The 53,510-nt window shown below is 68.4% G+C and carries 61 protein-coding genes, 2 tRNA genes and 2 pseudogenes (1 of these 65 running past the window's edge); 38 read left to right on the forward strand and 27 right to left on the reverse strand.

Annotated elements, in window-relative coordinates:
* Positions 1 to 1,349 precede the first annotated feature (1,349 nt).
* From ACGFI6_RS32840 to metH, 3 genes are all read left to right on the forward strand, one after another.
* Entirely contained in the window at positions 1,350 to 2,759 is a 1,410-nt protein-coding gene (locus tag ACGFI6_RS32840) for an MFS transporter (RefSeq protein WP_393125529.1), read from the forward strand.
* A complete protein-coding gene (locus ACGFI6_RS32845; RefSeq protein WP_393125531.1) occupies positions 2,756 to 3,292 on the forward strand; it encodes a TetR family transcriptional regulator in 537 nt (178 codons plus the stop codon). The genes ACGFI6_RS32840 and ACGFI6_RS32845 overlap by 4 nt, the downstream gene beginning before the upstream one ends.
* Positions 3,293 to 3,480: 188 nt before the next feature.
* Positions 3,481 to 7,095, forward strand: coding sequence for a methionine synthase (gene metH / locus ACGFI6_RS32850; RefSeq protein WP_393125533.1), 3,615 nt, complete (start codon positions 3,481 to 3,483; stop codon positions 7,093 to 7,095).
* Positions 7,096 to 7,159: 64 nt separating this feature from the next.
* Here the strand turns inward: metH and ACGFI6_RS32855 are convergent, their stop codons facing one another.
* Complete coding sequence (locus tag ACGFI6_RS32855) at positions 7,160 to 7,957, reverse strand: hypothetical protein (RefSeq protein WP_393125535.1); 798 nt, start codon at positions 7,955 to 7,957, stop codon at positions 7,160 to 7,162.
* Positions 7,958 to 8,032: 75 nt separating this feature from the next.
* Between ACGFI6_RS32855 and sigJ the strand changes: the two genes are divergently transcribed.
* From sigJ to ACGFI6_RS32880, 5 genes are all read left to right on the forward strand, one after another.
* On the forward strand, positions 8,033 to 8,887 hold the full coding sequence (gene sigJ / locus ACGFI6_RS32860) for an RNA polymerase sigma factor SigJ (RefSeq protein ID WP_393125537.1): 855 nt from the start codon (positions 8,033 to 8,035) through the stop codon (positions 8,885 to 8,887).
* On the forward strand, positions 8,884 to 9,519 hold the full coding sequence (locus ACGFI6_RS32865; protein WP_393125539.1) for an NAD(P)-dependent oxidoreductase: 636 nt from the start codon (positions 8,884 to 8,886) through the stop codon (positions 9,517 to 9,519). Before sigJ ends, ACGFI6_RS32865 begins: the two co-directional genes overlap by 4 nt.
* 1 nt (position 9,520) lies before the next feature.
* Complete coding sequence (locus ACGFI6_RS32870) at positions 9,521 to 9,874, forward strand: DoxX family protein (RefSeq protein WP_393125541.1); 354 nt, start codon at positions 9,521 to 9,523, stop codon at positions 9,872 to 9,874.
* A complete protein-coding gene (locus tag ACGFI6_RS32875; protein ID WP_393125543.1) occupies positions 9,871 to 10,341 on the forward strand; it encodes a GNAT family N-acetyltransferase in 471 nt (156 codons plus the stop codon). Before ACGFI6_RS32870 ends, ACGFI6_RS32875 begins: the two co-directional genes overlap by 4 nt.
* Positions 10,342 to 10,428: 87 nt before the next feature.
* Positions 10,429 to 11,280: an HAD family acid phosphatase gene (locus ACGFI6_RS32880; protein ID WP_393125545.1), complete on the forward strand. Its 852-nt coding sequence runs from the start codon at positions 10,429 to 10,431 to the stop codon at positions 11,278 to 11,280.
* Here the strand turns inward: ACGFI6_RS32880 and ACGFI6_RS32885 are convergent, their stop codons facing one another.
* Complete coding sequence (locus tag ACGFI6_RS32885) at positions 11,281 to 11,946, reverse strand: TetR family transcriptional regulator (RefSeq protein ID WP_393125547.1); 666 nt, start codon at positions 11,944 to 11,946, stop codon at positions 11,281 to 11,283.
* A 98-nt stretch (positions 11,947 to 12,044) separates the two neighbouring features.
* Here ACGFI6_RS32885 and ACGFI6_RS32890 point away from each other — a divergent pair, with 98 nt between their 5' ends.
* Both ACGFI6_RS32890 and ACGFI6_RS32895 read left to right on the forward strand, forming a co-directional pair.
* Positions 12,045 to 12,977, forward strand: a complete 933-nt coding sequence (locus ACGFI6_RS32890) for an SDR family oxidoreductase (RefSeq protein ID WP_393125549.1) — start codon at positions 12,045 to 12,047, stop codon at positions 12,975 to 12,977.
* On the forward strand, positions 12,974 to 13,735 hold the full coding sequence (locus ACGFI6_RS32895) for a class I SAM-dependent methyltransferase (RefSeq protein WP_393125551.1): 762 nt from the start codon (positions 12,974 to 12,976) through the stop codon (positions 13,733 to 13,735). Before ACGFI6_RS32890 ends, ACGFI6_RS32895 begins: the two co-directional genes overlap by 4 nt.
* Here the strand turns inward: ACGFI6_RS32895 and ACGFI6_RS32900 are convergent.
* Positions 13,698 to 14,255 carry a GNAT family N-acetyltransferase gene (locus tag ACGFI6_RS32900; protein WP_393125553.1) on the reverse strand — a complete coding sequence of 186 codons (558 nt, stop codon included), beginning with the start codon at positions 14,253 to 14,255 and terminating at the stop codon, positions 13,698 to 13,700. The two genes, ACGFI6_RS32895 and ACGFI6_RS32900, sit on opposite strands and share 38 nt — an antisense overlap.
* 60 nt (positions 14,256 to 14,315) lie before the next feature.
* Between ACGFI6_RS32900 and ACGFI6_RS32905 the strand changes: the two genes are divergently transcribed.
* Both ACGFI6_RS32905 and ACGFI6_RS32910 read left to right on the forward strand, forming a co-directional pair.
* Entirely contained in the window at positions 14,316 to 14,609 is a 294-nt protein-coding gene (locus ACGFI6_RS32905) for a YciI family protein (protein ID WP_393125555.1), read from the forward strand.
* Positions 14,610 to 14,876: 267 nt separating this feature from the next.
* A complete protein-coding gene (locus ACGFI6_RS32910; protein WP_393125557.1) occupies positions 14,877 to 15,770 on the forward strand; it encodes a hypothetical protein in 894 nt (297 codons plus the stop codon).
* Here the strand turns inward: ACGFI6_RS32910 and ACGFI6_RS32915 are convergent.
* Positions 15,719 to 16,489, reverse strand: coding sequence for an SDR family oxidoreductase (locus ACGFI6_RS32915; RefSeq protein WP_393125559.1), 771 nt, complete (start codon positions 16,487 to 16,489; stop codon positions 15,719 to 15,721). The genes ACGFI6_RS32910 and ACGFI6_RS32915 overlap by 52 nt on opposite strands.
* A 173-nt stretch (positions 16,490 to 16,662) precedes the next feature.
* On the opposite strand from ACGFI6_RS32915, the gene ACGFI6_RS32920 reads away from it, so the two are divergent.
* From ACGFI6_RS32920 to ACGFI6_RS32930, 3 genes are all read left to right on the forward strand, one after another.
* Positions 16,663 to 17,040, forward strand: coding sequence for a YciI family protein (locus ACGFI6_RS32920; protein ID WP_393125561.1), 378 nt, complete (start codon positions 16,663 to 16,665; stop codon positions 17,038 to 17,040).
* A gap of 123 nt (positions 17,041 to 17,163) precedes the next feature.
* Entirely contained in the window at positions 17,164 to 17,745 is a 582-nt protein-coding gene (locus tag ACGFI6_RS32925) for an adenylate kinase (protein WP_393125564.1), read from the forward strand.
* Between the two features lie 12 nt (positions 17,746 to 17,757).
* Positions 17,758 to 18,171 (forward strand): hypothetical protein, encoded by a 414-nt coding sequence (locus tag ACGFI6_RS32930; RefSeq protein ID WP_393125566.1) that lies wholly within the window; start codon positions 17,758 to 17,760, stop codon positions 18,169 to 18,171.
* On the opposite strand, the gene ACGFI6_RS32935 is transcribed toward ACGFI6_RS32930, so the two are convergent.
* Positions 18,145 to 18,777 (reverse strand): hemerythrin domain-containing protein, encoded by a 633-nt coding sequence (locus tag ACGFI6_RS32935; RefSeq protein WP_393125568.1) that lies wholly within the window; start codon positions 18,775 to 18,777, stop codon positions 18,145 to 18,147. The genes ACGFI6_RS32930 and ACGFI6_RS32935 overlap by 27 nt on opposite strands.
* Before the next feature lie 55 nt (positions 18,778 to 18,832).
* Here ACGFI6_RS32935 and ACGFI6_RS32940 point away from each other — a divergent pair, with 55 nt between their 5' ends.
* Complete coding sequence (locus ACGFI6_RS32940; RefSeq protein ID WP_393125569.1) at positions 18,833 to 19,882, forward strand: biotin/lipoate A/B protein ligase family protein; 1,050 nt, start codon at positions 18,833 to 18,835, stop codon at positions 19,880 to 19,882.
* Here the strand turns inward: ACGFI6_RS32940 and ACGFI6_RS32945 are convergent.
* The 3 genes from ACGFI6_RS32945 to ACGFI6_RS32955 are packed head-to-tail and all read right to left on the reverse strand — an operon-like array spanning position 19,866 to position 21,872.
* Positions 19,866 to 20,690, reverse strand: coding sequence for a PhzF family phenazine biosynthesis protein (locus tag ACGFI6_RS32945; protein WP_393125571.1), 825 nt, complete (start codon positions 20,688 to 20,690; stop codon positions 19,866 to 19,868). The two genes, ACGFI6_RS32940 and ACGFI6_RS32945, sit on opposite strands and share 17 nt — an antisense overlap.
* Positions 20,691 to 20,739: 49 nt before the next feature.
* Positions 20,740 to 21,294, reverse strand: coding sequence for a DUF6036 family nucleotidyltransferase (locus tag ACGFI6_RS32950; RefSeq protein WP_393125573.1), 555 nt, complete (start codon positions 21,292 to 21,294; stop codon positions 20,740 to 20,742).
* Positions 21,291 to 21,872: a helix-turn-helix domain-containing protein gene (locus tag ACGFI6_RS32955; protein WP_393125575.1), complete on the reverse strand. Its 582-nt coding sequence runs from the start codon at positions 21,870 to 21,872 to the stop codon at positions 21,291 to 21,293. Before ACGFI6_RS32955 ends, ACGFI6_RS32950 begins: the two co-directional genes overlap by 4 nt.
* Positions 21,873 to 21,927: 55 nt before the next feature.
* On the opposite strand from ACGFI6_RS32955, the gene ACGFI6_RS32960 reads away from it, so the two are divergent.
* Positions 21,928 to 22,314 (forward strand): VOC family protein, encoded by a 387-nt coding sequence (locus tag ACGFI6_RS32960; RefSeq protein WP_393125577.1) that lies wholly within the window; start codon positions 21,928 to 21,930, stop codon positions 22,312 to 22,314.
* On the opposite strand, the gene ACGFI6_RS32965 is transcribed toward ACGFI6_RS32960, so the two are convergent.
* The 4 genes from ACGFI6_RS32965 to ACGFI6_RS32980 form a co-directional block, all read right to left on the reverse strand.
* Positions 22,311 to 23,027 carry a DUF1707 domain-containing protein gene (locus ACGFI6_RS32965; protein ID WP_393125579.1) on the reverse strand — a complete coding sequence of 239 codons (717 nt, stop codon included), beginning with the start codon at positions 23,025 to 23,027 and terminating at the stop codon, positions 22,311 to 22,313. The genes ACGFI6_RS32960 and ACGFI6_RS32965 overlap by 4 nt on opposite strands.
* Positions 23,024 to 23,740, reverse strand: coding sequence for a PadR family transcriptional regulator (locus tag ACGFI6_RS32970; protein WP_393125581.1), 717 nt, complete (start codon positions 23,738 to 23,740; stop codon positions 23,024 to 23,026). Before ACGFI6_RS32970 ends, ACGFI6_RS32965 begins: the two co-directional genes overlap by 4 nt.
* A 73-nt stretch (positions 23,741 to 23,813) precedes the next feature.
* Positions 23,814 to 24,533: a DUF2993 domain-containing protein gene (locus tag ACGFI6_RS32975; RefSeq protein ID WP_393125583.1), complete on the reverse strand. Its 720-nt coding sequence runs from the start codon at positions 24,531 to 24,533 to the stop codon at positions 23,814 to 23,816.
* Positions 24,523 to 25,434 (reverse strand): NAD-dependent epimerase/dehydratase family protein, encoded by a 912-nt coding sequence (locus tag ACGFI6_RS32980; protein ID WP_393125585.1) that lies wholly within the window; start codon positions 25,432 to 25,434, stop codon positions 24,523 to 24,525. The genes ACGFI6_RS32975 and ACGFI6_RS32980 overlap by 11 nt, the downstream gene beginning before the upstream one ends.
* 98 nt (positions 25,435 to 25,532) lie before the next feature.
* Here ACGFI6_RS32980 and ACGFI6_RS32985 point away from each other — a divergent pair, with 98 nt between their 5' ends.
* Positions 25,533 to 26,078, forward strand: a complete 546-nt coding sequence (locus ACGFI6_RS32985) for an AAA family ATPase (protein ID WP_393125587.1) — start codon at positions 25,533 to 25,535, stop codon at positions 26,076 to 26,078.
* Positions 26,079 to 26,092: 14 nt separating this feature from the next.
* Here the strand turns inward: ACGFI6_RS32985 and ACGFI6_RS32990 are convergent, their stop codons facing one another.
* The gene (locus tag ACGFI6_RS32990) at positions 26,093 to 27,148 is read right to left on the reverse strand and encodes an alpha/beta fold hydrolase (RefSeq protein ID WP_393125589.1); all 1,056 of its coding nucleotides are present in this window, start codon (positions 27,146 to 27,148) and stop codon (positions 26,093 to 26,095) included.
* A gap of 262 nt (positions 27,149 to 27,410) precedes the next feature.
* Entirely contained in the window at positions 27,411 to 27,800 is a 390-nt protein-coding gene (locus tag ACGFI6_RS32995) for a nuclear transport factor 2 family protein (protein WP_393125591.1), read from the reverse strand.
* A gap of 132 nt (positions 27,801 to 27,932) precedes the next feature.
* On the opposite strand from ACGFI6_RS32995, the gene ACGFI6_RS33000 reads away from it, so the two are divergent.
* Positions 27,933 to 28,514 (forward strand): sigma-70 family RNA polymerase sigma factor, encoded by a 582-nt coding sequence (locus ACGFI6_RS33000; protein ID WP_393125593.1) that lies wholly within the window; start codon positions 27,933 to 27,935, stop codon positions 28,512 to 28,514.
* A gap of 9 nt (positions 28,515 to 28,523) precedes the next feature.
* On the opposite strand, the gene ACGFI6_RS33005 is transcribed toward ACGFI6_RS33000, so the two are convergent.
* Positions 28,524 to 28,982: a nuclear transport factor 2 family protein gene (locus ACGFI6_RS33005; protein WP_393125595.1), complete on the reverse strand. Its 459-nt coding sequence runs from the start codon at positions 28,980 to 28,982 to the stop codon at positions 28,524 to 28,526.
* A 152-nt stretch (positions 28,983 to 29,134) separates the two neighbouring features.
* On the opposite strand from ACGFI6_RS33005, the gene ACGFI6_RS33010 reads away from it, so the two are divergent.
* Together ACGFI6_RS33010 and ACGFI6_RS33015 are read left to right on the forward strand one after the other, a co-directional pair.
* Positions 29,135 to 30,052 (forward strand): putative sugar O-methyltransferase, encoded by a 918-nt coding sequence (locus ACGFI6_RS33010; RefSeq protein ID WP_393126373.1) that lies wholly within the window; start codon positions 29,135 to 29,137, stop codon positions 30,050 to 30,052.
* Positions 30,053 to 30,186: 134 nt separating this feature from the next.
* Complete coding sequence (locus ACGFI6_RS33015) at positions 30,187 to 30,534, forward strand: hypothetical protein (protein ID WP_393125597.1); 348 nt, start codon at positions 30,187 to 30,189, stop codon at positions 30,532 to 30,534.
* Positions 30,535 to 30,582: 48 nt separating this feature from the next.
* Here the strand turns inward: ACGFI6_RS33015 and ACGFI6_RS33020 are convergent.
* From ACGFI6_RS33020 to ACGFI6_RS33040, 5 genes are all read right to left on the reverse strand, one after another.
* Positions 30,583 to 30,655 (reverse strand) — tRNA-Arg (locus ACGFI6_RS33020).
* A 69-nt stretch (positions 30,656 to 30,724) separates the two neighbouring features.
* Complete coding sequence (locus ACGFI6_RS33025; protein WP_393125598.1) at positions 30,725 to 32,014, reverse strand: hypothetical protein; 1,290 nt, start codon at positions 32,012 to 32,014, stop codon at positions 30,725 to 30,727.
* A 92-nt stretch (positions 32,015 to 32,106) separates the two neighbouring features.
* Positions 32,107 to 32,712, reverse strand: a complete 606-nt coding sequence (locus ACGFI6_RS33030; RefSeq protein ID WP_393125600.1) for an META domain-containing protein — start codon at positions 32,710 to 32,712, stop codon at positions 32,107 to 32,109.
* Complete coding sequence (locus ACGFI6_RS33035; protein ID WP_393125602.1) at positions 32,709 to 33,221, reverse strand: SigE family RNA polymerase sigma factor; 513 nt, start codon at positions 33,219 to 33,221, stop codon at positions 32,709 to 32,711. Before ACGFI6_RS33035 ends, ACGFI6_RS33030 begins: the two co-directional genes overlap by 4 nt.
* A 220-nt stretch (positions 33,222 to 33,441) precedes the next feature.
* Positions 33,442 to 34,041: a hypothetical protein gene (locus tag ACGFI6_RS33040; RefSeq protein WP_393125604.1), complete on the reverse strand. Its 600-nt coding sequence runs from the start codon at positions 34,039 to 34,041 to the stop codon at positions 33,442 to 33,444.
* Positions 34,042 to 34,290: 249 nt separating this feature from the next.
* Here ACGFI6_RS33040 and ACGFI6_RS33045 point away from each other — a divergent pair, with 249 nt between their 5' ends.
* The 4 genes from ACGFI6_RS33045 to ACGFI6_RS33060 are packed head-to-tail and all read left to right on the forward strand — an operon-like array spanning position 34,291 to position 36,312.
* Positions 34,291 to 34,971, forward strand: coding sequence for a hypothetical protein (locus tag ACGFI6_RS33045; protein ID WP_393125606.1), 681 nt, complete (start codon positions 34,291 to 34,293; stop codon positions 34,969 to 34,971).
* 35 nt (positions 34,972 to 35,006) lie between these two features.
* Complete coding sequence (locus ACGFI6_RS33050) at positions 35,007 to 35,147, forward strand: hypothetical protein (RefSeq protein WP_166679625.1); 141 nt, start codon at positions 35,007 to 35,009, stop codon at positions 35,145 to 35,147.
* 41 nt (positions 35,148 to 35,188) lie between these two features.
* Positions 35,189 to 35,794, forward strand: coding sequence for an alpha/beta fold hydrolase (locus tag ACGFI6_RS33055; protein ID WP_393125609.1), 606 nt, complete (start codon positions 35,189 to 35,191; stop codon positions 35,792 to 35,794).
* An 11-nt stretch (positions 35,795 to 35,805) separates the two neighbouring features.
* Entirely contained in the window at positions 35,806 to 36,312 is a 507-nt protein-coding gene (locus tag ACGFI6_RS33060) for a GNAT family N-acetyltransferase (protein WP_393125611.1), read from the forward strand.
* 30 nt (positions 36,313 to 36,342) lie between these two features.
* Here ACGFI6_RS33060 and mscL read toward each other — a convergent pair whose 3' ends face one another.
* The 4 genes and pseudogenes from mscL to ACGFI6_RS33080 form a co-directional block, all read right to left on the reverse strand.
* Positions 36,343 to 36,729 (reverse strand): large conductance mechanosensitive channel protein MscL, encoded by a 387-nt coding sequence (gene mscL / locus ACGFI6_RS33065; RefSeq protein WP_393125613.1) that lies wholly within the window; start codon positions 36,727 to 36,729, stop codon positions 36,343 to 36,345.
* Between the two features lie 189 nt (positions 36,730 to 36,918).
* A complete protein-coding gene (locus tag ACGFI6_RS33070) occupies positions 36,919 to 37,536 on the reverse strand; it encodes a hypothetical protein (RefSeq protein ID WP_393125615.1) in 618 nt (205 codons plus the stop codon).
* A gap of 144 nt (positions 37,537 to 37,680) precedes the next feature.
* A pseudogene (locus ACGFI6_RS33075) lies at positions 37,681 to 37,959 on the reverse strand (FmdB family zinc ribbon protein); the annotation flags it as partial.
* A 76-nt stretch (positions 37,960 to 38,035) separates the two neighbouring features.
* On the reverse strand, positions 38,036 to 38,509 hold the full coding sequence (locus ACGFI6_RS33080; protein ID WP_393125617.1) for a DUF1203 domain-containing protein: 474 nt from the start codon (positions 38,507 to 38,509) through the stop codon (positions 38,036 to 38,038).
* Positions 38,510 to 38,587: 78 nt separating this feature from the next.
* Here ACGFI6_RS33080 and ACGFI6_RS33085 point away from each other — a divergent pair, with 78 nt between their 5' ends.
* On the forward strand, positions 38,588 to 41,128 hold the full coding sequence (locus tag ACGFI6_RS33085) for a penicillin acylase family protein (RefSeq protein ID WP_393125619.1): 2,541 nt from the start codon (positions 38,588 to 38,590) through the stop codon (positions 41,126 to 41,128).
* Positions 41,129 to 41,140: 12 nt separating this feature from the next.
* On the opposite strand, the gene ACGFI6_RS33090 is transcribed toward ACGFI6_RS33085, so the two are convergent.
* Together ACGFI6_RS33090 and ACGFI6_RS33095 are read right to left on the reverse strand one after the other, a co-directional pair.
* On the reverse strand, positions 41,141 to 42,028 hold the full coding sequence (locus tag ACGFI6_RS33090; RefSeq protein ID WP_393125621.1) for an aminoglycoside phosphotransferase family protein: 888 nt from the start codon (positions 42,026 to 42,028) through the stop codon (positions 41,141 to 41,143).
* Entirely contained in the window at positions 42,021 to 42,581 is a 561-nt protein-coding gene (locus tag ACGFI6_RS33095) for a 5-formyltetrahydrofolate cyclo-ligase (protein ID WP_393125623.1), read from the reverse strand. Before ACGFI6_RS33095 ends, ACGFI6_RS33090 begins: the two co-directional genes overlap by 8 nt.
* A gap of 65 nt (positions 42,582 to 42,646) precedes the next feature.
* Between ACGFI6_RS33095 and ACGFI6_RS33100 the strand changes: the two genes are divergently transcribed.
* From ACGFI6_RS33100 to ACGFI6_RS33145, 10 genes are all read left to right on the forward strand, one after another.
* Positions 42,647 to 44,032, forward strand: a complete 1,386-nt coding sequence (locus ACGFI6_RS33100) for a UTP--glucose-1-phosphate uridylyltransferase (protein ID WP_393125625.1) — start codon at positions 42,647 to 42,649, stop codon at positions 44,030 to 44,032.
* Complete coding sequence (locus tag ACGFI6_RS33105; protein ID WP_393125627.1) at positions 44,029 to 44,505, forward strand: GNAT family N-acetyltransferase; 477 nt, start codon at positions 44,029 to 44,031, stop codon at positions 44,503 to 44,505. The genes ACGFI6_RS33100 and ACGFI6_RS33105 overlap by 4 nt, the downstream gene beginning before the upstream one ends.
* A gap of 77 nt (positions 44,506 to 44,582) precedes the next feature.
* Positions 44,583 to 45,803, forward strand: coding sequence for a gephyrin-like molybdotransferase Glp (glp, locus tag ACGFI6_RS33110; RefSeq protein ID WP_393125629.1), 1,221 nt, complete (start codon positions 44,583 to 44,585; stop codon positions 45,801 to 45,803).
* Positions 45,804 to 45,834: 31 nt separating this feature from the next.
* Positions 45,835 to 46,317 carry a cyclic pyranopterin monophosphate synthase MoaC gene (moaC, locus tag ACGFI6_RS33115; protein WP_393125631.1) on the forward strand — a complete coding sequence of 161 codons (483 nt, stop codon included), beginning with the start codon at positions 45,835 to 45,837 and terminating at the stop codon, positions 46,315 to 46,317.
* The gene (locus ACGFI6_RS33120; protein WP_393125633.1) at positions 46,314 to 46,802 is read left to right on the forward strand and encodes a molybdenum cofactor biosynthesis protein B; all 489 of its coding nucleotides are present in this window, start codon (positions 46,314 to 46,316) and stop codon (positions 46,800 to 46,802) included. Before moaC ends, ACGFI6_RS33120 begins: the two co-directional genes overlap by 4 nt.
* Positions 46,802 to 47,419, forward strand: a complete 618-nt coding sequence (locus ACGFI6_RS33125; protein ID WP_393125635.1) for a GNAT family N-acetyltransferase — start codon at positions 46,802 to 46,804, stop codon at positions 47,417 to 47,419. The genes ACGFI6_RS33120 and ACGFI6_RS33125 overlap by 1 nt, the downstream gene beginning before the upstream one ends.
* Positions 47,420 to 47,516: 97 nt before the next feature.
* A complete protein-coding gene (locus ACGFI6_RS33130; protein WP_393125637.1) occupies positions 47,517 to 48,317 on the forward strand; it encodes a hypothetical protein in 801 nt (266 codons plus the stop codon).
* Between the two features lie 73 nt (positions 48,318 to 48,390).
* A tRNA-Ala gene (locus ACGFI6_RS33135) sits at positions 48,391 to 48,463 on the forward strand.
* Between the two features lie 354 nt (positions 48,464 to 48,817).
* Positions 48,818 to 49,303 carry a DUF4913 domain-containing protein gene (locus ACGFI6_RS33140; RefSeq protein ID WP_393125639.1) on the forward strand — a complete coding sequence of 162 codons (486 nt, stop codon included), beginning with the start codon at positions 48,818 to 48,820 and terminating at the stop codon, positions 49,301 to 49,303.
* Positions 49,304 to 49,529: 226 nt separating this feature from the next.
* Positions 49,530 to 49,931, forward strand: a complete 402-nt coding sequence (locus ACGFI6_RS33145; RefSeq protein WP_393125641.1) for a hypothetical protein — start codon at positions 49,530 to 49,532, stop codon at positions 49,929 to 49,931.
* On the opposite strand, the gene ACGFI6_RS33150 is transcribed toward ACGFI6_RS33145, so the two are convergent.
* Positions 49,928 to 50,728: an endonuclease/exonuclease/phosphatase family protein gene (locus ACGFI6_RS33150; RefSeq protein ID WP_393125643.1), complete on the reverse strand. Its 801-nt coding sequence runs from the start codon at positions 50,726 to 50,728 to the stop codon at positions 49,928 to 49,930. The genes ACGFI6_RS33145 and ACGFI6_RS33150 overlap by 4 nt on opposite strands.
* Positions 50,729 to 50,915: 187 nt before the next feature.
* Between ACGFI6_RS33150 and ACGFI6_RS33155 the strand changes: the two are divergent.
* Both ACGFI6_RS33155 and ACGFI6_RS33160 read left to right on the forward strand, forming a co-directional pair.
* Positions 50,916 to 51,083 (forward strand): annotated as a pseudogene (locus tag ACGFI6_RS33155) (helix-turn-helix domain-containing protein); the annotation flags it as partial.
* Between the two features lie 282 nt (positions 51,084 to 51,365).
* Positions 51,366 to 53,510, forward strand: the 5' portion of a protein-coding gene (locus tag ACGFI6_RS33160; protein WP_393126375.1) for a BTAD domain-containing putative transcriptional regulator. The gene runs 732 nt beyond the window's last position; only the first 2,145 of its 2,877 coding nucleotides appear in the window; its start codon is at positions 51,366 to 51,368; its stop codon lies beyond the right edge, outside the window.

The following is a 53,510-nucleotide window of genomic DNA, read 5'->3' on the forward strand; positions in this document are numbered from 1 at the left end:
CACCCCACCCCCCCCCCCCCCCCACCCCACCCCCCCCCCCCCAACCGACCCCCCCCCCGGGCCCGCCGCACCCCCTCCCCGAGCGCCGGGCCCGCCCCCTGTCCACCCCCATCCCACCCACCGCCACATCCGCCCCCGACACACATCCACCCACCAGTCGCGCACGCCACGCACGCGCACGCCACGCCACGCGACGCTCGCCCGGCGCGGCCGTCGCTCACCAGTGCAGCCGATCGCCCATGTCACGCTCGTCCGGCGCGGCCCGTCGCCCACCCACGTACGCAGCCGCCCATCGCAGCCGATCGCAAACGCCACATCCGCCCGGCCGGCCCGGTCCGGTCCGCTGCAGCCCACGCCGCCCGTGCGTGTCCTCGGCGACGTGCCCAACTGCAACTCATCGCCCACCCCACGTACGTCCTCGGCAACCTGCCTTGGCGTGGTCTGGTGAATCACTCGACCGGCCGGCGGGATCTGTCGCCCTGCCGGACCCCAGCTCCCCGCCGGACGCAACCGAACGGGTTGGCCGGGACGACCGTCTGCGGTTCGCCGAGTCGTGGAAATTGGTGCCGTACGCCGACCTGGATCCACGACTCGGCGTACACGGGTGGAGCCGTTTGCCACGACTCGGACTGATGGCGGGGCCGGGGTGCCGGGGCTGGGTTTGGGGCCTGGTCGGGTGGGGCGCTCGTGGGTCCTTTGCGGGTCGGGCTCGTCGTGGGCGGGTTGTGGTTGTTGAGTCGTTGGATTTGGCTGGGTTTGGTGGGGTTTTGCGGGCCGAATTCCACGACTCGGGTTTTGGGGGTGGAGCCGTTTGCCACGAGTCGGTGGGGAGAGGCTCGGGTGCCACGGCTTCGGGCGGGCGGGCCGGCCGGGTGGGCGGTGCCCGACGGCTTCGGCGGACGGCTTGGGCTGGCGGCTTGGACATCCGGGGTCGGGTGGCGATCGGGTCTGGTTGGGGTCCGGGAATTGGATGCGGCCCGTGCGGTTGGCGTTGGTTGGGGCGGTGCGGCTGGCCGGGTCGTTGGGGGGAGGGAGTGTGCGGGACGGGCGAGGGCTGTGGGTGAGGCCATACCTGGGCGGGGCGGGGACAAGGTGGGGGGAGTGTGCGGGATGGGCGAGGGCGTGGGTGGGGCTGTGCCTGGGCGGGGTGGGGACGGGCGTGGGGTGGGAGACGGCTGTGGGGTGGGAGACGGGTGCGGGGTGGGAGACGGCTGTGGGTGGGGGCAGGTGGAGGGGTGCGGGGCGAGACGACTGCGGGGTGGGGGTGCAACTGGGGTGGGGGCTGCGGGGTGGTGAACGGGTGTTTACTATTGTTGAGTTGACAGTTGTTGCCCCTGTGAGGACTTCGCTTGAGCGTTCGGCCTGTTGTTCGTCCACGTCTGGTTCTGGCTGCGCTCGCGTTTTGCGGTGTGCTGGTCTCGATCAGTCAAACCATCGTCGTACCGCTGCTTCCTGAACTTCCCGAGATCACGCACAGCCCGGCGTCCGACGTCAGCTGGCTGATCACCATCACCTTGCTGACCGGGGCCGTGTTCACCCCACTGCTCGGGCGCGCCGGCGACATGTACGGCAAGCGCCGGGTGCTCCTGATCGCACTGTCGTCGATGATCGTCGGTTCGTTGCTCTGCGCAATTAGTTCCGATCTGACCGTACTGATCGTCGGCCGCGCGTTCCAGGGTGCGGCGGTGGCGGTGGTGCCGCTCGGGATCAGCATCCTGCGCGACGAGCTGCCGCAGCACCGCGTGATCCCGTCGATCGCGATCATGAGCTCGACGCTGGGGATCGGCGCCGCGTTCGGCATCCCGGCCGCGACGCTGGTGGTCGAGTACGCGAACTGGCACACGATGTTCTGGATCAACCTCGGTCTCGGCGTGCTCGACATCGTGCTCGTGCTGCTGATCGTCCCCGAGTCGGCCGTCCGCAGCAGCGGCCGCTTCGACTTCGTCGGTGCGCTCGGCCTGAGCGCGTTCCTGGTCTGCCTGCTGCTCGCCGTCTCCAAGAGCAACGCCTGGAGCGCCCCGAAACTCATCGGTCTGTACGTCTTCGCGCTGCTGATCGTCCCGTTCTGGGGCTGGTACGAGCTACGCGTCAAGAGCCCGCTCGTCGATCTCCGGGTGTCCGCGCGTCCAGGCGTACTGTTCACGAACCTCGGCGCGCTGCTGATCGGCTTCGCCTTCTACGCGAACTCGCTCTCGACCGCGCAACTCGTACAGGAGCCGACCTGGACCGGGTACGGCCTGGGGAAGTCGATCGTGGTGAGCGGCCTGTGTCTGCTGCCCGGTGGTGTCGCGATGGTGCTGTTGTCGCCGGTGTCGGCGCGGATCTCCAACGTGCGAGGTCCGCGGTTCACGCTCGCGATCGCGTCGGTGATCATGGCGGCCGGGTACGTCGTGCGGCTCTTCACCAGCAGTAACGTCGCCGGGATCGTGGTCGGTGCGACGGTGGTGTCGGCCGGTACCGCCATCGCGTACTCGGCACTTCCGGCGCTGATCATGCATGCTGTTCCGGTGAGCGAAACAGCCGCCGCGAACGGCCTCAACACGCTGATGCGCACGATCGGGCAGGCGATCTGCAGCACGATCGTGGCCACGGTGCTGGCCAACGTGGCCATCTCCCAGGCGGGCAAGGTCGCGCCCGCATTGTCGGCGTACCTGACCGTGTTCGTGATCGCGGGCGTCGCCGCGGTGGTCGCGGCCGGCCTGGTGCTGCTGATTCCGGTACGCCGGAAGGAGCCGGCGTACGAGGTGACGACGGCGTGACGGACCCGGGGCGGACGGCGATCCTGCGCGCGGCGCGGAAGGCGTTCGCCCGCGAGCCGTACGAGGCGGTCACGCTCCGCGGGGTGGCGGCGGACGCGGGGGTCAGCGCCGCTCTGATCGTCAAGCATTACGGCAGCAAGGAAGCGCTCTTCGAACGGGTCGCCGACTTCAGCGAGGCGGCGCAACTGCTGCTCGCCGCTCCGAACGAGCGGCTCGCCGAGCACGCCGTCCGGACCCTGGTCGAGTACCGCCGGGAGAACGACCAGGACCTGCTCGTCCGGGTCGTGTTCGCGGCCGGCAAGGGTGACGAGCGGGCGCAGATCCGTGAGCACTTCCGCGACCAGGTCACCCGTGCGTTCATCGCGCGGCTGACCGGCGCGGACGCCGAGCTGCGGGCCGCCCTGGTCACCGCCCAGCTGCTCGGCCTCGGCGCCGCGATCGCGATCGACCGGACCGGTGTCATCGCCGCCGCCGACCTGGATGCGATCGTCGCGCTGTACGCGCCGGGCCTGCAGACCCTGATCACCCCGTGAGACACCGTCTCAGAATGTGATCTCTGGTGCTGGCTGCGCGGGGTGACGCCGCTAGCATGGACGATCCAGGCCGAGAGGCGCTGCAACGGGCCGAGGGTCCGCCACGCTCGACCTGAGTGCACAGCCGGCGAAGCCCGCGTGCACCCTGCAAGGGCGCCTCCGGAGATCGTTTCTGGAGGGGACGGCAGATGAGTGAGACCGCGCTGCGCGAGCTGCTCGACGAGCGGATCGTCGTGCTGGACGGTGCCTGGGGCACGATGCTGCAGAACGCCAAGCTCATGCCCGAGGACTATCAGCCGGACCGCTACAACGACGCGACGCACGACGTCACCGGCGACCCGGACCTGGTCAACCTGACCCGTCCGGACGTGATCCTCGACGTCCACCGGCAGTACCTGGCGGCCGGCGCCGACATCACCACCACGAACACGTTCACGGCGTCGAGCATCGGCCAGGCCGACTACGGCCTGCAGCAGTACGTCCGCGAGATGAACCTGGCCGGCGCCCGCCTCGCGCGGCAGGCGGCCGACGAGTTCGCGACCCCGGACAGCCCGAAGTTCGTGGCCGGATCGATCGGCCCGCTGAACGTCACGCTGTCGCTGAGCCCGCGCGTCGAGGATCCGGCGTACCGCGCGGTCACGTTCGAGCAGGTCAAGGAGACGTACGCCGAGCAGATCGCCGCGCTCGCCGAGGGCGGTGTCGACCTGCTGCTGATCGAGACGATCTTCGACACCCTGAACGCGAAGGCTGCCGTCGCCGCGGCCCGTGAGGTCGCGCCGCAGCTGCCGCTCTGGATCTCGGTGACGATCGTCGACCTCAGTGGCCGGACCCTGAGCGGCCAGACCGTCGAGGCGTTCTGGAGCTCGGTCGAGCACGCGAACCCGCTGGTCGTCGGCGTGAACTGCTCGCTCGGTGCCGCCGAGATGCGCCCGCACGTCGTCGACCTGGCCCGGTTCGCCGGTACCTACGTTGCCTCGCACCCGAACGCCGGCCTCCCGAACGCGTTCGGCGGGTACGACGAGACGCCCGACGAGACGGCCGGGATGATCGAGGAGTTCGCGCAGTCCGGGCTGGTCAACATCGTCGGCGGCTGTTGCGGTACGACGCCGGCGCACATCGGGCGGATCGCCGAGGCCGTACAGAACCTGAAGCCGCGGGCCGTCGTACCGACCGATCACACCACGCGGTTCTCGGGGCTGGAGCCGTTCAAGATCGGCCAGGACACCGGGTTCGTGATGATCGGCGAGCGGACCAACGTGACCGGCTCGGCGAAGTTCCGCCGGCTGATCGAGGGCGACAACCACCAGGCCGCGGTCGACGTGGCGCTCGAGCAGGTGCGCGGCGGCGCGAACCTGCTGGACGTGAACATGGACGCCGACCTGCTGGACAGCGAGCAGGCGATGACCACGTTCCTGAACCTGATCGCGACCGAGCCCGAGGTGGCCCGGATCCCGATCATGATCGACAGCTCGAAGTGGTCGGTGCTCGAGGCCGGCCTGCGCTGCGTGCAGGGCAAGGGCGTGGTCAACTCGATCAGCCTGAAGGAGGGCGAGGAGGAGTTCCTCGACCGGGCCCGGCGGATCATGGACTTCGGTGCCGGCGCGGTGGTGATGGCGTTCGACGAGCAGGGCCAGGCGGACACCGTCGAGCGCAAGGTCGCGATCTGTGGCCGCGCGTACGACCTGCTGACCGGGATCGGCTTCCCGGCCGAGGACATCATCTTCGACCCGAACGTACTGGCCGTCGCGACCGGGATGTCCGAGCACAACGGGTACGCGAAGAACTTCATCGAGGCGCTGCCGCTGATCAAGGACCGCTGTCCCGGCGTCCACATCAGTGGTGGTATCTCGAACCTGTCGTTCTCGTTCCGCGGCAACGACATCGTCCGGGAGGCGATGCACTCGGCCTTCCTGTACCACGCCGGCAAGGTCGGCCTGGACATGGGAATCGTGAACGCGGGCCAGCTCGCGGTGTACGAGGACATCCCGAAGGACCTGCTCGAGCTGGTCGAGGACGTGATCTTCGACCGTCGCGACGACGCCACCGATCGCCTGGTCACGTTCGCGGAGAACGTGAAGGGCAAGGGCAAGCAACGTGAGGTCGACCTGACCTGGCGGGAGGGCTCGGTCCAGGAACGCCTGTCGCATGCGCTCGTGCACGGCATCGTCGACTACATCGAGGCCGACACCGAGGAGGCGCGGCAGCTGTTGCCGCGTCCGCTCGAGGTGATCGAGGGCCCGTTGATGGACGGGATGAAGATCGTCGGCGACCTGTTCGGCGCGGGCAAGATGTTCCTGCCGCAGGTGGTGAAGAGCGCGCGCGTGATGAAGCGCTCCGTCGCGTACCTCGAGCCGTTCATGGAGGAGGAGAAGGAACAGGCCCGCCGCGAAGGCCGTGCGGAGATGGTCCGCGGGCAGGGCAAGGTCGTGCTCGCGACCGTGAAGGGCGACGTCCACGACATCGGCAAGAACATCGTCGGCGTGGTGCTCGGCTGCAACAACTACGAGGTCATCGACCTGGGCGTTATGGTGCCGGCGGCAAGGATTCTCGACACCGCGGTCGCCGAGGGCGCGGATGCGGTCGGCCTGTCCGGGCTGATCACGCCGTCGCTGGACGAGATGGTGTCGGTGGCGGCCGAGATGCAGCGCCGCGGGCTGAAACTCCCGTTGCTGATCGGTGGTGCGACGACCTCCAAGCAGCACACAGCGGTCCGGATCGCCCCTGCGTACGAGAAAACCACCGTGCACGTGCTGGATGCGTCCCGGGTGGTCGGGGTGGTCTCCGACCTGCTCGACGAGGGCCGCGCCGAGGCGCTTGCCAAGAGCAACAGTATTGAGCAGGAGCGGCTCCGCGAGCAGCACGCGAACAAGCAGCGTGCCCCGATGCTGACGCTGGCCGAGGCCCGGGCGAACAAGGAGCCGGTGGAGTACGGCGAGTTGCCGGTGCCGGCATTCACCGGGATGAAGCGGGTCACGCCGAGCATCGAGACCCTGCGCGCGATGATCGACTGGCAGTTCCTGTTCCTGGCCTGGGAGTTGAAGGGGAAGTATCCGGCGATTCTCGAGCAGCCGGTCGCGCGGGAGCTGTTCGACGACGCGAACACCCTGCTCGACGAGATCATCGCCAACGGATCGTTCACGGCCCAGGGTGTGTACGGATTCTGGCCGGCGCACAGCGAGGGCGACGACATCGTCCTCGACGGGCTGGACCGGTCGTTCCCGATGCTGCGCCAGCAGACCGAGAAGCCGGCCGGCCGGGCGAACCGCAGCCTGGCCGACTACATCGCTCCGGCGGGCGATCACCTCGGCGGGTTCGGGGTCGCGATCCACGGCGCCGAGGTGCTTGCGAAGTCGTACGAGGAGCTGGGCGACGACTACAAGGCGATCATGGTGAAGGCGCTGGCCGACCGGCTGGCGGAGGCGTTCGCGGAGTGGATCCACCTGGAGGCGCGGAAGGCCTGGTTCGAGCCCGATGTCCAGCCCGTACTGGAGGATCTGCACGCGGAGCGGTTCCGCGGCATCCGGCCCGCGCTCGGGTACCCGGCGAGCCCGGACCACACCGAGAAGAAGGACCTGTTCGAGCTCCTCGAGGCGGAGCAGCTCGGTCTGGGGCTGACCGAGTCGTACGCGATGACGCCGGCCGCTGCGGTCAGCGGCCTGATCTTCGCGCACCCGGCCTCGCGGTACTTCAGCGTCGGCCGGCTCGGACGTGACCAGATCGAGGACTACGCCGTACGGCGCAACCTTCCGGTCGCCGACGTCGAGCGCTGGTTGCGCCCCAACCTCGCGTACGACCCGGAGTAGTCGCCCACCCGCCGCGCCACGCCCCGTCAGCCGAGCGGGCTGCATCAGCTGAGCCCCCGCCGCGTCAGCCGAGCCCGTGCCCTCGACGGCCGGGGCCGGCGGGGCGTCGGCCTGGCCCGGCTCGGTCGGCGCCGGCGCTGGTGATCGTGCCGGTGCCGCTACCGGCGCTGATGGCGCCGCCGGCGCTGACTGCACTACCGGCGCTGACTGCGCCGTGGGCTGCGGTGAGGGCGGCGTCGTGGGTGATTTTGCGGAGGATTGGATCTACCTTTTCGGCGACGGTGCGGACCGCGGCGGCCGCCAACTCCGGCTTGCCCTGTTCGACGGCGGCCTCGAAGCCCTGGTACAGCGTGGTTTCCGCCTGCCAGCGATCGCGCTCCGGGAGCGTGTCGGTGTGCGGGAGCAGCGTCATCACTTCTTCCCAGCGCCGGTCGGGTTTCACCGACAGCATCCAGTCCGAGAGCGCGGCGTAGTCGTCGGGACCGGGTGCGGTACCGCCCTGCTGCCGCACGACCTCGGTCATCAGCGCGCGGGTGGCCTGCGCAGCCTCCGGGTTCCGGCCGGCGAAGGCGAAGTCGGCGACCTGCTCGGCCGGAAGGGCGTTCGCGGAGGCGGTTCGCGGCCACACGTCGGCCAGCCGCTCTTGCGTCCAGACATCACCAAGACCGGTGTCCAGGTAGGCCTCCGGCCTCTGGATCGCGCCGATGTTGTCGTACTCCGGGCTGCTCAGCGAGGCGGCCTGCGACGTCACGTACGCGGTCGCCTGCACCAGCTTCGCCGGATCGTGCACCCGGTCACGCTCGCTTGCGTCGCGGACCACGTCGGCCAGGTCCTCGGTGAGGAACAGCGGGCTGTCCAGCATTCGCAGATCCTCCGCGGGTTCACCGGCCCTCTACCTTGATGTCACACTTCGGCGCCGCGCAGACTCCTAGCTGGTATGAACGCAACGGATGACTTCCTGGAACACCGGGAGCTGCTGTTCTCGATCGTCTACAACGTGCTGGGCAGCGTCGCGGACACCGAGGACGTCCTCCAGGAGACGTGGCTCGCCTGGTCCGGACGTACGGAGGTGCAGAACCCGCGGGCGTACCTCGTGCGGGTCGCGGTGAACGCTGCGCTGACTCGCCGTACGTCGATCAACCGGCGCAAGGAGGAGTACATCGGGCCGTGGTTGCCCGAGCCCCTGGTGACGCCGATCGATCCGGTGGAGCGGAGCGAGGCGGTGTCGCTGGCGGTGCTCGTCGTACTGGAGACGCTGACGCCGTTGGAGCGCGCGGTGTTCGTGCTGAACGAGGTGTTCGGCTACCAGTTGTCCGAGATCGCGGAGATCGTCGGGCGGACACCGGCCGCCGTACGGCAGCTCGCTCATCGGGCCCGGGAGCACGTGCAGGCCCGGCGGCCGCGGTTCGCCCCGGATCCACAGGTACGGCTGGAGGTGACGCAGCGGTTCGTCGACGCGATCGTCGGGGGAGACCTGAACGCGTTGATGGAAGTGCTCGCGCCCGACGTCACGCTCTGGGCCGCCGGCGGCGGCAAGGCCCGCGCGGCCGGCCTGCATCCGATCCTCGGCCGGGACCGGATCGCCCCGCTGATCATCGGCGACCGGGTCCGGCGGCCCGTACCGTCGTTGGACGTCCGCTTCCGGCTGATCAACGGCGACCCGTCCGCGCTGCTGCTGTCCGGCGACACGCCGTTCGCCGTCATCGTGCTCGACGTCGACGGCGATCAGGTCACCGGCATCTACGCGATCACCAACCCGGACAAGCTCGCCCGGCTGGAGGTGGCGCAGTGAAGCTGACGATCTTCGCCGCGACCGGCGGCATCGGCCGCCAGCTCCTCCGCCAAGCCGTTGCCTCCGGCCACGAAGTGACCGCGGTGGTACGGGATCCGAACGCGTTCCGCGGTGAGGTACGGACGGTGCGTACCGACCTGCTGACAGCGGATCCGGACGTACTGCGCGCGGCCGTCGACGGTGCGGACGCCGTACTGTCCGGCCTCGGCCCACGCCATCGCGCCGACACGGGCATCGTCTCGGCCGGGACCCGCGCGATCATCGACGCGATGCTGGCCGGTACGGCGCGGCGGCTCGTGATCGTGAGCGTCGCCGGGATCGGCCTGCCGCGCGCAGTACGGCATCGGCCGGTGCGGGAACGGGTGCTGAGTGGAATCGCGGGCGTTGTGATGCGCAAGCACTACGCGGACATCGCCACCGTCGAATCGATGCTCAGGGCAACGGACCTCGACTGGACCTCGGTCGGCGTCCCGCTGCTCAACGACGACCCGCCGATCGGTACGTACCGGGTGGCTGTCGGCGAGGAGCTGCCCCAAGCTCATCGGCTGGCGCGCGCGGATGCTGCGGCCTGCATGCTGGCGACTCTCGAACAGCCGGAGACGATTCGGCAGACCTTAGCTGTGGCGTACTGAGATGGGCACCGAGCTTGTGGTCGTGGTGACGATCGCCATCAACGCGTTCTCCGGTATTGCCGCGATGCTGCACTGGCAGGCGATCCTGCCGGGGATGGTGAAGGCCGGCGTACCGGAGTCCTGGCTGACGTTCCCGATCGGGACCTTGAAGACCGCGGGCGCAGTCGGCCTGCTCGCCGGTCTGCTTGCCCACCTGCCTGCGTTGGTTGCGGCTGCGGCGATCGGGTTGGTCCTGTTCTTTGTGTGCGCGTTGTACACGCATGTGCGCGCAGCGGATTACACCGCGCAGTTCTTCCTCGCGGTGTTCTTTCTCGGGATGGCTTCTGCCTCGTTGGTGCTTACGCTGACCGCATGACTGTGAGACCTGCTGCGTCTGGGGACGCTGGTGCGATTGCCGCCATCTGGTACGCCGGCTGGCGGGACGGGCATCTCGGGCATGTACCGGACGCGCTGGTTGCCGTACGGACCGAAGAATCGTTCTGGACGCGTGCGGCGGAACGGATCGCGGACACCACCGTCGCCGTGGTCGGCGAGGAGGTGGCCGGGTTCGTGATGGTGGTGGGGGACGAGGTCGAGCAGGTGTACGTCGGGAGCGGCCACCGCGGATCCGGGATCGCCGGAACCCTGCTCGCGGAGGCCGAGCGGCAGGTGCGGGCCGGCGGCCACGCCGAGGCCTGGCTCGCCGTCGCGACCGGCAACGCCCGCGCGCGCCGGTTCTACGAACGCAGCGGCTGGACCGACGCGGGTGCCTTCGACTACCCGGCAGCGGTCGGCGAGACAACGTTGCCGGTGCCGTGCCATCGCTACGTAAAGCAGGTCTGAGCGCAGGATTCCCCTTGTCGCGTACCCGACCGGCCCAGAACGGGGTTAGTTTGCCCTGGCAAGCATTCCCGTTCTGAAGAGGTCACCATGGCATTCCGTTCCTGGCGCCGGCCGTCCCGCCGCATGGTCCTGACCAGCGTCGCCGCGGTCGCGATGACATCGGTCGTCGGTGGGGTCGCGTACTCGGCCGGAGCCGCGACGCAGCAGCCGGCGATCCAGACGTCGACACCGCACAGCGAGAAGCAGGTCACCAACATCGACGTACTGCGCCAGCAGTTGCGCAACTACTACGGCGACCCGCTCGGCTCCGGCACCTTCGCGGCCGACAGCAACTACGCGAAGGAAGCGCAGAAGGCGGCCGCGGCCGGCACCCGCTGGATCTCGGTCCCGCGGCACACGCACAAGACCAAGGCGATCCTGCTGGACGTCGACGACACCGCGCTGGCCACCTGGAACTACGAGATCGCCAGCAACTGGGCGTACAACCCGGCCACCAACGCCGACTACGTGCTGAACCAGAAGTTCCCGGCCGTACCCGGCATGGTCGACCTGGTGAAGACCGCCGAGCGCGAGGGCTACGCGATCTTCTTCCTGACCGGCCGTGGTGCCGCGCAGGAGCAGGCCACGCTGGGCAACCTGACCTCGGACGGGATCGGCATCGACGCCGGCTACCCGAAGCCGACCGCCCTGCGCGACGGTGAGGACGGCCTGTTCACCAAGCCGGCCGTCGCCGACTACCCGGCGTACCTGAAGAAGGCCTGCGCGAACGACCCGAACGGATCCTGCACGACGATCCACTACAAGTCGGCGACCCGCGCCCATATCGAGTCCCTCGGGTACGACATCGTCGCGAACTTCGGCGACCAGTACTCCGACCTCAAGGGTGGCTTCGCCGACCGTACGTTCAAGCTGCCGAACCCGAACTACTACCTGCCCTGATCAGCTCCGAGGCAGAACGCCGTACAGCAAGGCTTTCAGGCTGTCGGTGAGCGCCGGCTCGAACGCCATCCGGATCGCTTCCAGCGACGGATCGGCCTCGTAGGCGGCGAGGATGGCAGGGACGGGGTGGGAGTGGCTCCAGATCGCCCCCGCGAGCAGGCTCGCGGTGGCGATGAAGTGGCCCGCCCCGTCCGTGCCCAGCTCCGGCAGGGTCTTGACCACCACCGCGATCATCCGCTGGTAGCTGACCGCCGCGGCGCGCTTGAACGACAGCGCGGTCTCCGTGGTGATGTTCCGCTCCAGCACCGCCGCCTGCGCGCTGATCAGGTCGCAGAGCACCGGCCGCCGCGCCAGCGTGCCGACGATGGCTTCGACGAGTCGTTCGGCGCGCTCGCCGGCCGATAGGTCGGGTTGTGGGTCGCCGACGGCCGCGTCCAGATCCGACACCCAGTCCGTGAGCTCGCTGCTCGACAGCTCGAGCAGGACGGCCTCGCGGGAGTCGAAATAGTTCAGCACGTTCGACTTCGCCAGGCCGACGCGGCGGCTCAGCTCGTTCAGGCTGAGGTCGGCGACCGGTAGCTCGGTCAGCATCGTGGCCGCGGTCGCGAGGATCGCCCGCCGCCGTTCGGCCCGCTGCTCCGCGCTCCGGGCGCGCTGGAAAGTCATGCCCCCAGTCTACAGACCGACGGTCTGTTGTTATCGGACCAGCGGTCTGATAACGTCGTAGCCATAACAGACCATCAGTCTTTTATGGAGTGTGGAGCATGTACGACGTCCCCGATCAGACCGGCAAGCTCGTCGTCGTGACCGGTGCCAACAGCGGCACCGGCAAGGAGACGGCCAAGCGGCTCGCCGCGGCCGGCGCCCGGGTGGTGATGGCGGTCCGGACCCCGGCGAAGGGCGAGGCGGCGCGCGCGGAGATCCTGTCCGAGGTCCCGGACGCGCAGCTCGAGGTGCGGCGGATCGACCTCGCCGACCTGGCCTCGGTACAGGACTTCGCCGACGGGCTCGCCGCCGACGAGTCGCACCTGGACCTGCTGGTGAACAACGCCGGTGTGATGCATCCGCCGACCCGGATGGCCACGGCGGACGGCTTCGAGCTGCAGTTCGGCTCGAACTACCTCGGCCCGTTCGCGCTCACCGTACGGCTGCTGCCGTTGATCCTGGCCGCTCCGGCGCCGCGGATCGCGACCATGTCGAGCGGTGCGGCGTACCTGGGCAAGCTCAACTTCGACGACCTCCAGTGGGAGCGGCGCTATCGGCGGATGCCGGCGTACGCCCAGTCGAAGCTCGCCGACCTGATGCTCAGCAACCACCTCGCCAAGCTGTCGACCGACCAGGACTGGGGTCTCCGCAGCGTTGCCGCGCACCCGGGCTTTACCCGGACGAACTTGATGGCCGCCGGCTCCAGCCTCGGGCGCGAGCGCCCGTCGGCCCTCGTCCGGCTCGGCTACCGCCTGAACCCGCTGCCGTCGCAGGGTGTCGAGATCGGCGCCGAGCCGCTGCTGTTCGCCGCCGCCGATCCGGCCGCGGAGGCCGGCGCGTTCTACGGCCCGGCGCACCGACTCGGTCTGGTCGGTCCGACCACCGTCGTCCGCAACCCGAAGACTGCGACCGACCAGGCGGTCAACGCCCGGCTGTGGCAGGTCTCCGAGACCCTGACGGGAGTCGCGCTGCCTTCTATCCTGCGGAAGTGAGCGAATGGTCGAGTGGGGGAATCTACGAGTCGTACGTCGGCCGCTGGAGCAGGCTCGTCGCGCCTGAGTTCACCGGCTGGCTGGATCGGCCGGCGGGGCAGCGCTGGCTCGACGTCGGCTGCGGTACGGGCGCGCTGACCAGCACGATCCTGCGGACGGCGGACCCGGCGTCGGTGCTCGGCGTCGACCCGTCGGAGGGGTTCGTGCAGTACGCCCGGCAGGCTGTCGACGATCCGCGGGCCGGCTTCGAGGTCCGGTCCGCGGCCGAGTTGCCCGACGGGCCGTACGACGTGATCGTTGCCGGGCTGGTGCTCAACTTCATCCCGGACCGCGTCGAGGCGCTGCGCCGGATGCGCGAGATCGGTACGACGGTCGCCGTCTACGTCTGGGACTACGCAGGCGGCATGCAGTTGATGCGGTACTTCTTCGACGCGATGGCCGACCTCCGCCCGCAGGACCGCGACCACGACGAGGGCCGCCGCTTCCCGTTCTGTACGGCGGAAGGCCTGGAGGGACTGTTCCGCGAGGCCGGATTCGAGGACGTGCGGACGCGGGAGATCGTCGTACCGACGGTGTTCGAGTCGTTCGACGACTACTGGCAGCCGTTCCTCGGCGGGCAGGGCGTCGCACCGGCGTACTTGCGCAGTCTGGACGCCGCGGACCAGGAGGCGATGCGGGACGCCGTACGGGAACGGTTGCCGATCGGTGCGGACGGGGCGATCAGGCTGACGGCGCGGGCGTGGGCTGCGGCCGGCTGAGGTAGTCGTCCCGCAGGTAGCCGAACAGCACGTCGTCGGTCCACTCGCCTTTGAACCAGGTGTTGGACGGCCGCAGACCTTCGCGGGTGAAGCCGACGCGTTCGAGCAGCCGGACCGACGCGGTGTTGCGGGCGTCCGCCTCGGCGCTCACCCGATGCAGTTCGCGGTCGACGAAGAGGTGCTGGAGCAGGCCGTGCACAGCCTCGGACGCGTAGCCCTGGCCCTGGTACTGCGCCGCGAGCGTGAAGCCTAGGTCGGCCTGCAGCAGGTTCTCGTGCAGGTTCAGACCGAGATCGCCGATCAGTACGCCGTCCAGGTCGACGGCGTACTGGAACCAGCCGGGTGCCTTCGGATCACCCTGGGCGAACCGCTCGACGGTCTGCTGCGCGTCGGCGAGCGGCAGCGGCGGCTCCCAGGACTGGAAGCGGGCGACGACCGGATCCGAGCGGTACGCGGCGAACTGCTCGGCGTCCGCGGGCGAGAAGCGGCGCACGGTCAGCCGCTCGGTGTGCACGAACATCGGCCCATCATGTCAAGAGTGCCCGCTCGGCTCCGTCGTACTTAGGAGAGGAGAGCGCCGATGAAGTTCCTACTGATCCTGCAGGGTGCCGGTGACGCACGCCTGCCACGCGACGAGTTCGAGCGGGTCGCGCGCGACGCCGGCGAACTGGTCGGCGGCGAGCTGCTCGCCGACCCGCAACTGTCCGTCCAGCTGCCGGCGAGCGAGCCGACCCGCATCGATGGGTACTACGTGGTCGACGTCGAGAGCCGCGACCGCGCCGTCGAACTCGCCCACCTGCTGCCGGACGCACGAGCCGCCGACCGCTCCGTCGAGATCCGCGCCCTCATGCACCCAGCCGCCGCCGACTTCTAGCGAGGTTGTTGTGCAGCTCGACAGTACGTATATGTCCACTGGCAACTCGGCCACGCTCAGCTGATGGCCGGATCAGGCCTAGTGGACATATACGTACTGTCGAGCTGTCCACCGAAAACTCGTCGCGCCGGCGCCGCTGGTTCGGCGATGATGGGTGCATGTCCGCTGCTCCGGCTGCTGCCGCTTTCTGATCGCGCTCTGTCGCCGATCAAGCCCGTCCATACCGACGGGCTCCGAAGTGTGCAGTCGACCAGCCTTGGAGCCTTTGTGACTTCTCAGTCCTGGGTCGAGATCGCGTGTGACGAGTCGGGGTTCTCCGGAACCAACCTGCTCGACCCCGCCTCGCCCGTCATTACCCATGCCAGTACGGACCTCGACACCGCCGCGGCCGCCGACGTGATCGCCGTACTGCGGAACCGCCTGCGCCGGCGTTCGGAGTTCAAGTCCAACCAATTGCTGCGCCCCGAGCAGCGCCCCGCACTCGAGTGGCTGCTCGCGGAGCTGCGCGGGCGTGCCCACGTGCTGTCGATCGACAAGACCGCGTACGTCGCCGCGCGGGTGCTCGAGCTGTTCACCGAGGAGCCGTCGTACGGAGCGGGAACCGGGCTCGGTACGGATCATTCGGAGGTGGTCGCGGCGCTGCGGCACCGGACCGGGTTCCTGGGCGCGTTCGTCGACCTCACCCGGACGAAGCGGGTGCGGCTGATGGATCACGTGGCGGTCGACCGGTTCATCGCGACGATACCGGCCGACGTTGCGGCGCTGCGCCCCGTGACCCGGGCGCGGGTCGAGGAGATGATGCAGCGGCTGATCGACGAGGACCCGGAGCTTCCGCCGCCGCTGGAACCGCTGGTGCCCGCGCTCGCCTCGACGCTGCTGCACTGGAGCGCCGGCGGACGCTCGGTCGCTGTCGTGCACGACGAGCAGAGTGCGCTCACGCCAGGACGGGTCGCCCGGCTGGGTGCGTACCTCGCCGAACAGCTGCAGCCCCCGCCGCTGAAGTCGTTCGTCCAGGTGGACTCGCGGGACGACCCGCGGGTCCAGGTGGCCGATCTGCTCGCCGGGATCGCGCGTCGCCCTGCACCGGACCTGGTGGAGCTCTTGGAGCCCTACACCCGGACGGCAGCACGCTGGGCGGCGACGAACTCGTCCCAGGTGTGAGTACCGACATCGGCGCCGGTCAGCGTCAGGTTGTCGCCCGCGCGGTACACCTTGCCCGCCTTGCCGGGTACGCGGATCGGCAGCGACAACCGGTGCTTGCCGGTGGCCCGGAGGTAGTCGTGGGCCAGTTCGCCCAGGCTGTAGACCGTCGGTCCGACCAGGTCGGCGACGAGGCCCTGCGGTTCGCCGAGCGTGAGTTCGGCGAGGCGTACGGCCACGTCCCGGCCGTCGACGGGCTGGAACCGGATCCCGCCTGGGATCGGCAGTACCGGCAGCTTCGCCATCGCCCGCACCGTGTTCCAGGCGAAGTCGTGCAGCTGAGCGACCCGCAGTACGGTCGACGGGATCGACGACCCGCGGATCGCCTGCTCGGCGCCGAGCTTGGACTTGAAGTAGGTCAGCGGCAACTTGTCGACCGCGGTCACCGAGATGTGCACCAGGTGGCCGACCTTCGCCTGCTCGGCCGCCTTGACCAGGTTGCGGGTGCCGAGATCGTCGCCCTTCGGCCCGCCGGCCAGGTGCAGGATCACGTCGACGCCGGCCACGGCCTGGTCCAGCCCGTCGCCCTTCAGCAGGTCGACGGCCATGTACTCGACGCCGTCGCCGCGGTCGCCCGCGTTCCGGCTGAGGACCCGGACCGTACGGCCGGCCGCCTGGAAGAGCGGCACCACCTGCCTGCCGATGTTTCCGGTTCCGCCCGTCACCAGGATCGTGGTCATGGGATTCGCTCCGTTCTGTGGGTTCTGAAGCGCTGACGGAGCGCGGTGGGCAGAGTGTGACCGAATGTGAGCTGGAATACATTCGGGCAAAATGTCGAGGGCCTGTCGGCCTCTACGACGTTCGGGGTGCACGGGCGCAGCACGGCGTACCGGCACAACCTGGAGGTTCTCTCATGAAGTACGTGGTCCTCATCCACTCCAACCCGCAGCCGTGGGGGCACCCGACGATCGACTTCACCGAGATCGGCAAGGCAGTGCCGGCGGACGAGCGGGCGGCGATGGGCAAGGAGTTCGACGAGATGCTGGCCGAGCTGTCGGCATCCGGGGAACTCGTCAGCGGGCTCGCACTGGACGCCCCGTCGACTGCGCGGACGTACCGCTCGGACGGAAGGAAGCCGGTCAGCACCGACGGCCCGTACGCCGAGTCGAAGGAGCAGCTGGCCGGCTTCTTCGTCCTCGACTGCGCGACCCGGGACCGGGCCGAGGAGCTGGCGGCCAAGTTCGCGGGACCCGGCGATGTGATCGAGCTCCGTCCGGAAATGGAATTCTGAGCTGGCTCGCGGACAGTAATGCGCGGGTGTGACCTACTTCGGAACATCAGAGTGACGTACGCCGTACCGCGACGGCGGCCGGTCCCATAATCTAAGGGGCTTACCGAGAGTCAGGAGCGCGCGGTGACGACTGTCTTGCTGATGGGCCCGCCGGGGGCGGGTAAGGGAACACACGCCGGCCACCTGGCCGAGTACCTCGGTGTGCCCGTCATCTCCACCGGCGACCTCTTCCGTCGCAACATTGCGGAAGGCACCGAACTCGGCCGGACCGCGCAGCGCTACCTCGACGCGGGGGAGTACGTACCCGACGAGGTCACCAACGACATGGTCCGCGACCGCCTCGCGGCGACGGATGCCCGTCCCGGCTTCGTCCTGGACGGGTACCCGCGCACCCTGGACCAGGCCGGTGTCCTGGACGGCATCCTCGACGGGCAAGGGCGTTCGCTCGACGCCGCCGTCGTCCTGCAGGTGCACCCCGACGCGCTCGTCACCCGGCTGCTGAAGCGCGCCGAGATCGAGCACCGCTCGGACGACACCGAAGACGTCATCCGCCGGCGCTTCGAGGTCTACCACGAACAGACCGCACCCCTGTTCGACTTCTACGCCGCCCGCGGCATCCACCACGAGGTAGACGCCTCCCCAGACATCAACACCGTCCGAACCCACGTCCGCCACGTAGCCGTCCAACTAAAACTCGCCGCCTGACGCAGCTGGCCGATGCGCACCCTGGGTTCCGGAGGCCCGTTCTTCGAACAACCGTGGGACGAGACGTACGAGTTCCTTCGCGGGATGGCGGACGAGCACCCCAAGTTCGAGCACATGGTCGCTGTGGCGGAGAGCGTGATCCGGACCGAGTCCACTGAGTTGCTGGCGGGAACCTTGTCGATGCACGACATTCTTGTGCTGCCGCGGCCGCTCACGGGGCCGCCGTACGAGGTGATCGCGGTCCGGTCGCCCAGCTCGCTTCGCAAGCCGGCTCCTGGAACGGTGCGGATCGAGCACCTGTCGTTGAGTGGGCGTGACGAGGTGATCGATCGTCCGGTAGCGGATGCGGTGCGGCTGTTCTGGCGGTTCGTGTGGGAGAAGTTCGGCGTCCGTCCGGCGTCAGGGGTGCCAGGTGGGGGAGATTGAGTTGCGGTAGGTGCGGGCGAAGAGGGTGGTGAGGAGGATCAGTACGGGTTTGGGGATGGTGGTGGTGATGGCGGCGGACTCGGTGGGGGTGGCGCCGTCGAGGACCCAGGCGAAGAAGGTGCCGCCTTGGACGGGGCCGACCTTGGAGAACTCGCGGCCCATCGCCTTCAGCTCGGGTGAGCCCTCGTTCGCCAGGTAGACGGGCTCGATCTCCGCCTCTTCGTGGTCGAGGTGCTGGACCGTGACCCGCTGCAGTTCCTGCATCGCGGTGTGCGCGGCGGCCGCGTCGTCTGCGGTGGCGGACCGCTGGAGCGCTCCCATCGTCGTACGGGCGGCCGCGAGTGCGCTCGCCATCGTGTCGTGCTCGGCGTCCAGCTGCGCCAGCAGGTCCCGGCTCACGCCGAGCTTTTCCAACGCCGGCCAGGAGATCTCGTGCTCACCCTCGTGGTGCCGGGTGAGTTGGGCGTCGAAGTTCTGCCAGGCTGTCTCGAGCTGAGCAGCCCGCGTACGGTCCCCGGCCGGGAACCGCCGAAGTGCGTCGAGGAATCGATCCAGGTCCCGCCGGACGGCGGCATGGATCGCCTTGTTCATGCTCATCTCCGTCATGGGGCGGAGTATGCGTCGGGGAACAACCGTTGACCAGAGCAAGTTGGTGATGAATATGCATGGTGAGTACAAGGTCCCGGGCGGGAAGCTCGTCGTCGCGGACCTCGACGTGGTGGACGAGCGGGTGCGTTCCGCGCAGATCTCCGGCGACTTCTTCCTCGAGCCGGACGACGCGCTCGAGCGGATCAACGGTGCGCTCGCCGGCCTCCAGGTGGACACGGCCGCGGCGCAGATCGCCGCCCGGGTCCGCGGGGCGCTCGGTGACGGCGTCGAGATGATCGGGTTCGCACCCGAGTCGGTCGCGGTTGCCGTCCGGCGTGCGTTGACCGGGGCAACAGGTTGGCGTGACCATCAATGGCAGTTCGTCCACGACGTACCGCGGGCGCCGGCGTTGCAGATGGCGCTCGACGAGGTGCTGACCGAGCAGGTCGGTTCGGGTGAGCGCCCGCCGACGCTGCGGGTCTGGGAGTGGGCGTCGAACGCGGTCATCATCGGCAGCTTCCAGTCGGTACGGAACGAGGTCGACCTGGACGGGGCGGCCAAGCACGACGTGACTGTCGTACGCCGGATCAGCGGCGGCGGCGCGATGTTCGTGGAGCCGGGCAACACGATCACCTACTCGCTGTACGTTCCGGAGTCGCTCGTCTCCGGGCTGTCGTTCGTCGACTCGTACGCGTTCCTCGACGACTGGGTCATTGGTGCGCTCAACGATCTCGGCATCGCGGCGACCTACCAGCCGATCAACGACATCACCTCGCCGGCCGGCAAGATCGCGGGCGCCGCGCAGAAGCGGTTCGCCGGCGGTGCGGTACTGCACCACGTGACGATGGCCTACGACATGGACGCGGGCAAGATGGTCCAGGTACTGCGGATCGGTCGGGAGAAGCTCTCCGACAAGGGGACCACGAGCGCCAACAAGCGCGTCGACCCGCTGCGCAGCCAGACCGGTCTCGACCGCGCTGACGTGATCTCGCGGATGGTTGGTACGTTCCGGAACCGGTACGGGCTCGAAGCCGGCGCGATCGACGCCGCGACCGTCGAGCTCGCTCAGGAGCGGGTCGCGGCCAAGTTCGGCACCGAGGAGTGGCTTACGCGGGTGCCGTGATCGGTACCGCGTTGCCGCTGACCCGTACACGGCTGTCGTCGGGGCGCAGTTCGACCGTTATCAGGCTCGGGCGCCCGAGATCGTCGCCCTGGTGCAGCGTGATGGCCGGCTGCGCCAGGCCGAGCTCACGGAGGTACGCGCCGAACGCCGCCGCGGCCGCACCCGTCGCCGGATCCTCGACCACACCGCCGACCGGGAACGGATCGCGTACGTGGAAGACGGTCGGCGACTCCCGCCAGACGAGCTGCAGCGTGGTGAGATCGCGTTCGAGCATGTACGCGGTCAGCCCGTCGAAGTCGTACTCCAGGTCAGCGAGTCGTTGCCTGGTCGCCGTACTCAGGACGAGATGCCGCGCGCCCGCGTACGCGATCCTCGGCGGCAACTCGGGATTGAGCTCCTCGGCTGACCAGCCGAGCAGCTTGAGTACGTCCTGGATGTCGCCGGCCTCCTCGACGTGCGGCTCGACGCTGGTCAGCGTGGCGCGCAGGTCGTCGTCGACCATGACCGGCACCAGGCCGGCAGCCGTCGAGAACACGATCTCGCCCGGACCGTTCCGCTCGGCGATCGCGACCGCCGTCGCGACGGTCGCATGCCCGCAGAACGGGACCTCGGCCTTGGGAGAGAAGTAGCGCACCGGCTGGACATCGGTCGCCTCCTCGGTGAGGAACGCGGTCTCGGAGTACCCCACGTCGGCGGCAATCGCCTGCATCGTGTCGTCGTCAAGACCACGCGCATCCAGCACCACACCAGCCGGATTACCCCCAGCCGGATCCAACGTAAAGGCCGCATACCGCAGTACAGACGTCATGCCCCCATCAAACCAGCCCCACCCCACCGCCAGCTCGCGTGTCCACGGACTAGAGCTGCCCTGCCTGATCGGCGATCTGTTGCACGTACTCCACTAGATGCGGATCGTGTTCCTGGAACGGGTAGGCGGAATGGTAGGCACCAACAGCTGCCTGGGCGCTGCCGAATCGGCACCTCGGCCACAGGACGATCATGTCCTCGTGATCGGGCGCCCGTCCGGCCAGCAGCTTCATCAGGAAGACCTGGTCAGGAGACGGTCCGAGGACCGTGAGATTGCTGTGTCCGTAGAGCACCTCACACTCGTCGAGTTCCAGCCCCGTGGGCGTGAATGGCACCGCAGAGTCGTTGATCCAATCGGACCGCAGGCCATGCCGGTCTGCGATCTGCCGTACGACGACTTGCACTTCAGTGGTCAGCTTGGTCAGCGAGTCGATGTCTGCCGTCGATTCTCGGAGGTCGTGCAGAGCGAGGTACGAGCCGCCGACCACGACGAGGCGGCAGACGAGATCTCGCCTTGCGAGTTCGTCTGCGAGCTCTCCAAGATGTGCGACGATCTCGGCTTTGCCGAGGACGGCTGGACCGACTGGCTCGCCGGAGGAACTCAAGCTGCGTCACGCCAGAGGTCGTGGGCGGCCAGCCAGATGTTCCGGGCAGCCAGTTGCGCTGGAGCCTGTGTGCGCGCGCGCCGGACGCGGGCCGGTGTGCCGGGGGATTCCCACGGGGACGGCGCAGGCGGCACCGATCTTGTCCACCGCGGCCGCGGAATCCCGGCGTCGTCCGCGAGCTTCTCCGCGATGCCGGCCAGGAGTGCGTCGAAGGCGGGATCGCCGGTCCGGCGCGGGGGAGACTCGATTGCGTCGGCCGTGAGCTCGGGATGCGCGCGAACTTGATCGAGGTAGCCGCGTAGGCGCGTCCAGTTGACCTTCCGAATCCTGCCGGCCGAGTAGGCATCAGTGAGCCCATCGATCGAGGGTTCGCGTGCCGGAGCGGCGGGGGCGACCGTGATTGTGAGGCGCCGGCCAGCGGCTGCCATCAGCCGCGTCAGCATGGTGATCGTCGGATCGGTCGACCCGGACTCGATGCGCGACACCGTGGAGGTCGGGACCCCTGCTCTGGTCGCGAGAGCGCTGCGCGACAGTCCTGCCTCCTCGCGCGCACTCGTCAGCAGTTCACCCGGGTTCATGCTTTGTAGCTTATATGCAACAGCCTGGGCGGACAAGCGGCGTAGCGTCCGACGCATGGAGCAGCTCGGGTACGTGATCTTGTACGTAGAAGATCTGAAGGTTTCGGTGGGGTTTTACCGGGATGTGGTGGGGCTGGCGTACAAGTTCACGGATGCGGGGTACGCGGAGTTCGACGCCGGGCGGGTGCGGTTCGCGTTGTACGAGCGACGGCGGGCCGAGTGGTTGACCGGGCGGGCGGTGGCGCCGGGGGCCGGTGGGGAGGTGGTGGTGATGGTGGACGACGTGAATACGTATGCAGAGCGCTTCGCCGCAGCCGGCGTACCGGTGCTGAGCGGGCCTGTGGACCGTCCGTGGGGACACCGGACGGTCCACATCGCAGACCCGGACGGGTTCGTCGTCGAGTTCGCGGAGGAGATCCCGCGAGCCCGTCAGCGGCGTTAGCGGTGGTGCCAGCGGCGGCGGGTGATGCCGCTGATCATCACGAGCCAGAACATGCCCCAGAGCAGCCACGGTGCGGCCAGTGCGACCGAGCTGATCACCAGTCCGATCATCAAGAACGGCGCGATCATCAAGAACGCCGGTGGTGGTCCGGGCCGGCGGCGGAGATTACCCGGGCCGCCCTGCAGCGGTTGCAGCTCTCTGGACCTGGGCAGCTCGTCGAACAGCGGCTCGAGCTCGTCGGAGTACCGTGCTCGGGTCGCCTGCTCGCTGCGTTCCTCGAACTCGGCCTGCGTCAACCGTCCGGCCACGAAGTGGTCGCTCAGCAACGACACCGCCTGGTCCCGCTCGGCGTCCCCGATCCGCACCCGTTTCGCCGGCACACCACCACCCCCTGTTCGGCCCCCTATGCCCCGCGCGTCCTGGCGTTGGCCGTCCCACGGGCTGTCTTGGGGGATGTCTGCGGTTGGCTCTTGGTCCGCTTCGCTCCACGCGGCGGCTCGCCAGTCGCCGCTCCAGCCGCGGGCGTGCCAATCGCCACCCCAGCTGCGCTGCCGTCGGTCGCCGTTCCAGTCGGCCCCGTCCGAACCCGTAGCGTTCGAACCCGGCCCGTTCCAGCCGGGGCCGCTCCATCCCGGTCCGTTCCAGCCCTGCCAGTCGCGCCGGCGGCGGCCGGCGGGACCGCCGCGGCGGCGGTCCCGGTCCTGCGAACTCATGAACGGTCCTGCTCGGTACCGTCGTCCTCCTCGGCGAGGATCCCGTACAGCTTGCGGCGCAGGTCGGCGACCGCGTCGCGCGCCCGTGCCTGCTGCTCCGGCGTACCGCTCGCGAGGATCTGCCACATCGCCGTCGCGACCTGCCCGAACAGCGGCTTGAACCCGTTCTCGTCGTCACCGGTAGGCGGGGCGCTCATCGCCTCCCACGGCGCGGACACCTCGTCCTGGTGCTCGGCAACGTACGTCCGGCCCTCGTCGGTCAGCTGGAACGTCCGCCGCCCGACCTCCGCGTCCGCCGTCACCAGGCCCTCGTCCTCGAGCTGCTGCAGCGTCGGGTAGATCGAGCCGGGGCTCGGCTTCCACACGCCGCCACTGCGCTCGGCGATCTCCTGGATGATCCCGTACCCGTTCATCGGCTGCTCCGCGAGCACGGCCAGGATCGCCGCCCGTACGTCGCCACGCCGCGCCTTGGGCCCCCGCCACCGCGGCGGCGGTCCCCACGGCGGCCCGAACATCTGCCCGCCGCCGAACATCCCCCACTGCGGCCCGAAGTGCTGCTGCTGGTGCCCGCGGGTCGCGCGGCGGCCAGTCATCGCCGCGCGCAGCTCGTCCTTGATCTCGTCGAAGCTCGGGCAGCCGCGCCCGAACTGCCGCTCGAACTGCCGCACGAAGTCCTGCCACGGAAAGCCCGCGGCGTACGCCGATCCGGTCATCTCGACCACCCGTCCCTGAAAAGTGATTGCGATAGTTCGACGATATATCGCGAACCATCGCAACCCAAGGGACTCACTTGCTGAACTTCAGGTCCTTCACGGTCGCGGTCAGGATCGCCGAGTTGTCCTCGACGGAGATCCCGGTGAGCTGGGCGCCGAACGGCAGCTCGGGGATCGTGATGCCGCGGGCGAGCTCGCTGCGCATCGCGGTCTGGACGGCCTGCGGCACCGCGTCCGACAGCTGCCCGACCTGCAGCGCGATCTTGCCGCCCTGGACCTGCGGCACCAGCGGTACGTCGAGGTCGATCCCGCGCAGCGTCAGCTTCGCGTGCAGCTTGCCGTCGACGACAGCCATCGACAGCCCGTCGAGGCCGGTGCTCTTCACCGCCAGCCGGCCGAGCTCGCGCGGCGACAGCTGCAGGCGCATGTCGGTCGACCCGACCTGCACCGCGCCGGACTGCTCGGTGATCAGCGACCGCGGCACGTGCACGTCGTGCAGCTCGACCTTCAGATCCTCACCCGGTACGCCGGAGAACGTCGGCTTCTCCATCGTCAGCGTGACCTTGGAGAAGTCCTCCTTGACCAGCTGCGGCAAGAACCCGAACCCGCCGATCTTCACCGAGGTGCCGGCCGAGCGGACGTCGTACTGCCTGGCCTCCTTCTCGGCCATCGACGCGAGCTGGTTCTCGGCGACGTACGCCGCGGCGCGGTCGACGACGATCACGAGGATCGCCAGCACCACCAGCGTCACGATGAGCCGGCGCAACCCCCGGCCCTTCCTGCTAGGACTCATCCCTGCCCTTCCCGATCATCTCCCGGAGCGCGTCGTCGGTCGCCGCCGCTTCGATGCCAAAGGCAACTGTCGCCGCGGTCGAGTCGACCACGAACGGCCGCTGCCACTGGTACTGCATCTCCACCATCTCCCGTGCGGCCGCGTCGGCCAGCCCCGCCAGCCGTAGTACCAAGGTAGGCATGGAGCCAACCCGGGCTGCGGGCGCACCTGCCAGTACGGCGGCACGCTCCGCCAACTGCCGTACCGAGAGCGGCGCCGGCGTCGGCGCGTGCCACGCCCGGCCCCATGCGTTCTCGTCGGCGGCGACCGCGATCAGCGTCCGTGCGACGTCACCGGTGTACGTCCAGCTGTGCGGCGCGTCGAGGTCGCCGGGCATCACACCGCGTTTCCCGGCGATCACCTTCGGCAGTACGGTCACGCTGAACGGCGACACCGCACCGGCGCCCAGGTAGTCGGAGCCGCGCACCTCGGCCGTCCTGATCCGCCCGGCCTTGTGCGCCTCGAGCGCATCGTTCCAGAGCTGTACGCGTACCTGCCCCTTCACCGTGTTCGGCCGCAACGGGAGGTCCTCTGTGATGGGCCCGTCGACCGGTCCGTACCCGTACAGGTTCCCCGTACTGACCAGCACCGCCCCGGACGCCTCGGCCGCCGCGATCAGCGCCGCGTTGAGCGGCGGCCACTCCGTGGTCCACTTGTCGTACGGCGGTCCCGCGCACGAGTAGATCGCGCTAGCACCCTCGACGTACTGCGTCAGCCCGCTCTTGGCATCAGCCGCGACCCGCTCCGCCCCGTCCGGCCCACTGCCCGAACGGGTGATCACCCGGACCTGTTCACCTCTCGCCAGCAGCAGCCGAGCAACGGCACCCCCAACAGCACCAGCACCCACAACAACGTGCACCATCGCCCCTTCCCGCGACCAGCCCACACAGTACTCACTAGAAGGGGGTGCGCTTGGCTTACAGTTCGCGTGCTACAAGTGACGACGGTGACTGGAGGGCTATGTTTCTGCTGCAGATGTCGGGCGTACCGGGTGCTGGGAAGTCCACTGTCGCCGCCCACGTCGTCGACACGTTCGGCGCAGTAGCTGTTGACTACGACGTTCTCAAGACCGCTGTTCTCGATGCAGGGTTCGACCTCGCCGACAGCACGAAAGCTGCGTACGAGGTGATGTACGCGCAGGCCGGCCACCTGCTCGTGCAAGGTCATTCGGTGGTGATGGACAGCCCGTGCTTCTGGCCGCGGATCCTCAGCGAGGGCATGGAGCTCGCGAGCCGGCACGACGCGACCTACCGCTACATCGAGTGCCAGATCGATGACTTGGAGCTCCTCGACGAGCGGCTCAGAGCACGGCCTCGGCTACGAACCCACCGCCCCGCTGTGAACGTCCCACCACCCGACGCCGTTGGCGCTCCCTCGGACGGCGAGGCATTCTTCCGGGAGTCAACGACCCGCATCCAGCGGCCGCCGAGCGGCTACCTCCAACTCAACATGCACCAGCCCCTCGCGGACCTCTACCCCAAAATCAACACCTACCTGAACCCGTAACAGCCCGGTGTCTGTTAGAGCCGGTCCGCGTCGACGACGGCCTGGGCGAAGTCGCGTGGTGCTTCCTGAGGCACGTTGTGCCCGACGCCGAAGGTGCGGTGCTGGTACCGGCCGGTGAAGTGGTCGCGGTACGAGCGGCCGTTGCCATCCGGTGTGAACGGGTCGTCCTTGCCGTCGATGGTGATGGTCGGTACGCCGATCTTCGGGGCGTTCTGCAGCTTCTTCTCCAGGTCGGCGTACTCCGGCTCCGCCGGGATCAGGCTCTGACGCCAGCGGTAGTTGCCGATCACAATCGCCTCGTAGTCAGGGTTGTCGAACGCTGCCGCAGTACGCGCGTACGTTGCGGCGCTGTAGTTCCACGTCGGGGAGTTGAACTTCCAGATGAACTCGCCGAGCTCCCGCCGGTAGAGGTGCAGCCCCATCGCGCCGCGTTCGGTCGCGAAGTAGTACTGGTACCACCAGGCGTTCTCGGCCGCTGGCGGCAGCGGGGTCTTGTTGGCTTCGAGGTTGGTGATCAGGTAGCCGGTGACGGAGACGAGGGCCTTGACGCGCTCGGGCCAGAGCGCGGCGATGATGTCGGCAGTACGCGAGCCCCAGTCGTAGCCGGCCAGTACGGCCCGCCGGATCCCGAGTGCGTCCATCAGCGCCAGGATGTCGAGCGCGAACGCAGCCTGGTCGACGTTGCGGGGCGTGGAGGCCGAGCGGAACGTTGTGCTGCCGTGGCCGCGCAGGTACGGCACGATGACCCGGTACCCGCGCCGGGCGAGCAGCGGGGCAACCTGCTCGTAGCTGTGGATGTCATACGGGAAGCCGTGCAGCAGCAGGACCGGCGTGCCGTGCGACGGGCCGAGCTCGACGTACCCGACATTGAGCACCCCGGCAACGACCTGCCGCACCGGCCCAAACGCGCCACCCTTCGACACCCCGCTGGCTGACTCAGCTGAAGCTGTCGGTGCTGAGCCGGCCATCACGATCGGGACGACGCCGGCTGCCAGCGCCGCACCACCCGTGGTGCGCAGGAAGTGGCGGCGGCTCTGGTCCTGCCCGCCGCGGGGATTGCTGGTGGTCATGAGATGCCTCTCTGGTGGTCGACCAACATCGATTCGCCACCACGCTCACATCTCCACCCCACCATCACCCCAGGGAAAGTCACTGGTCACCTGACCCCAGTACCGAAGCCGCGCCCAATTCGCCTGGTTCAGTGCCTGATGGTGGGCTCCCCGGCCACGCTCCGGTCGGGGATCCACGGCCGGAGTATCCCCTTGACGGCCGGGGAACCCGCCACAGTCCATCACAAGAACAGTCCACCCCGGCGATCGGCCCTCAGCTGCCTCAGAACATGCCGTGTGGGTTTGCGGGCGTCTTGGGCACCGGTTGCACTACGTCCCAGTGTTCGCTGACCAGGCCGTCCCGTACTCGAAAGATGTCGACGACCGCCAGTTCCTGCCCGTCGCGGGTGACGAGGCGGCTGTGGACCACTACGTGGTCCGCGTCGGAGATGATCCGCGCGGCCTCGACGGTGCCGTTGACGAGCTCGTCGCCGATCGGACCTCCCAGGTAGTCGATGAACGCCTGCCGCCCCGAGGTGACACTTGGATCGAGGTGCGCGACGCGCGGGTTGTGCGAGACGAAGTCATCGGCCAGCAACGCACCGACACCGTCGACATCACCGGATCCGAACCGCTGAACCAAATCGAGAACGACCTCCCGACCTGATGACACGAACCTGCTCCCTTCATTGGTGTGGTTTTCACGGCATGACGTGCCACAGCGCCCTGATGTCACGCGTGACATCAGGGCAACCGCAGCCGTCATGTCCCGTACGCGGGAGATACTGAATCGGGAGTTGATGAGATGGACGATCAAGCAGTTGCAGAGTTCGCGGCACATCGCCGGCAGCTGGTTCGGGCTGCTTACCGCGTACTGGGCGACAACTCCCGAGCCGAGGATGTCGTGCAGGAAGCCTGGCTGCGCTGGACGAGGGTCGATCCCGGGACCGTACGGAACCCGCGTGGCTTCCTCTACCAGACAGTCACCCGCCTGGCGATCGACGAACTCCGCAAAGTTGCCGTGCGCAACGAGGTGGCTGTGGCTTCCGGCGAGCTGTCCACCGTCGATCCCATCGAGGGCGTCGAGCTCGCTGAGTCGGTGGAGGGTGCTCTTCGACTGGTCATGCAGAGCCTCAGCCCGGTGGAGCGAGCGGCCTTCCTGCTGCACGAGGTGTTCGGCTTCTCCAATGCGGAGATCGCGTCGATCACAGGCCGTACGGATCATGCCGCGCGGCAACTCGTCTATCGTGCCCGGCGGAAAGTACGGGCCGGACGCCCGCGCTACGAGCCGACCCGGCAACAGGAGGCGGCCATCCTTCAGCGCTTTCAGGAGGTCGCGACCTCCGGCGGCGACTTCCTGACGCTCGCCGCTGCGTGCTCGAGCTAGCTGGACTGTCTACATACTGGGGTTGGTCTGTGCCTCGGTAAGTGCCTCGAGGATCATCTCCGAGACTGCTCGGGTATCCCAGTAGGCCTGTCCCTCATAGGTCTTCCCGTCGCGCAGCGAAACCCGATCCACGCCGTGCCAGGTCAGATCGCGACCGCCGATGGTGGCGTGCCCCGCCCACTCGATCATGACGCTGTCGCCGACCGGCGCCCACCGCTGCACCTCGAGCCGGAACCCCGGAACCCGAGCAACCAACTCCTTGAAGTGATCGATGACCTCCTGCGCATTCCCCGGCCGCTCCATCGGCGGAATCAGGTTCTGCGTGTCCGGATGCATCAGATCGCGCAAGCTCTCACCGTCCGGCCGATCCCAACGAGCAGCAAACCCCGCAACCCACCCCTCAGCCTGCGCCAACTGCTCCGCACTAGGCGCTTCATAACCAAACGTGCCAACACCGCTGCCTGTCATCAAAGCTCCTCCGAACAAAACATTTAGTACGAACGATCGTATTTATTCGTCAAGAACCTGTCAACCATTCCGCGACGCCTCGCTAGTATTCGAGCCGTTGCCGGGCGTGGTCAGGTGTTCTCGATGTCGGACTCGGCGACCTCCTGCAGGACATCGACACGCTCGGGCTCGAGAGGTTCAAGTCATGGCCGAGGTCCGCGACGTGGTTCTATCCGCGCTATGGCAATGGCTTCAGTAACCTCTCGATCGGCGTGGCCTACGAGGCGGCCCTGCAGGCCAATCCGCAGGCAAACAAGAACTGGGTCACCTCGGCGCTGAACGGCGCCTTCGAGGCGCGCCGTGACTACGACGTCGCCGGCGTCTGCTGGAACCAGGATCGCTGGCCGGCGAACCTCGAAGACTTCGGCGAGAGCCCGGTCGGTACTCCACCGCAGGCGTACGGACTGAGCCTGATCGAAGGCGTGCGGTTCGGGCGGCCGTATCTCAACTACCTGATCGTCCTGGCGGCCCTGTCGAACCACGTCGACACACCGCCGAAGAGCTTCCTGGAGATCGGCGGCGGTTTCGGCGTACTCGGCGAGATCGTGATGTCCCGTGACCCCGAGGCCAGGTACGTCGACCTCGACATCCCTCCCTTGGTCACCGTCTCGTCGTTCTACCTGACCGAGCTGTTCGGTCGCGACCGCGTTCAGACATACGACGACTCGGTCGCCGACAGCGGGGCAATCGATGTGAAGCGCTCCGCGGTGCTCCCGACTTGGCGGCTCGAGGACGTCCGGGCCGACTTCGACGTGTTCGTCAACTCGTACTCCTTCCAGGAGATGGAACCCGAGGTGGTCGACAACTACATCGACAAGATTTGCGCCATGGGCGTCACGTACGCCGTATCGCTGAACTCCGAGCTAGGCACCGCCAAGGCTGAGCAGGCCGGCGAGTGGGGCTCTCTCCAACCGGTCACCTCGGCGGACATCCTCAACGGCTTCCAGAAGCGCGGCTACACCCTGATAGGCCAGTACGGCGCCCCCCTCATCCACGCCGGCCGCCAACTCAACGTCCTGAAGAGAAACTGACGCAACCGACTCCCGGAGTGCGGACCGGCCCGTACAGCGCCCAGACATCCTTCGCGCCCGCTCGAGCGCCCCTCAAGAGGCGACGCTCTACCTGAACAACATGCTCCTCCGGCAGCTCGCTAGGGTGACAGAGTATGAGGGGTGACGAGGAACGAGTCACAACCGTGTTCTGTTCGTGGCTGGAGCGGCAGGGCTGGACGGTTCAGCGTGAGGTCGGATTCATCGACGTCTCCGCCCAGCGAGGCGAGGAACGGCTGCATGCCGAAGTCAAGGGCCGCACGAGCTCGCCGGGTTTGGACGTCGACACGATGTTCGGTCAGCTGCTGCGCCGCATGACCGACCCCACGGCCCGCTATGCGGTAGTGGTGCCCGAGGGCCGAGCGCTCACCGCAGTACTCCGAGTGCCCGCGCCAGTTCTCGAACGACTCGGCATCAACGTTTACGCCGTCACCGACGACGGCGCAGTGGATCAGATCAGCTGAGCGGGACGTATCCCCCAAACCACCCCGACCCGACCCAAACAAAACAGGTGCCCCCGGCAGGATTCGAACCTGCGACGCACGGTTTAGGAAACCGACGCTCTATCCCCTGAGCTACGGGGGCGCACCCGGGGAACAGCCTAGCGGACGGTGGGGTGGGGTCTGGTGTTCAGAGGGGTGGGGCGGTGGGGAGTCAGCCGGTGAGGGCGGTTACGCCGAGGTGGCCTGCGATGGAGTTGTAGCGCTCGGCGTAGAGGGTGGTGCAGCGGGAGGCTGCGCAGCCGGCGCCGGCGAAGACGATGCCGCGTACGGTGGCGGAGCTGCTGCCGCGGCGGGTGTAGACGGGGCCGCCGGAGTCGCCGCCGATGATCGCGATCAGGCCGCCGCGGGTGGCGCGGATGACGTACGTCGTGCAGCCGTCGGAGTCGCAGTACTTGGCTGATGTCGAGCGCACCGTGAGGCTGCACACCGACGTACTGAAGCTGCCGGACTGGCACACGACGGTGCCCACACCGGGATCACCGCCGCCGGTGACGGTACGGGTGTTGGCGGTGTCGCCGGGGCCGTCGGTCCAGATCTTCGCGCCGTACGAGCTGCCGGTGACCAGCGACTGGTCGTAGTCCGGGTAGTTCGTGCGGACTGTGGTGGTCCCGTAGTAGTTGGCGCCCGACTTCCAGACCGTGCCGGGGGCGCCGCAGTGGCCGGCGGTGACCGATCCGCGTTGGCCGTTGGATCGGCGTACGACGGAGAAGCCTGCCGAGCAGTTCTTCGCCGCGGACGTGATCCTGGCGCCGCCCCAGTGGCCGCCCTTTGGGGTGTCGCTGAGCCGCGTCGTACGGGCGAGCGAGCCGGCGACGAGTTGAACGCCGGACAGCTTGCGCAGGCCCGCGAGCGAAGCGGGGGAGGTGGTCGCGCCGTCGTACTCGACGAGGATGTTCTCGCTGGTCGGATCCAGGTCGGCCGCGAACGTCGTTCGGGAGGCGTCCGAGGACCAGGAACGTTTGCCGACCGTGTTCCAGGCGTCGGCGATGGCCTTCGCCGAGCGGCAACTGTGCTCGACCTTCACCATCGACTTGCCCGCCGTCGGCAGGTTCCGGGACATCGCGGACTGGTACTTCTTGGTGTCCACCTTCGCGGCGTCGACGACCACCTCGTACCCGGTCGTCGCGGAGCCGACCACGCCGACGACGCCCTGGCTCAGCCCGTACGGCAAGCCGGACGTCGGCCGGCCGGTGGCGTCCACGGGTTCGAGGGAGCGGATCGCGGCCGAGATGCCGTCGCCGAGCGACTCGCCGAGCGGTCGCGCGTCGGACGCGGACGTCGGCTGCGCGAGCCGGGTCGCCTCCGTCGAGCTCGCACTCGGTTGTGCGTGCGAGCACGCCGCGGCGCCTGCGGCCGCACCTGATGAGGGCGCGGCGAGCGCGACTGCGAAGAGTGAGACTGAGCCGAGTGTGACGAGCGGGACGGTAACGGAGAGTCGCACGGAGCTCCCAAGATCGGTGAACCAAACACTAGATGGTCCGGTCAGAAACTCCGTTCCGTCAAGAGGCGATCACCGTCCGCGAGCAGAATTGACTACCGTGCGCGAGCGTAACTCGCAAGTTTAGCGCCGTCGGCGCCGAAGAACCGCAGCGTGTCCGCGCTGACCTCGACCCGCTTGGCGGCGGTCAGTACGGCGGTGTGCGGTACGTTCTCGCAGCCGATCATGTGCTGCGGACCGGACGTCGCTGTGAACGCACCGCGCTGGCCGATGGTGTACGTCCCCTGCAGGCTGTTGCAGCCGTCGGAGCCGGACCAGGTGCCGTTCGGCTTGAAGACCAACAGCGGGTCGTCCGGCCGGGCGGTCTGCAGGGCCTTGAACCCGGCCAGTTGCTGTGGGCGCCACGTGCCGGCCACGGTCTGCGTTGCTGCCGCCAGGGCTGTAGGCGTCGGCGCGACAGAGGGGGAGCTGCCGGCAACGGGTGCCTGGGTCGGCTGGTTGTGGGAGCCGGCCAGGCCGAAGCCGACCACGGCAACCGCGGCGACGGCGACAGCGGCCGCTCCGGTAGCCATCCAGGTACGTCGCTGGGCACGCCGGGCGCCCGTCGTGGCGCGCTCGGTCAGGTCCGCGCTCTGCGGCACCGAGGCCGCGGCGCGTTCGAAAGTGCCTCTCAGATCGTCCTCGAGATCGGTCTTGCTCACTTCAGCCTCTCATTGACGCGATGGGAATCTCTGGCCTCTGCGTACGCCGGTCGCTGCCGTAGCGAGGCGAGCGCCCGGCTTGCGGTGGAGCGCACGGAGGACGCTTTGATGCCGAGCACATCGGCGATCGTCTGGTCGTCGAGGTCCTGGTAGTAGCGCAGGACGAGCACGACCCGTTCACGAGGGGACAGCGTGGCCAGCGCGCGCCACAGGTCGTCGGAGTTCGCGATGCCGGTGGCGTGGTCGGGCACCGTGTGGTGTGGGTCCAGGTCGGCCGTCGGTGCTTCGCTGAACGAGCGCCGCCGGGTCATCGACAGGTACTCGTTCACCAGGATCCGCCGGACGTAGTGGTGCGGATCGTCCGCGTTGCGCACCTTCCGCCACTTGCGGAAGGCCTGCATCAACGCGATCTGCGCCAGGTCCTCCGCCCGCTGGTAGTCGCCGGAGACCGTGAACCCGAGCCGCACCAGTTCCTGTCCGCGGGCGGACGCGTACTCCTCGAACTCCACTCGCCACTCCCTGGCTGGGCGTAAAACTCCTCACACCTATTAGACGCATCGACCCGCACAGCTGATGCAGCCGTTGCCACACAGTTCGATCTCCGGTACCGGCCCGGTCCGGCGACCGTTGCCGCGGCCTGCCTCGCGGGTCGACCTCGGAAGGGACCCGCAAGGCAGGCGCGGGTTTGACCCCACGCGGACGGCTTCGGGGTGCGCGTCCGGTGTGAGGTCAGCGCAGGCCGAGCGACTTGGTCAGCTCGGCGGTCACCTGGCGTGGTGCCGGCAGGACGCCAGGCTTGGCCTGGCCTTCCAGTGAGGTCGCCACCAGGCGGTGGCAGCCGAAGGTCTCGGCGGTGAACGACAGGACGCCGCGGTTGTTGTCGGTGAACCGCAGGACGTAGGTCGGGCCGAGTTCCTTGGTGCAGATGCTCGGCTTCTTCGCGACGGGTTTCGCCGCGTTCACCAGGGCGAGCAGTTCGGTGGCCTGCTTGCCGGTGCGCTTGGTGGTGACGGTCGCGTAGTTCTGTCCGGTCGCCTGGGCGTCGTACTGGCAGATCGTCACGCTGACCGGGGTGAACGTCGATGCGGCGACACCCTGGCCCCAGACCGCCTTGTCGGTGGCCGTCCGGACAGCCGTGATGGTTTCGGGGCAGTCCATGCTCGGAGTACCGCTGGGGGAGCTGCTCGGGGTGGGCGACGGGGTCGGGGTATCTGTGGGCTGGGCGGCGGGCGGGGACGAGGCTTCCTCGGTGCCGCAGGCGGCGGCGAATCCGAGTACAGCCACGACGAGCGTCGCACCGATCAGGTCCCGTGTCCGTTGTGCACTCACGACTCGGTCCTTCCGGGTTGGCAAGGGCAACATGATGGTGGACCGGGGTCTCACCCGGCGTCCCCGGAACATCACGGCGGCACGTCTATCCGGTCACGTCGCCCGATCGAACCGCAACCGAGGCACACCTGTAACGTCCGCGCACTGGCCCGCGACGTCCGCGCACTGGCCTGGGAAGTCGACGCACTGGCCGCTCCCGCCGCCCCTTGCGGCTGCCGATGTCCCGCCGCGGACCTAAGATTCTGTCTCGTGGCCAGGAAGAAGGCGAACGCGGACGCCGCCGCGCAGCGGGAGTGGGAGCTCGGCATCGACTGGGCCCGCTGGCTGCTCGACGGCAATGTTCCGCAGCCGCTGCACGTCTACGGCATCGTCCTCGAGCCGAACGAGTTCGCCTACCTGCAGACCACCGCGCAGTACTCCCGGCTGTACGGCGGGAACGGCCGCTACACGACCAGCGGCGGCTTCTTCATCGGCAAGCCGGGCATGGTGCTCGGCATGATGGCGGCCAACGCCGCGGTGAATGCGAGTCGAAAGGCCGCCGCCAAGCGGAACATGCAGGCGTCGTGGCGCGACCTCCAGGAGCTTCCGGTACTGGCGACCAACCTCCGGCTGATGTGTCACCTGCCGACCAAGGGCTGGATGAGCTTCTACTACAGCGCTGTGCAGGAGTTCTATCCCGACACGGACAACTGGATGATCACCTTCGGTTTCCAGAACGCCGTACCGCTGCGGATCGCCGGCCTGGCGACGCCGACGCTGGCCGTACTGGCGTCGTGGTGCGTGCACGGGAACGGCCGGTGGCAGGGCGAACCGGGGATCGCGCCGCTCGTCCAGGCCGCCCTGAGCCCGCGCCCCGCCACCGACGAGATCCCGTACAGCTCCGACGATGATCTGGACAACCGGAGGCTCGATCCCGAAGGCCCGCGCTGACCGGCGGTGTCTGACACCCCAGGTAATCTGGAGCCATGACGAGCCCGTACGAAGACGACGAGCCGCTGCTGCCGGAGCAGACCCGTGACGACGACCCGCGCACCTGGGGCGACAACGACTTCGGCAGCGACGACGACGATCGCATCCTGAACGAGGTCCCCCCACACCACGGATGACCGCATCGGTGTTTCTTGTCCATGGCGGCCTGTGGGACGGCATGACTGCCGACGCTTTCTGGGGTACGACCGGAATCACGACCGCCCTGACCGCTGCCCTCGCGCCGCACGGCCTGGACGTGTTGGCGCCAGATCGACCGCCACAGCCCAGTGGGTGGGACGTCGAGGTCGCCGCGCTCGGTGAACACCTGGCGAAACGTTCCGGTCCGGTAAGAACCGTTGGGGCCTCCAATGGATGTGGCGTCGCGATGCTGCTGGCGTTGAGGTTTCCGGAACTGGTTGATCGCCTCCTGCTGGCGTGGCCGGCGACAGGTGACGACGCCGCGGGCAATGAGCGGGCGCGGGCCGGGATGATGAGTCGCGGCTGCCCGGCCGACGTCGCGGACGGACTGCTCACGGCTGGGATTCTGCGCGGCGTGCGGGACGAGCAACTGGTGTCACTGACACGAATACGGGTGGCGGTCCTGGCCTCGGTACCGGAGAATCCGTCGCATCAGCGGAAGACGGTCGACGCGCTCCTGCGGTCGATCCGGGGGAGTCGTGAGCTGGCTGGGTGTCCCGAACCGCCGACGCCCGCCTTTCGTACGGAGAGCAGCCCGCCTTACCTGGATCAGCTGGTGCGAACGATCGTGGAGTTCGCCAACTGAGGGGAAAGAGCGTGGAGCTTCGGGGGTTCGACGACGGGTACGGCAGGCAGGTCGCAGGGTGGGCGGTGGACGAGAAGGAAGTCGCCTTGCTGTCCGGGCGGGTGGCCTACCCGTTCCCGGAGGCACTGCAGGCGAGTTGGCGGACGGTCGACGCCGACATCCAGTCCTATCTGCTGTTCGACGACGGGCGGCCGATCGGGTACGGCGAGGTCTGGCTGGACGACGAGGAGGACGAGGTCGAACTCGCCCGGATCATCGTTGACCCGGCGGTCCGCGGCCGGGGATTCGGTCGCGAACTCGTACGGGCACTGCTCGGGCCGGCGTTGGACGCCGGGTACTCGGAGGTGTTCCTGCGGGTCCGTCCGGAGAACGCGCCGGCGATCCGCGCCTATCACCACAGCGGCTTCGTCGACGTTCCCGCCGCCTTGATGGAGGAGTGGAACGACGGTCAGCCGGTGCCGTACCGCTGGATGCGTTATGCCGGTGAGCAGGTGGGTGCCGGCGAGCTCAGGGGCTGAGGTTTTCCACCCACCTGCCTGCGAACGGTCCTACTGGCGGGTGCGCAGCAGATCCCGGATCTCGGTCAGCAGTTCCTGGTCGGCCGTCAGCGGCTCGGGCTCCGGCTCCTGACCGCGCGCCCGACGCTCGGCCAGCTTGTTCAGCGGCATCACGATCAGGAAGTAGACGGCCGCGGCGACGAACAGGAAGTTCAGCGCTGCCTGCAGGATCAGCCCGATCGAGAACTCCGCATTGTTGACTGTGAACGTCATCGTCTTGCTGATGTCCGCCTTGCCGAAGATGGCAGCGACCAGCGGATTGATCAGGCCGTCGACGACCGCGCCGATGATCTTGGTGAACGCTGCGCCGATGACGACCGCGACCGCGAGGTCCACGACGTTCCCGCGCATCACGAATTCCTTGAAGCCCTTGAGCATGGTGCCTCCACGAAGCGGGTGGTTGATATCCGGGCCAAAGTAGAACTGTCAGCACCCAAGGGCGAGGGAGCGCGCCGCAGAACGACATAACGTGTCGGCACGTATTCGTTCGGTAACTAGGGCGTGTCTCCCAATCCCCCGCCTACTGCGGGGCACTCGTCGCTACGGCGCGGGAGTGGGAGACACGCCCTAGCCAGTGTCAGGTGTCATCGCCACGGTGATGCGTGAGTTCGCCCCGGCCTGTGCCAGTCGGGCGGCGACGTCCGGCGCGGTCGCGACCACGATCAGCGCTCCGGATGTGGTCGATCGAGGCTCCGGCAGGGCGACCACAGCCACGCTCCGGGCGAGCAGCGTTGCAGCGTCCGCGGTCGTGCTGGCGGCGGCGTACAGGCTGACGTGGTCTCCGACCCGAAGGAGTGTGGTGATGTCGGCGTCGTCGACGCGGATCGGGTACGCGACCGACCCGGACGGCACGGCAGGTGGCGCGAGAAAGCGCGCGTCGGTCAGTGGCTCGCCGGCTCTGACCGGTCCGCTGAGGACACGGGTGGTCAGCTCGTTCCCGGGTCTGAGCGCGCCGGACGGAACCGTGCCGGCTGGTAGGTCGATGGTGCGCAGATCGCTGTGCGCGGGCACAACGCCGCCGGTCAGATCGCGCGCGGCGGCCACCACCTTGACCGTCGGCGGTGGTGCGGGGGAGAGGGCCAGAAGTCCGAAGTACACAGCAGCGGCCGCGGCGGCGCCGGCGAGGAGCCGACGGTGCCACCGGGCGGCGCGGATCAGGTCACGAAGCAGCGAAGGGATCGTCATGCCAGAGAAAGTACGAGTTTCTCCGGCAGCCGCCTCTCAGTTATCCACAGGCTGCGGTCAGGCCGCGCTGGTGCCCGAGGAGGACGAGCCGCTCGACGACGAAGATCCGCTCGACGACGACCCGTTCGACGAGGATCCGTTCGACGAAGAGCTCGACGTACTCGAAGACGTCGACGACGAATCGGACGACTTCGAACCGTTGGACGAGGAGGAGTCGGACTTCGCCGGCACCGAACCCTTGCCGGACGACCGGCTGTCGGTGCGGTAGAAGCCGGAGCCCTTGAACACGACACCCACGGCGTTGAACACCTTGCGCAGGCTCCCCTGGCAGTTCGGGCACACGGTCAGAGCATCGTCCGTGAAGCTCTGGCGCACCTCGAGCGCTTCGCCACAGTCGGTGCACTGGTATTGGTACGTCGGCACGTCGCATCCCTTCAGGCCGCTGGCACTCCTACTACCCGACTGCTAATAATGCGCCAGCGGCCCGAAGTATTCCAACTCAGCCCTGTCGGCGCACCGTAAAGTTCCAGCAACCGGCCAGCATGTTCCGCACCTGGACGGTGTCCACGACCGGGTCCTCGAACAGTCGTCCGAGCTCCTTCTCGCTCGTCCCAGACTCTGCGACGACACCGTCCAGCATCTGACCCGCGGCGTCGTACGGCCGCAGCACCACCCGTCGATTCCGGAAGTCGACCGGGAAGTCGACCAGGAAGTCGTCGGCCGGCTCCGCGCACCCTGTCACGTGCATGAAGACCGGCCCGACCTCGGCGTACGGGCCACCGGCTGTCATCGGCCGGTGCGCGACCAGCGCGATCTCCTCACCGGCGCCCGCGATCGTCAGGCAACAGCGCAGCGGCTCGCCACCTTCGGACGTTCGCGAAACGACGGCGTTCCCGAAATCGTCGTGGCCGTTGCAGCGAATGCGGTGCAGCTCGGAACCGGGGACACCCTCATACCTCAACTCAGCGTTCATGTCGAGGGAACGCAGAGCAACGCAAAGTTGTGAGGGACCCCATTTGGGGAGGACGGGGTCATTCTCTACGGTTGGTCCGTGCGTCGCCTGCTTCGAGTCGTCATCATCAGCGGAATCGCCCTCGCCACGGTCCTCCTGGTGATCGCGGGAACCGTCGTCTACGTCGTCCGCCACTCGTTCCCGACGTACGACGGGACCATCGACCTGTCGGGGCTCGACGGTGACGTCAGCGTGGTCCGGGACGCCAATGGCATCCCGCAGATCTACGCCGACACCCCTGCCGACCTCTTCGCCGCGCAGGGGTATGTGCACGCGCAGGACCGGTTCTTCGAGATGGACTTCCGCCGGCACGTCACGTCCGGCCGGCTGAGCGAGCTGTTCGGCAAGACCGCGCTCGAGACGGACAAGTTCACCCGGACCCTCGGCTGGCGGCGGGTCGCCGAGCAGGAGCTGCCGCTGCTCAGTCCGACCACCCGGCAGTACCTCGACGACTACGCGCGCGGCGTCAACGCGTACCTGTCCAACCACAGCGGCTCTGGTCTCAGCCTGGAGTACGGCGTCCTGTCGCTCCAGCCCGGCGGTCCCAAGAACTACACGCCCGAGCCCTGGACCGCGGCCGACTCACTGTCCTGGCTGAAGGCGATGGCCTGGGACCTGGGCGGCAACCTGGACGAGGAGATCACCCGTACGAAGCTGCTCGCGGCGTTCCCGGCGCGCAACATCGAGAGCCTCTACCCGCAGTACCCCTACGACCGGAACCAGCCGATCATGTCGGCCGGCTCGGTGGGCAAGAACGGGAAGTTCACCACCGCACAGGTGAGTCCCGAGGTCCGGCGGGGCATGCTCACGCAGGACCTGCTCAAGTCGCTGGACTCGGTGCAGAAGGTTGCGAAGGGCCTGCCTGAACTGCTCGGCCAGGGCGACGGTGTCGGCTCCAACTCGTGGGTGGTCTCCGGCGACCACACGACCACCGGCAAGCCCCTGCTGGCCAACGACCCGCACCTCGGCGCGACCATGCCGGGCATCTGGACGCAGATCGGGCTGCACTGCAACAACGTCGGCAAGAGTTGCCCGTTCGACGTGTCCGGCTTCAGCTTCTCCGGCCTGCCCGGTGTGGTGATCGGTCACAACAACGCGATTTCCTGGGGCTTCACCAACCTCGACCCGGACGTCCAGGACCTGTACCTGGAGCGCGTCGACGGCGACAAGGTTCTCTACAACAACAAGTGGCGCGCGATGGTCACGCGCGAAGAGACGTTCAAGGTGGCCGGCCAGGACAAGCCGGTCAAGATCACCGTCCGTACGACCCGGCACGGGCCACTGATCTCGGACGTCGGCGCGGACGAGAAGAAGGTCGGTGAGCAGGCCGCCAAACAGGCCAAGTCCCCGACCGCGTACGGCGTCGCACTGCAGTGGACCGCGCTGAATCCGGGCAAGACCGCCGACGCGCTGTTCGCGATCAACATCGCGCAGAACTGGACCCAGTTCCGGTCGGCCGCGAAAGAGTTCCAGGTGCCCTCGCAGAACCTGGTGTACGCCGACACCGACGGCCACATCGGCTACCAGTCGCCCGGGCTGATACCGATCCGGGCCGTCGGCCGTGGCGACTGGCCGGTGCCGGGCTGGGACCCGAAGTACCACTGGAAGGGCTACATACCCTTCGACGCGCTGCCGACCGAATATGACCCACCGAGCGGGATCATCGTCACCGCCAACCAGGCCGTGGTGCCGAACACATACACGTACTACCTGACCAACTCCTGGGACTACGGGTACCGCTCGCAGCAGATACTGGACCGGATCAAGGCGGCCGGGAAGCTGGACGTGAACGCGATGGCGTCGATCCAGCTGGACACCAAGAACAAGTCCGCCGAGATGCTCGTGCCGTACCTGCTCCGGATCGCCATCGACGACTCGTTCGACAAGCAGGGCCAGGACACGTTGCGGAACTGGGACTTCACCCAGCCGCCGGACTCGGCCGCCGCGGCGTACTACAACGTGGTCTGGCGCAACCTGTTGTCGCTGACCTTCCATGACCAGCTCCCCGAAGGCACCTGGCCGGACGGCGGCTCGCGCTGGTTCGAGGTCATCCACACGCTGCTCGCCCAGCCGAACAGCGGCTGGTGGGACGACATCCGGACCCCGCAGCGGGAGAGCCGCGACGACATCCTCCGCGAGGCGCTGATCCAGGCCCGTACCGAGATCACCCAGAAGATGGCGCGGGAACCGGTGAACTGGCAGTGGGGCCGGCTGCACAAGCTGACGCTGACCAACCAGACGCTCGGCACGTCCGGGATCGGTCTGGTCGAGCGGATCTTCAACCGCGGCCCGTACGAGCTCGGCGGTGGCACGTCGATCGTCGACGCGACGTCCTGGGACGCCTCCGTGGGGTACGGCGTGACGTCGACGCCGTCGATGCGGATGGTCGTCGACCTCTCGGACTTCGACAAGTCCCGCTGGATCAACCTGACCGGTGTCTCCGGACATGCCTTCTCGTCGAACTACACCGACCAGACGGAGCTCTGGGTCAAGGGTGAGACGCTCCCGTGGGCCTACACGAGGGGCGCGGTCGAAGCGACCCGCAAACACTCCCTGACGTTCTCCAAACCGGACCGGTAGCAGGCGGTCCGGTCAGCCGAGTCCCGCAGCGAACGGCATGCTGCGCCATTGCCCCGCGAACAGGCGGATGCCGTCGGCCAGCCCGGGGAACTGCGGGACCAGCGGGGTGCACACGAGGACCTGTAGGGCGCGTGCCAGGTCCATCAGCTGCTGTACATCCGGGTCGAGCGGAGTGGTCGCGGTCTTGTTGTAGGCGCGGCACAGGTCTGGGCCGAAGCCGGCGAGGTCCCATTCGCGCGGGCCGATGGTGACGTCCTCGAAGTCGGCCCACAGCGGGCCGTCGACCGTAGTGATGAGATTCCAGGACGGGGCATCGCCGTGCAGCGGCTGCACGGTCACGGACGGGAAAGCGTTCTCGAAACCGGACTGGCTCGTCAGGATCGGCTCCAGGACGTTCCACTCGGCTCTGGCTCGTACCAGGTCCTCCTGCTCGAGCAGACCTGGTACTGCCTCAGCCGTCGCCAGACCCGGACCGATCAGCCGCAGCGGAGTCATCCAAGGCAGCTCGCCCGGGTACTGCGCCAGCTGGGCGTGGAGCTCCGGTACTCGGGCGGTGGCGCCGGCGTAGTCCGGCTCAGCAGCCTGGTCCACTTCGACGTACGTCCAGAAGGTCATGCAGAGCCCGTCGTGTTCAACGGGCACGGGGTGGCTCGGGCGCACTGTGGGAAGTCCCTGCTCGGACAGCCAGGTCACCACGTCCAGCTCGCGTTGCTGGCGTCGTACTGCCGGCTCTGGATCTTGCAGGCTCCCAGGCGGGTTAAGTGGCACTCGGGCGACCACGGGCGATGGTTTCAGGTGTACGACCGTCGAGAACGCCTCGTAGAGGACAGTCGGGTCAGTCACCGTCAGACCGAGGGCACGTGCGGCTGTTGTTGCTGCTCGGACAGCGGTGTCAGTCATCCACCGATCCTCGCAGCGGGATCAACTGGTGTGGTGTGAGCGCCGCGTCTACCGGGCGGTCGTGTGCGTCACACGGGAGCGTGTCGACGATCTCTGTCTCGTACACGGCGGCCCAGACCGGTGTACCTGGTCGTACGCGGGCGAGTGCGCGGTCGTACGAGCCGCCGCCGCGTCCCAGGCGTACACCGTCTTGGGCGACGGCGACGGCCGGGCAAATGATCAGGTCAGCCGTCCCGATCGCGTCGGGACCCAGGTCGATCGGGGGCTCCGACAGGCCGAGCCGGCCCGGTACGAGGTCCGCTGCGCCGGGTGCGATGCCCCAGCCGAGGTCGTTGTCGGCGTACAGGATCGGCAGCAGTACCTCTCGGTGCGTCGCGAGCAGCCAGTCGATCAGCGCACCGGTCTGCGGCTCGGGCCCCATCGACACGTAGAGAGCGACCCGGTAAACGTCCGGCAGCACCTGTTGGGCGCTCGCCAGCAGTCCCTCCGCACGGGGCCGAGCACCCCGCGCGTCCAGAAACCGCTGCCGCGCCACGGCCTTCGTTTGAAACACCCTCCGATCGTAGAAGCGTGACGCGGGCAACACTGGGATTGCCTGCCGTCCCCTAGGGTTGGTCCATGGGTGAGGTGGGTCTCAGACAAGCGCAGGAGAAGATGCGTGCGGCCGGTGCGGCCGACGTCGCGATACGTGTCTTCACGCACTACTACCGGCTGCTCGAGTCCGGGCATCAGGGGAAGATCCGCGAGGACGAGATCCAGCCGGTCGGCGAGCTGCCGCACCTGGATCACCTGGACACCGATCCGGAGGCGCTCCGGGCCGCGCTGGCCGAGACGGTGGTCATCAAGCTGAACGGCGGCCTCGGCACGTCGATGGGCGTCACCGGCCCGAAGTCGGCGCTGCCGGTCAAGGACGGGCTGAGTTTCCTGGACATCATCGCCCGGCAGATCCTGAGTACGCGACGCGCGTACGACGTGCCGCTGCCGCTGGTCCTGATGAACTCGTTCCGTACCAAGGCCGAGTCGCTGCAGATCCTCGGCGAGTACGAGGGGCTCGCGATCGACGGGCTGCCGCTGGACTTCCTGCAGAACATGGAACCGAAGCTGCTCGCCGACGACCTCACGCCGGCCGAGTGGGAGGCGGACCCGGAGCTGGCCTGGTGCCCGCCCGGCCACGGGGACCTGTTCACCGCGCTGGTTGCCTCCGGCACCCTGGACGCGCTCCGCGAGCACGGCTTCCGGCACGCGTTCATCTCGAACGCCGACAACCTCGGCGCGACGCCGGACCCACGGATCGCCGCCTGGATGGCGGAACACGACGTCCCGTTCGGCATGGAGGTCTGCCGGCGGACGCGCTCGGACCGCAAGGGCGGGCACGTCGCCGTACGGAAGTCCGACGGGCGGCTGATCCTGCGGGACAGCGCGCAGGTCGCCGACGAGGACACGCAGTACTTCCAGGACATCACCCGGCACAAGACGTTCAATACCAACAACCTGTGGATCGACCTGGACCGGCTCGCCGAGCTGATGGACGGCCACGACGGGATCCTCGGGCTGCCGATCCTGGTGAACCGCAAGACCGTCGACCCGGCCGACCCGTCGTCGCCGAAGGTGATCCAGCTGGAGACCGGGATGGGGACCGCGATCGAGACCTTCGAGGGCTCGCAGGCGGTGGTGGTCGACCGGAGCCGGTTCAAGCCGGTGAAGACCACGAATGACCTGCTGGTGCTGCGCTCCGACGTGTACGACCTGGACGAGGCCGGCGACCTGACCACGACGCACGAGGGCGACGAGCCGTACGTCGACCTGGACCCGGAGTACTTCAAGATCCTCGCGGACTTCGAGGCGCGCTTCCCGGCCGGGCCGCCGTCGCTGGTCCGGGCGGACCGCCTCGAAGTCCGCGGCGACGTTGCCTTCGGCAAGGATGTGGTGGTGCTCGGTGAGGTCGAGGTGACCGCACCGGACGGCGAGCGCAAGGTGATCCCGGACGGGACCGAGTTGCGTTGAGCGACGACCTCCTGGTCCGTCCGCTCGAGCCGGCTGACACCGACGAGGCGGCCGCGGTCTGGTGGCGCTCCCGGCACGCCCACGGGTCGCAGCTGCCGCCCGCGATCCACACCGCTGAACAGGTCGCGACGTGGTTCGCCGGCGTCCTGCTGCCGGACGGCGAGACCTGGGTGGCCGTCGACGACGGCCGGATCGTCGCGGTCCTGACGCTGGACGGTGACGACCTCGACCAGCTGTACGTCGACCCGGGCGCGGCCGGTCAGGGCGTCGGCTCGGTCCTCGTCGATCTCGCGAAGGACCTCCGGCCCGGCGGGCTGGCGCTGTGGACGTTCCAGTCGAACCTTCGCGCGCAGTCCTTCTACCGGGGGCACGACTTCCACGAGGTACGTCGTACGGACGGATCGGCCAACGAAGAACGCGCTCCCGACGTCCGGATGGTCTGGGGCAACCACCCGGAATCGGACCCGGCCTAGAACTGGACCGGACTTCTTCGCGCACGCTTCCGGAACTATCGGCGGAAACCTCCGAGCGGTGGATTAGGGTCGAGCTCGTGAGACGAAGTGTGGATGAGCATCTTGAAGCCGTACTCGGACGGGTAGCGGCCCTGCCCGCGTTCGATCAACCGTTGATGGACGTGCTCGGGCTGGTGCTCTGCGAGGACATCGTCTCGGGGGTGAGCCTGCCGGGGTTCGACAACTCGGCCATGGACGGGTATGCCGTGCAGGCCGGGGACCTGGCCGGCGCCTCCGACGAGAACCCGATCAGCCTGCCGGTGGTCGGGGAGCTTCGCGCCGGGCGCAGCGAGCCGATCGTGGTCACCCCTGGGACCAGTGTGCGGATCATGACCGGTGCGCCGATACCGCGGGGCGCGGACAGCGTCGTGCCGGTCGAGTGGACCGACGGTGGGACGGTCAACGTGCGGATCACCCAGCAGCCGCCGACGGGTGCGTCGGTGCGGCGGGCAGGGGAGGACGTGACGGCCGGGACGCAGGTGCTCGACCGGGACACGATCCTCGGGCCGCGGCAGATCGCCGTGCTGGCCGCGGTCGGCCGGGCGCGGGTGAAGGCACGGCCGCGACCGCGGGTGGTTGTGATCTCGACCGGCGCCGAGCTGCGCGAGCCCGGCAGCCGGCTCGGCGAAGGGCAGATCTACGACTCGAACAGCTACACGCTGGCGGCCTGCGCGCGGGACGCCGGCGCGGTGGTGTACCGGGTCGGCATCGTCGACGACGACCCGAAACGGATCATGGACACCCTGTCCGACCAGTTGGTGCGCGCCGACCTCGTGATCACGACCGGCGGCGTCAGCATGGGCGCGTACGACATCGTGAAGGAGGAGCTGTCGAAGCTCGGGACCGTGGACTTCCCGCAGGTCTCGATGCAGCCGGGCAAGCCGCAGGGGTTCGGGGTGATCGGCGAGGACGAGGTGCCGATCTTCACGCTGCCCGGCAACCCGGTCTCGGCGTACATCTCGTTCGAGGTTTTCGTCCGGCCCGCGCTGCGCAAGATGATGGGGCAGATGCCGTACCGGCGGGCGCTGGTTCCGGGCGTGACGCTCGACGGGTTCAGCTCTCCGGCGGGGCGGCGGCAGTTCGTCCGCGCAGCGGCCACCCCCGGCGACGAGGGCTGGATGGCCAGTACAGTCGGCGGGCACGGCTCCCACCTGCTGGGCGGACTGAGCCGGGCGAACGCGCTGATCGTGGTGCCCGAGGACGTGACGTCGGTCCGGGCCGGCGACCAGATCGAGCTGATGTTGCTAGGGGATGTCTGATGGTTCCGGCACCCCCGGACGAGGAGACCGGATGACCGAGCGCCCTGCGGGCCTGACCCATGTCGACGAGACCGGGGCGGCGCGGATGGTGGACGTGTCCGCGAAGGACGTGGGAGTCCGGCGGGCCGTTGCCAGTGGCAAGGTTCTGGTCTCGGCCGAGGTGGTGACGGCGCTCCGTGGTGACGGCGTGCCGAAGGGCGACGCGCTCGGCGTCGCGCGGATCGCCGGGATCATGGGAGCGAAGCGGACGCCGGACCTGGTTCCGCTGTGCCACCCGATCGCGATCACCGGCGCCAAGGTCGACCTGGAGGTCGCGGACGATGCAGTACTGATCCGCGCGCAGGTGAAGACGACCGACCGGACCGGTGTCGAGATGGAGGCGCTGACGGCGGTCGCGGTCGCCGGACTCGCGGTCATCGACATGGTCAAGGCGCTGGATCCCGCAGCAGTGCTGACCGACGTCCGGGTGGAGTTGAAAGAAGGCGGCAAGACCGGGCACTGGGAGAGGCCGTGAGGGCACTTGTCGTCAGCATCTCGAACCGGGCGGCCGCCGGTGTCTACAGCGACACCACCGGCCCGCTGATCGCGTCGCGGTTGGCTGAGTGGGGCTTCGAGGTGTCGGGTCCCGACGTGGTCCCGGACGGCGCACCCGTCGGGGCGGCGTTGCGCGCGGCGGTCGACGCGTCGTACGACGTTGTGCTCACCACGGGTGGTACCGGGATCTCGCCGACCGACGAGACACCCGAGCAAACAGGGGCTGTGCTGACGAAGGTCGTGCCCGGCATCGCGGAGGCCATCAGGGCGTACGGCATCGCCAACGGCGTACCGACGGCAGCGTTGTCCCGCGGGCTGGCCGGCGTCGCGGGCACCACGATCATCGTCAACCTGCCCGGATCTCGGGGCGGTGTGAAGGACGGTCTCGCCGTACTGGAACCGTTGCTGCGCCACGCAGTTGAGCAGGTGCGCGGTGGGGACCATGTGCGGACGGACACCGACTGATGGCGATCGTGCAATGGCCGATGGAGCTGAAACACGGGCAGGTCGGCTTGCGACCGCTGCGTGCCGGCGACGGCGGTGAATGGGCTGCAGCCCGCCAGCGGAACGTCAGTTGGCTGCGGCCGTGGGACGCGACCCAGCCGCCGGGTGCGGACGATGGAGCGCGGACGTTTCGCGCAATGGCCCGGGACTGGAACCGGCAGGCGCGGTACGGACGGATGCTTCCGTTCGTCATCACGTACGGGGGCGCGGCGGGCGCCGGCGCGCGCTCGAAATGGCCGCTGGTCGGACAGCTCACGGTGTCCGGAATCACCTACGGCTCGGCCCGCTGGGCGAACCTCGGCTACTGGGTCGACGAGCAGTACGCCGGTCGCGGCATCGTGCCGACCGCGGTCGCGATGGCCGCGGACCACTGCTGGTTCACCCTTGGCCTGCACAGGATCGAAGTCGCGATCCGCCCCGAGAACAAGGCAAGTCTGCGGGTCGTGGAGAAGCTCGGCTTCCGGTACGAAGGCGAGCGGCCGCGGTTCCTGCACATCGACGGCGACTGGCGCGACCACCGGATCTTTGCCTTGAACATCGAAGAGGTCGGACCCGGTCTCGTAGCGCGACTGCGCTGACTACGCTCGGTGCTATTCACACCAGTCACACGAGTCTTCTTGCGACACACCGTCTCACGTACCCCATCTGGCCCCCGCCGCACCTTAGCGTCGTCGCATGGGGACGACAGGGTTGATCTATGTGGCGATCGTCGCCGCGTGGGCCGCTTATCTCGTCCCGATGTGGCTGAAGCGTGGCGACGAAGCGCGGCGCAAGCCGACGGTGCCGTCGTCCGACGAAGCGCGGGTGCTGTCCCGCGATGCGTCGCGAACCAGGTACGTCGTGCGTCCACCCGGAGCCGCTGCCGCCGACGACGCCTCGCCGCCGACGCGGTACATCCCCAACCGAGCCCGCCGGGTGGCCGCCATGCGCCGCCGGCGGGTGCTGTCGATCCTGACCCTTTCGCTGCTGTCCGTCGTGGCGCTCGCCGGACTGGCGATGCTGCCGTGGTGGACGGTGGCGGCGCCGGCGACCCTGATCGCCGGATTCGTCGTCCTCACCCGTGTGCAGCTGCGCCGGCAGGCGCGGACGCGGGCAGCGGTCGCGGCGGAGCGTCGTACCCGCGACCGGTCCCGGCACGACCGCGGCCCGGCCGGTAAGCCGGCGCCGTCGCCCGACGAGGAGATGACCATCGAGGTCAAGCTCCCCGCCGAGCCTGCTCCCGTACCGGCCACGGCGCCGGCCAAGGTCGAGACTCCGGCGTCCGAAGGGCTGTGGGACCCGGTTCCGGTGACGCTTCCGACGTACGTGATGAAGGAGAAGGCGCCCGACCGGACCGTTCGGACGATCTCCCTCACCGACGACGAAGTGTTCTCCAGCGCGCGTACTTCCGACCCTGCCGAGAAGCCCGCAGCCGCCGACACCCCCGCCCCGCAGCAGGTCGAAGAGCCAGAGGTGAAGCGGGCCGTCGGCGACTGATAACCGGTTTTAGTTCGCGGGGCTCCACGTGTTAGAGTTTCGCGGTCGCCAGGGAAACCTGGCGGGCAAGCTCGGGGCTGTGGCGCAGTTGGTAGCGCGCTTCGTTCGCAACGAAGAGGCCAGGGGTTCGAATCCCCTCAGCTCCACGAGAGTCGACAGGCGACGTGTGTCGCGCACTTTGTGCGCTGACCACGTCGCCTTCGTCATTTGTGCGGCTTCGCTTCGCTCGCCGCGTGCGGGGGCTCCGCCACCCGCACCCCCTGGCGCCTTCGCTTCGCTCGGCTCCTGGGGTGGGTTGGGCAGTCAGCTCGCCTGCGGGGTTGGGTCGGGCTGATGGTCGGAGAGGTGCTGTCTGCCTGGGCAAGCACCACCGCTCCGCGGCACCAGCCGTCGGCGGGGTTATCCACAGGAAGGCTGATGGACAGCCCAGGCGGCATCCTGGTCGGTAGTCTCAGAGGCGCAGATGCGGGGAGGAAGAGTTGATGGGGTCAGGAGACCGTGTGAGCGATGGTGGCGAGCAGCCGGATCTTGATGCGGCGGACCTGGCAGCGCTGCGGACAGCGATGGAAGGGCTGCGTGAGAAAGGGCGACCGCGGAGTGCGACGTCGGCATCGGGATTTCGGCCTCGGTTTCCGGATCTGGAATCCTGGGTGCACGAGTTCTTTGTGCTCACCTTCGGGCGGCCTCCCGAGCAGGCGCGTTGGTGTGCCCAGTGGTGGGATCACCCAGAGGCGGTCCTCCGCCTGGATGCGTTGTGGCGCACCTGGGAGGTGGCGTCGCTGGACCCGGTGCACGGCGTGGCCAACTGGATCAGTAGTCACCTGGATCCCAACCTGGCGCAGCTTTTCAGCGCTGCCGGCCCGTTCGCTCGGTGCGCAGAAGGGCGGCACATACCGACTCCGGTGCTGCCTGTGAACCCGCCGCCGGATGGCTTCGGGACACTGCCTCTGCCTTGGTGGGAGGTTCTCGGTGAAGACGACAGGTGAACGCGGACGAGCGGCTGCGGCAGAACTTCCTGGATGCACTGACGCGCATGGATGGGTGGATGAACTCGGAAGGCATTGCCTACCGAGTGATCGGTAGCTTGGCCGTAAGCGCGTATGTCGATGGGGGTCGCTCGCAAAGCTCGACACGGTCGCGGCCGAGGTCTACATCGACTTCCGTCCGGGCAACGAGAAGTCTTATCTGACGCACCGCCAACTGATGTTCCCGGTGCCGACTACGCTGTTCCAGCCGAGCGGCGCGCGCCTGCTCGGACGTGAAATCGAGACCATCGACCCGCGCACGTTGCTGCATACCTTCGGCACTATCGGCGGCGTCGTGCGGCCGAAGGACGTACCGAAGATGATCAGGCTGGCCGAGGCGATCGGCAGCGGCCAGGCGGTCAGTCGGCACTCAGAGCAGGACTGCGAGGTGTTCGATCGCTTCATGGTCGCCCGCAAGCGGCAGGCACCGATGTTTATCGCAGCCAAGACCAGCTGGGAAGGCGTTCTGGATGTCCTGCCTCCGAAGGCCGCAGGCACTCTCAAACAGCGCCTGTCGCCCACCGCGCAACGCGTGATGGGACAGATGAACCGCACGGGGAGTCGCGATGGCCGAGAAGACGGGCTCTAGGGCGCCGAGGGGATCCGCAGCCGGGCCTGTAGCCCAATGTGGTCCGACAGGTAGCCCGGACCGCCAGGCAGGGGTCGCTTGTCGGTAAACAGCAGGTCTGTGTGATCGACGTCGATCCCCTCGGTGACGAGGATGAAATCGATGCATTGGGGCGTTGTGCCTGGTGGCAGAAAGTCGGTATGGAACGTTGGTGGGCACCGGCCGTCGAACGTATCGCGCAGGCCTGACCGCTGTCGGAGTTCAGGGTGCAGCGCACTCGCTCGGGCGACATTGAAATCTCCACAAACCACGGCCGGTGAACTGTCGGCGGTGACCGTCTGCGCGACCGCAGTGAGTTGGTCGCGCTGCAACTGGCGGAATCGGTTGTCTTCCGACCAATCGCCGTCGGTGTTGGCCGTCGGGTGGATATTCAGCACGCGGGCCGGGCTGTCCGCCAGCCGAACCGTGAGCATCCCACTGTGGAGGGCGTTCAGCCGGGCGCGAGCGGGGATTTCTGAATGACGCGACGACCACGGCAGGCGGGCGTACGTCATGCCAGACAGTCGCAGTCGTGACAGCGTGACCAGACCGCCCGCGGGCCCGACCACCGACGGCCGATAGGCTGCATGCGGAAAGGACGGCATCCCTCGTCGAAGATGCGCCAGGTGATGGTATGAGAACATCTCCTGCAGGCAGATCAGATCGATGTCGCCGGCGTCAACCTCGGCCGCGATCGCGGCGAACCGCTCGGCGACGCGAGTGCCCTTCAAGGGAAGCCCATGCACGTTCAGGCTGGCGACGGTCAGACGCATGATCATGGTGGGCGACATCGTAACCATCGAGGTTGGCTGTACTGCCGATCTTCCGCGTAGGCGTCCCTCATTCTCACCCCGCTCACCCGCGCGGGTTGGGGGGAGTGGTACTTGGGGTACGTAGGGTGGGGGTGTGCCTGGGCGGGCTGGGGGGTTAGTGCGTGGGGGCGGGTCTGTTCTGGGGTTTGGGGGAGTGCTGCGGGGGTTTCGGCTGGAGGGGGAGGTTACGCAGCGGGAGTTGGCTGCGCGGGCTGGGCTTAGTGCGGGGGCTATTCGGGATCTGGAGCAGGGGCGTACGCGGAGTCCTAAGCGGGACTCGGTGGCGGCTATTGCTGCTGCGTTGGGGTTGAGCCGGCGGGATGCTGATGCGTTGCATGCTGCTGCGAAGGTGGGGCGGGCGGAGGCGGGGGCTGCTGTTGGCGGCTCTGGCCTTGGCGCTGTTGGGCGGTTGCGGGTTGGGGTGCTGGGGCCGCTGGAGGTTTGGCGGGGTGAGGCTTCGGTTGTTGTGAAGTCTGGTGCGCAGCGGGTCTTGCTTGCTCGGCTTGCGTTTGGTGCGGGGGCCGTGGTGGGGCAGGACGAGCTTGTTGAGCTCTTGTGGGCGGGGCGGGTGCCGGAGAATGCGGCGAGTCTGTTGCATTCTCGGGTGGCGCGGCTGCGGCGGTTGCTCGAGCCTGCTGGGGCCCCTGGGTCTGTGGTTGTGGGTGGTGGGGCTGGGTATCGGCTGGCGCTGGAGGCTGCCGATCTTGATCTGCTGTCGTTTCGGGAGTTGACGGCTCGGGCGGCGCGCGCCGAACCGGAGGCGGCGCTTGCGTTGCTTTCGGATGCGGTGGCGTTGTGGCGGGGCGAGACTGATGTGGAGTCGGTGGCGAGCGATCCGCTGTATGTGGCGGTCTCCCATGAGTACGTGGGTGCCGTACGGGCGTTCGCTGCGTTGGCGCGCGATCTTGGGGAGCCGGAGGAGGCGCTGGAACGGCTGCGTGGGCTGGCGAATCGGGACGAGCTTGATGAACCGTTGCATGTCGAGTTGATCCGGACGCTTGGCGCGGCTGGGCGGCAGGCGGAGGCGCTTGCCGTGTACGGGCGGATCAGGTCGGCGCTCGCCGAACACCTCGGCGTCGACCCCGGCGAACGCCTCCGTACCGCCCACCTCGAAATCCTCCAGCAGCAAAGCACCCCACACCAGACCACCACCGACCACTGGCACCCGAGCGCCCGCCAGGGCGGGGCGCAGCAGGCAGAGGCGGAAGGTGGCGAGCCAGACCGCGGCGGGGCGGCGCAGGCCGGGGCAGGGCAGGGCGGAGGGTCGCGGGACGCGGAGCGAGAGGGGGTTGTTGTTCAGCAGGCTCCTTCGGCGCCGCCTGATTTTGTGGGGCGGGTGGGGGAGTTGGAGACGATCTGCCGGGGGCTTGGGCGGCCGGGGGCGTTGTCTTCGCGGGTTGTGCTGATCAACGGGATTGCTGGTGTCGGGAAGACCGCGCTGGCGTTGACTGCAGCTCATCGGCTTCGCGAGGCGTACCCGGACGGTCAGTTGTACGCAGACCTGCGCGGCAGCGGCACGACGACGCCTGCACCGTTGCAGGTGCTCGGGCGGTTCCTGCGTGCGCTCGGCGTACCGGGGCGGCGGATCGGCACCGACGAGACCGAGGCCGCCGCGTTGCTCCGCAGCGAACTCGCGGACCGCCGGATGCTGCTACTGCTCGACAACGCTCAGGACGCTGCCCAGGTACGGCCGTTGCTGCCCGGAGCGGGACGCAGCGACGTCATCGTTACTAGCCGACGGCAACTACCGGAGCTGACCGCGGCGGAGGTGGTGAGCCTCGAACCGCTCGCCCACGAGGACGCGGTCGCTCTGATCACCTCCACCTCGAGGATGTCCCGCCTCGACACCGACACCGAAGGCCTCGACGCCCTCGCGGAAGCCTGCGCAAGGCTCCCGCTCGCGCTCCGCATCGCCGGCGCGCGGCTCGCGACCAGGCGGGAGTGGACGGTCGCCGACCTGGCCCGTCGCCTCTACGACCGGAACCGCCGCCTCACCGAACTCAGCCTCGGCGAATCCAGCGTGCTCAACAGCTTCGAACTCAGCTACGCCGATCTCGGTCCGGACGCCCAGCGCGCGTTCCGCCTGTGCAGCTTGCACCCGGGCGACGACTTCAGCGCCGACAGTACGGCGGCGCTGCTCGACCTGACGACCGCGACGGCCGACCGGGTCCTCGAGGACCTGCTCGGCGCGAACATGCTCCTGCAGCAGGCCAAGAACCGCTACCGGTTCCACGACCTGCTCGGCCTGTACGCGCGACAACTCCTCGCGGCCGACGACGAGCGTGAGCCCGCACGCACCAGGCTTTACAGGTGGTACGCCAGGACCGTCACAGCAGCAATCGACTGCGTACATCCGCAACTCGTACGGCTCAGCGGGCGTCCTGAAACGGCCGGCGTCTTCGAGGACAAGGCGGAGGCGCTCACCTGGCTCGACGAGGAGCTGCCTGCTCTGGTGGCCGTCGTACAGGAGCCGTTCGACGACGAATCCTTGGCGTGGCGTGTGGCCGATCAGCTGCGCGGATACTTCCTGCTCCGCAGGGACGCCGAGGGCTGGCTGTCCGCGGCGGAGGCCGGGATGGCCGCTGCGACCGCGGCCGGTGACGACCACGCGCAGGTCGCGATGCTGATCAACCGGGGTCAGGCGCTCGGCGCCGTCGGACGGGACGAGGACGCACTGTCCGACTGCCTCGCCGGTCAGGCGCTTGCTGTGGCCGTCGGCTGGGCGACGGCGGCTGCCTATCTGGCACAC

This window comes from Kribbella sp. NPDC048928, assembly GCF_043197975.1.
Lineage (GTDB): Bacteria > Actinomycetota > Actinomycetes > Propionibacteriales > Kribbellaceae > Kribbella.

What these genes read in the sequence shown, in the direction of transcription:
- ACGFI6_RS32870 (WP_393125541.1), top strand. Translation starts at nt 9,521, where the DNA reads ATGGGCACCGAGCTTGTGGTCGTGGTGACGATCGCCATCAACGCGTTC.
- ACGFI6_RS32930 (WP_393125566.1), top strand. Translation starts at nt 17,758, where the DNA reads ATGCGCACCCTGGGTTCCGGAGGCCCGTTCTTCGAACAACCGTGGGAC.
- ACGFI6_RS33070 (WP_393125615.1), bottom strand. Translation starts at nt 37,536, where the DNA reads ATGACGATCCCTTCGCTGCTTCGTGACCTGATCCGCGCCGCCCGGTGG.
- ACGFI6_RS32880 (WP_393125545.1), top strand. Translation starts at nt 10,429, where the DNA reads ATGGCATTCCGTTCCTGGCGCCGGCCGTCCCGCCGCATGGTCCTGACC.
- ACGFI6_RS33005 (WP_393125595.1), bottom strand. Translation starts at nt 28,982, where the DNA reads ATGACAGGCAGCGGTGTTGGCACGTTTGGTTATGAAGCGCCTAGTGCG.
- ACGFI6_RS33015 (WP_393125597.1), top strand. Translation starts at nt 30,187, where the DNA reads ATGAGGGGTGACGAGGAACGAGTCACAACCGTGTTCTGTTCGTGGCTG.
- ACGFI6_RS33050 (WP_166679625.1), top strand. Translation starts at nt 35,007, where the DNA reads ATGACGAGCCCGTACGAAGACGACGAGCCGCTGCTGCCGGAGCAGACC.
- ACGFI6_RS32935 (WP_393125568.1), bottom strand. Translation starts at nt 18,777, where the DNA reads ATGACGGAGATGAGCATGAACAAGGCGATCCATGCCGCCGTCCGGCGG.
- ACGFI6_RS33130 (WP_393125637.1), top strand. Translation starts at nt 47,517, where the DNA reads ATGGGGACGACAGGGTTGATCTATGTGGCGATCGTCGCCGCGTGGGCC.
- ACGFI6_RS32975 (WP_393125583.1), bottom strand. Translation starts at nt 24,533, where the DNA reads ATGAGTCCTAGCAGGAAGGGCCGGGGGTTGCGCCGGCTCATCGTGACG.
- ACGFI6_RS33080 (WP_393125617.1), bottom strand. Translation starts at nt 38,509, where the DNA reads ATGAACGCTGAGTTGAGGTATGAGGGTGTCCCCGGTTCCGAGCTGCAC.
- metH (WP_393125533.1), top strand. Translation starts at nt 3,481, where the DNA reads ATGAGTGAGACCGCGCTGCGCGAGCTGCTCGACGAGCGGATCGTCGTG.
- ACGFI6_RS32945 (WP_393125571.1), bottom strand. Translation starts at nt 20,690, where the DNA reads ATGACGTCTGTACTGCGGTATGCGGCCTTTACGTTGGATCCGGCTGGG.
- moaC (WP_393125631.1), top strand. Translation starts at nt 45,835, where the DNA reads ATGACCGAGCGCCCTGCGGGCCTGACCCATGTCGACGAGACCGGGGCG.
- ACGFI6_RS32905 (WP_393125555.1), top strand. Translation starts at nt 14,316, where the DNA reads ATGAAGTTCCTACTGATCCTGCAGGGTGCCGGTGACGCACGCCTGCCA.
- ACGFI6_RS33090 (WP_393125621.1), bottom strand. Translation starts at nt 42,028, where the DNA reads ATGACTGACACCGCTGTCCGAGCAGCAACAACAGCCGCACGTGCCCTC.
- ACGFI6_RS32990 (WP_393125589.1), bottom strand. Translation starts at nt 27,148, where the DNA reads ATGACCACCAGCAATCCCCGCGGCGGGCAGGACCAGAGCCGCCGCCAC.
- mscL (WP_393125613.1), bottom strand. Translation starts at nt 36,729, where the DNA reads ATGCTCAAGGGCTTCAAGGAATTCGTGATGCGCGGGAACGTCGTGGAC.
- ACGFI6_RS32955 (WP_393125575.1), bottom strand. Translation starts at nt 21,872, where the DNA reads ATGAACCCGGGTGAACTGCTGACGAGTGCGCGCGAGGAGGCAGGACTG.
- ACGFI6_RS32940 (WP_393125569.1), top strand. Translation starts at nt 18,833, where the DNA reads ATGCATGGTGAGTACAAGGTCCCGGGCGGGAAGCTCGTCGTCGCGGAC.
- ACGFI6_RS32855 (WP_393125535.1), bottom strand. Translation starts at nt 7,957, where the DNA reads ATGCTGGACAGCCCGCTGTTCCTCACCGAGGACCTGGCCGACGTGGTC.
- ACGFI6_RS32900 (WP_393125553.1), bottom strand. Translation starts at nt 14,255, where the DNA reads ATGTTCGTGCACACCGAGCGGCTGACCGTGCGCCGCTTCTCGCCCGCG.
- ACGFI6_RS33150 (WP_393125643.1), bottom strand. Translation starts at nt 50,728, where the DNA reads ATGATCATGCGTCTGACCGTCGCCAGCCTGAACGTGCATGGGCTTCCC.
- ACGFI6_RS32970 (WP_393125581.1), bottom strand. Translation starts at nt 23,740, where the DNA reads ATGACCGGATCGGCGTACGCCGCGGGCTTTCCGTGGCAGGACTTCGTG.
- ACGFI6_RS32875 (WP_393125543.1), top strand. Translation starts at nt 9,871, where the DNA reads ATGACTGTGAGACCTGCTGCGTCTGGGGACGCTGGTGCGATTGCCGCC.
- ACGFI6_RS32980 (WP_393125585.1), bottom strand. Translation starts at nt 25,434, where the DNA reads ATGGTGCACGTTGTTGTGGGTGCTGGTGCTGTTGGGGGTGCCGTTGCT.
- ACGFI6_RS32890 (WP_393125549.1), top strand. Translation starts at nt 12,045, where the DNA reads ATGTACGACGTCCCCGATCAGACCGGCAAGCTCGTCGTCGTGACCGGT.
- ACGFI6_RS32915 (WP_393125559.1), bottom strand. Translation starts at nt 16,489, where the DNA reads ATGACCACGATCCTGGTGACGGGCGGAACCGGAAACATCGGCAGGCAG.
- ACGFI6_RS32885 (WP_393125547.1), bottom strand. Translation starts at nt 11,946, where the DNA reads ATGACTTTCCAGCGCGCCCGGAGCGCGGAGCAGCGGGCCGAACGGCGG.
- ACGFI6_RS33000 (WP_393125593.1), top strand. Translation starts at nt 27,933, where the DNA reads ATGGACGATCAAGCAGTTGCAGAGTTCGCGGCACATCGCCGGCAGCTG.
- ACGFI6_RS32920 (WP_393125561.1), top strand. Translation starts at nt 16,663, where the DNA reads ATGAAGTACGTGGTCCTCATCCACTCCAACCCGCAGCCGTGGGGGCAC.
- ACGFI6_RS33100 (WP_393125625.1), top strand. Translation starts at nt 42,647, where the DNA reads ATGGGTGAGGTGGGTCTCAGACAAGCGCAGGAGAAGATGCGTGCGGCC.
- ACGFI6_RS33125 (WP_393125635.1), top strand. Translation starts at nt 46,802, where the DNA reads ATGGCGATCGTGCAATGGCCGATGGAGCTGAAACACGGGCAGGTCGGC.
- sigJ (WP_393125537.1), top strand. Translation starts at nt 8,033, where the DNA reads ATGAACGCAACGGATGACTTCCTGGAACACCGGGAGCTGCTGTTCTCG.
- ACGFI6_RS32960 (WP_393125577.1), top strand. Translation starts at nt 21,928, where the DNA reads ATGGAGCAGCTCGGGTACGTGATCTTGTACGTAGAAGATCTGAAGGTT.
- ACGFI6_RS32985 (WP_393125587.1), top strand. Translation starts at nt 25,533, where the DNA reads ATGTTTCTGCTGCAGATGTCGGGCGTACCGGGTGCTGGGAAGTCCACT.
- ACGFI6_RS33055 (WP_393125609.1), top strand. Translation starts at nt 35,189, where the DNA reads ATGACTGCCGACGCTTTCTGGGGTACGACCGGAATCACGACCGCCCTG.
- ACGFI6_RS32965 (WP_393125579.1), bottom strand. Translation starts at nt 23,027, where the DNA reads ATGAGTTCGCAGGACCGGGACCGCCGCCGCGGCGGTCCCGCCGGCCGC.